We start from the raw sequence: 40,637 nt of genomic DNA on the forward strand, positions 1-40,637 counted from the left end.
AGATCATAACTGTAAGGGTTTGCCATACGAATGCAGAAATCAATCACTTCTCTATATATTCTACGTCCTAACTAAGATGGCGACTGCTATAGTTGTGCGATCGCAGGGTTCCAGCAAACTTTTGATTACCTCGCTATACAAGAATTTTAGCGATGACATTAATTTGTCACAAGACAGATAATTAGTCACTGTACAATGGGCGGGCTATATCTAAATCTATAGATAAACTTGTCCATATCTATATATTTATGTATGGTCTTTTCTGGTGATAAATAAGTAATTTCACTGAACTATTTGATGAAGAATTAAACAAGTTATCTTTAATACTTTATTTATAGTCCTATTTAATCAAATTTATGTAAAAAGATGACTGAATTTCTGAAAAATAGATTGATGCTCCTGTTCACCAAGGTTAAGCTAATAATAATATGAACAGGAAGCCTTTTTGTCCTGATAACTGAAATGACCACTAATCGTTTATCAATTAGTCAGGAAAATCCGCATTGTCTTACATCTAATTTTAAACAACTAGATGTGCAAACTGCCCAAGAGGAGGTTTATAGTTTCTTTGTAGAAATTGTCAATAAATTGACACCAGAGGATGTTTTACGTGAATTCAAAAGTTTATTTATAGACGGTCTTGATTCCGAATATTCCGATTATATACCTGGAATATATAATATTTTTCTAGATGATTATGAACAGGAATTATATAATACACTTAAGCGGTGTTGCTACATTATAGTTAATAATTGGAAAACTAACCGAAAAGACAAATATATCCAAGACTTAGTTAATTTATTTATTAATGAAAATCTAAAAATTAAGGATAATAATCCTTTAGTAGTAAAAACTTGTAAAATATGGTTAGAGAAGTTTGCTAATAGCAAAGATTACAAGGATCTGAAATTATTTGCTACTAAATATGAAGATTCATCTAAAGGTCATTGGGCTAATCGCTACACTTCCTATTTATTGATTGATCAATCTGTTAATAATAAGAACCCTAAAGAGCAGCAAGAGGCTGCTAGAAGGCTTTCCAAACAGATAAAAGACAAATTTAAGTTTGAACTAGCAATGTATATTGCTCGTTCTCAATCTGGCGTTTCAAGTACAACACGCTATAAAAATCCCAGTATTTTAGGAGACCAAGCTCTGCGCTTAATAAAAACAATTGTCTTAAAAAGAGGCGTATTTAGTTATGATAATATTGCCCATATATTTATCAAACAAACTGAAAAGCAAACCCTGAAAGAATTTAAAATTAACCTAGAAAAATATCTATTTTTTTCTGTAGAAAATCAAGAATCAGTTGAGAATTTGCGGCAGCATTTTGCACATACTTTATCCTTATGGAAGATAGATTATAATCAAGAAATCATCACTAAGGAATTTTTCTTGAGAGCTTGTAATCGAGTGATTGATTACTTTACAATAGAAAATGCTAAAGAGCCTTCACAATTATTTATTTTATTAATTGCTCAAGGTCATGCTCTAACCCTGGTAATTATATTATTAAAGGTTATTTTGATTTGTAGAAATTCCCGGAGACATTTAGAAACTCGGATTGCTCATTTAATTCGTTTTTACGAAAAATATTCAGAAGAAGAATGCAAAGGAGTCATAAATTTTATCGAGATTTTTAATATCACATTCGCCATTTATGCAGAAAATGTAGAATATAACTTAATTAAGATAGAAGAAAAACAAAGCAGTAATCAGCAATTAAATCTGGATAGTTATCGTGTGTTTTCACAGATGAAGGTAGATAGACAAAAATAAGTTTTGCCTAATTCAGGATTTAGCAACGCGTTCATCTAACCAAGCTAGGGCAGCACCCGCAGTTTCAGCTAGAATACTAATGAGGCGATATAGAGCGATCGCACTAAATACTAAGGCAGCTGGAAAGTGGTGTCGTAAAAGTTCATAGGCAGTCGCTTCAAACACACCTAACCCACCAGGTGCACCCGGTATAATAAACCCCAACAACCAAGCGCAACTAAAAGCCCCTAATAACAAAGGAATTTGATTCGCATTCAACGAACCCAAGGCGAACATAGTTAATATAAATCCAGTGGCGCGTAGTCCCATAAAGCCCACTTCTCCTAACAAAGGTCGTAGAGGGTAGCTTTTAAGACTGAAAGGAATAGTTGGTTGAGTGGTAGCAGCAGACTTTTTGGCTTTTAATCTATACAAAAAGCGAATAACTGGATTTAAAGACCAGGGATGAATTGCACAAAGGACTACAGCTAAACTCAGAAATTGTAGTATTTGGATAACAAGGGTAGTATTAGCTGCTGCAAATTGGCTACTGCATAAGACAATGATAATTAAAGCAGCCGCTAGCATGAGTAGCGGTTCCAGCAAAACGCTCAAAGTGGCTGCACCAGTAGGAATATTGGCATTTTTGGCGGCGACAATTCGCCCGTAGTGATGCCAGATATTACCTGGTAAATATTTTGCGATGTTCGTTTTTAGATAAACTTGGATGAATTGAGGAGATGATATAGGTTGATTTAACTCTTGAAGAATCCAAGTCCAGATCCAGCCTGCCCAAGTATGAGCTAGTAAAGTTACCCCTGTAGCGATCGCCATAATTGCCCATCCTACATCATCAATGCGGATAGCAGTTACCTCAATCCAATTATCCTTTAGAGCTTTCCCTAAAAAAAACAGCGTTCCCCCCAAAATTATCCAGCGTAAAAATTGCTTCATTAATTTAGTAATTTAACGGTTAGAGCAATCAGGGCTGAATGCCTCAACTATTACAGTACATCAGCTATCTATGCAAAACTTTTGAACTACTAAACAGGTTTGTGTAGTTTTTTTTTGCCCAAAATATTATTTTATTTTATATCTCTCTCCAGTTATATAAAAATATTCTATTATTAATAATAAAAATGTGGCCTGCGCTAGAGGTAAAGTTAATTTTATTATTCATATCCTTAATATGAGGTTATCAAAAGTAAGCAAACCAAAACAAGCATAATAACTTGCTGACCAATCCAATGATTCAGCAAACTATTTAGCTTATTAATATTTTGATAGGGAGGACTACGTGAACGCGGTGAGAGTATTCTTCAAAAAAATAAGATTGCGCCAGATATTAACTATCTTTTTAGCTGGACTATTGTTGATAGTTAGCACTGCTTGTAGTGGGGCAAATACTCAAGGGGCAAATCCACAAAATCCTGCTGTACAAGCTGGTGGAGCAAACAATCCTTATAAAAATGGTGGAGACAACTATACCAACAACAATTTCTCCACCGATCCGAAAATAACAAACCCAAAAGCCAATCAGGGACGTGACCAAGCTAGCTTACAACCAAGTTCGCAATTGTTGATTGCTACAAATAGGGAATCCGAGATACTTTATCCTGGTGGCGAGACACCAGCCGATCGAGTCAACAAAGAATCAGAACTGCCACTGATTACAGATAAAGACTTCCGCCAGCCAAAACCCGGTGGTTTGATTCAGGATGAATCAAATGTAGGAGAGCGGGTTAAAGATCGTCTTGAGACTGTAAAAGAGGCTGTTGATAAAGCTTCCGGCTTTTTGAAAGATAAGTCAGATGAAGCTAAAGCAAGACCGGAATTACAAAAAAATCCAACAGTAGGCAGATAAAACTCTTATTTTGTCTGAATGCCTGGGATATAAAATTAATTCCAAATGCTATCTTAGTTGAAGTTTAACTTAGTCACAAAAATGCAAGGAGTTAGAAGTATGAAAAAAGCAATGAATTGGCTGAAAAACATTCGTCCCTTAAAAGTTTTAACTGTTTTTTTAGCAGGAATATTCTTATTTCTGACACAAGCTTGTGGTGCTCCAGGAATAGCAACACAGCCACCACAACCTGGCGCTCAAGCACCTAATATCGAGCGATATGATTCCACAAAAGATTATCCTCTGAATCCTCCTACTGGTGGGATCAATAACTTTAGTGATGTAGATCCCAGAGCGCAAGATGAAAAGGCAGCTAATGACAGAGCTAAGGCACTAGTAAAAAATGCTCAAAAGAATATTGAGCAGAAAGGAGCTGACAGCCCAGAGCAATATGGCGAAAATTACAAACAAGGGACATCCCTTGGTGGAAGAGTGAAGAACCTGGGTGAAGATATCGGCAGTTCAGCTGAAAAAGTTGGCAAAGGTCTTGTTAAGGGAACTCAGCGAGGAATTGAAAATATCAAGGGTAATACCCAGAATGCTGCCGAAGACGTGACAAAAAATGTTCAGCGTGGCGCTGAGGATGCTGGTAAAAATGTTAAGCGTGGCGCTGAGGATGCTGGTGATGCAGTGAAGGGAGCAGTCAGATAGGTTGATTGAAATTAGTCTTTCAATCTGTTGCAAAAATATCAAAGCGCCCACAGACCTATAATCTGGGGCTACCAAAACAAAGCCTGCATAAATAGGCTTTGTTTTGGTTTGAGATGAGGTTTAATTCCTTTGAATTCTATTAATAGATATCTCTAGAAATTAAATATGCGTTATCCAGAACCCTTGTAGAGACGTAGCAGTGCTACGTCTCTACATTATTTTCTATATCTTTAATGAGCCTTTGAACTCCGTTAATGAGTCTTTGAACTCCATTAATGAGCCTTTGAACTCCGTTAATGAGTCTTTTAGCTCCGTTAATGAGTGTTTGAACTCCATTAATGAGCCTTTGAACTCCGTTAATGAGTCTTTTAGCTGCGTCAATGAGTCTTTGAACTCCATTAATGAGCCTTTGAACTCCGTTAATGAGTCTTTTAGCTCCGTTAATGAGTGTTTGAACTCCATTAATGAGTCTTTTAGCTCTGTAAACGATTTTTTTGTGCTGTCGGTAATTGCCTGCAACTGCGCTGTAGTAGAGTGTAACTAATTAATTGCGCTGACAGAATTACCCAATTTCTGTACAAAATTGACTCGCAACTAGATAAGCTTTTCCACTTAAAAAGCTGAAGGAAGCCAAGGTTAATAGTAATGTTAAACTCCCAGGCTAAACGCATCTTCATCAGCTACAAGCGTAATGCTAGCCCCGATGAGCCGGTGGCGATGCAAGTCTTCCAGGCGCTATCGCAGCAGCATAAAGTCTTTATCGACCAAACTATGTCTGTTGGCACACACTGGGCTAAACGTATTGAAGCAGAAATCCGCCAAGCTGATTTTCTGATTACTTTCCTTTCAGCTTTGTCAACCAGCAGCGAGATGGTGGTTGCAGAAATAGAGACAGCACACCACTTGGCAAAATCACAGTCAGGACGCCCGATAATTCTCCCAGTGCGTCTGGCGTATCAAGAACCGTTTGTGTATCCCTTGAGTGCTTACTTAAATGGGATTAACTGGGTGTTCTGGAAAGATGCAGAAGATACGCCACGCTTGATTGCAGAGTTGTTACAGGCTGTCTGTGGCGGTGCATTGGCTATTAGTGAAGAAAAATTGAAAGCAGATTTACTTCAAATAAGTAAGCCGTCACTCCTACCCCATCCCTTTCCTTCAGCACAACCTGTCTCGTTGGAAATGCCGGAAGGGACAATGGAATCGCAATCTACTTTTTACGTGGAACGCTCATCTGATGCCCTTACTTTGCAAACTATTGAGCGGCAAGGTGTGACAATTACAATTAAAGGCCCCCGGCAAATGGGCAAAAGTTCCCTGTTAATCCGCACAATTCATACTGCTGTGAATGCTCTTAAGCGGGTTGCTTTGCTGGATTTCCAATTGTTTGATAAAGCCGCTTTAACCAATGCTGACCTTTTCTTTCGCCAGTTCTGTACTTGGTTAACTGATGAATTGGAAATGACAGATAAAGTTGATGAGTATTGGAATATGCCCTTGGGCAATAGTCAGCGTTGCACTCGTTATGTTGGGCGCTATTTGCTCAAAGAGTTTGGCAACCCCATTGTTTTAGCGATGGATGAAGTTGAAAGGGTCTTTGATACTGATTTTCGCTCTGATTTCTTTGGAATGCTGCGAAGCTGGCACAATAGCCGCGCCACTACTCCCATCTGGAAGCAACTGGATTTAGCACTGGTGACTTCCACCGAACCCTACCAGCTAATTGATAATCTCAACCAATCCCCCTTTAATGTTGGGCTAGTAATTGATTTAGAAGATTTTACAGCAGCACAGGTTGCTGACCTTAACCGCCGTCATGGTTCACCCCTCAACGCTAACGAAGAAAAGCAATTAATCGCGTTACTGGGTGGACATCCTTATTTAGTACGCCTTGCACTTTACTTAGTTGCTAGCGATCGCCTCCATCCTACCGAATTATTTGCCAATGCGATCGCAGATAATGGCCCCTTTGGCAATCATCTGCGTAACCACCTTTTCCGGCTGCATAACAAACAGGAGTTGGTTCAAGGTATGTTCCAAGTAGTTCGCCAGAAGACTTGTGAAAATGAGCACATTTTCTTCCGTTTGCGGGGTGCGGGTTTAGTGCGCCGAGAAGGGCGTGTAGTGTTTCCCCGTTGTCAACTTTATACCGATTATTTCCAGGAGCATCTGCGTGGCTAATCCAAGCATTTACACTGTAGGCGGGACGGTACAAGCTGGCGGTGGCATTTACATTCCCCGCCAAGCTGATGAGGAACTTTTAGCACTGTGTCGTGCCGGAACTTTCGCTTATATTCTTGCTCCACGGCAGGTAGGCAAGTCCAGCTTAATGGTGCGGACTGCCGAACAACTAGCTGATGAAGGCATCCAGTCAGTAATTATTGATCTGACTCAGTTGGGGGTACAGGTTACTGCTGAAGAATGGTATCTAGGTTTGCTCACCATCATTGCCGATCAACTTATGCTCGATACCGATGTTCTTGAGTGGTGGCAGTCTCTTAAACATTTGGGCATTACTCAACGGTTAACTAGGTTTTTTGAGGAAATTTTGCTGGTTGAAATTGCAATACCTTTGGTGATTTTCGTTGATGAAATCGACACCACTCTCAGCCTCGACTTCACCGACGACTTTTTTGCGGCTATTCGATATCTCTACAATGGGCGTGCCCGTCTGCCTAAATTTCAGCGTCTCTCTTTTGTCCTTATCGGCGTAGCAACACCAGGCGATTTAATCCGTGACTCCAAGCGGACGCCCTTCAATATTGGACAGCGTGTAGAGTTAACCGACTTTAACTTAAAGGAAGCACTAGCTCTTGCTGATGGACTCGGTTTACCACTAGAACAGTCACAGCAGACGCTTAAGTGGGTACTTAAATGGACAGGGGGACATCCCTATCTAACGCAGCGTCTTTGCCGGGCCATAACAGAGCAAGACAAGAATAATTGGTCTCAAGCCGAAGTTGAACGCGTTGTAAATAGCACGTTCTTTGGTGCAATGAGCAAGCAAGATAATAACTTACAGTTTGTGCGGGATATGCTTACCAAACGAGCACCCGATGTATTCGCTGTCTTGACTACCTACAGCGAGATCCGTCGTGGAAAGCGCATTGTCTTGGACGAGGAGCAGTCGTTGGTTAAGTCCCACCTCAAACTCTCAGGTATTATTGTGCGCCGTGAGCACGCTAGCTTGTGTGTACGCAATTTGATTTATAGAAAAGTATTTGATGAAAGGTGGCTCAAAGAACATCTAGCAGTTCCGTTGAAAATGTTGACAGTTCAGACAGTGGTTCTTACAAGTGTAGTTACAACGATTTTGATTGTGGGGATGCGGCTTTTGGGAGTGCTGGAGGCTGGAGAGTTGAGTGCTTTTGACCTGATGATGCGATCGCGCCCTGAGGAAGGACTTGATCCGCGCCTACTGATAATAACAATTGACGATGATGATTTGGCAACTCAAAGACGAAATGGCGAGTCTTTGATTGGAGCTTCTATTTCTGAAAAATCTCTCAATAAACTCTTAGCAAAACTGAATCAATACCAACCCCGCGCGATCGGCTTGGATATCTATGCTGATTTTCAAGTCAGACGACCAGATTTAATTACTCGTCTTCAACAAACTCAGAATTTGGTTGGCTTATGCAAAGGAAGTGATAGTGCAGCAAATATCAAAGGCATCAAGCCGCCACCAGAAATCCCTATAGAAAACTTGGGATTCAGTAACTTTATTCATGATCGCGATGGAGTTATCCGTCGGCATCTCCTATTCATGAACCAAGAAGTGACATCGTTGTGTTCTGCTCCCTTTGCATTCAGTCTACAATTAGCCTTTTTCTATCTGCGGCCTTCAGAAATTCAATCAAAGTTTACCCCAGAAGGGAATTTGCAGCTGGGTAAAACTATTTTTCCAAATCTGAAGTCTCGTACTGGCGGCTATCAAGGTATCGATGCCAAGGGTGGTCAAATCTTACTCAATTACCGTTCCTCAAAAGAGATAGCCGAACAGGTGAAGCTAACCCAATTTTTATCTAGTCCAATTAACCCCAGTGCTATCAAAGACCGAATTATTTTGATTGGTGTGACTGCAAAGGGGGATTCTCCAGACACCTGGCCTACACCCTATGGCGTTCCTTTAAATGAGCAAATGCCAGGAGTATTACTACAGGCGCATATGATTAGCCAGATCCTCAGTGCTGTCCAGGATGGGCGGCCATTACTGCGAGTTTGGTCACTGTGGATTGAGGTGGTCTGGATTTGGGGGTGGTCTTTGGTAGGGGGAATGCTTGCTCGGCAGTGGCGTTCGCTCCCTTGGTTGGTATTGGCAGTTGGTGTTACTTCTAGCGTTCTTTATGTAGTTTGCTTTGTTCTCTTAATCTGGGGTATTTGGGTGCCGTTTCTTCCTTCATTATTAGCTTTAATGGCTACAAGCGGGAATGTAGCAGGAATTCGTATCGCCTTACAAAAACAGGAGATGTCTAATATCAGCTAATTACTGTTTAACAGACTCGAACCCGCTTAAGAGGTGAAAAGATGACAAATGTCATAATAGGGTTGATAAATGAATACATCAAAATTTGTAATTTGAGAAAGTGCGATCGCCTGTATGATTTTAGATAATGATGCGTTACTAAATAGCCCGTCGTAGCGATCGCTGTTGCTGTAATCTGAGGAAGTGCGATCACTTGTATGATTAGCCCATTGTTGCGTAGGCGTAGCCCGTCGTAGACATCGCTCATTAGCAATTTTGCTGTATTAACTTTGATTTTGTGCTAACCAAGCTTCTAAATCGGTTAAACCCGAAAAATCAAGTAAAGCCTCAGCTAAATCATCTACCTGTGTTGAATCTAAAGCTTGTATTTTCAATAGCTGTGCAGGTGAAACAGTTCCGACCTTACGGCGAAGTAGCCGCATAACAATCGATAAAGCTTTTTCCTGCTGGATATCCTGATAAATTACAGACTCGCGCATAGACACTAACCTTGATTTTGCGCTAACCAAGCTTCTAAATCGGTTAAATCCGAAAAATCAAGTAAAGCCTCTGCTAAATCATCCAACTGTGTTGAGTTTAAAGCTTGAATTTTCAATAGCTGTGTAGGTGGGACAGTTCCGACCTTACGGCGAAGTTGTCGTATAATAATCGATAAAGCTTTTTCCTGCTGGATATCCTGATAAATTACAGACTCGCGCATAGCATCACTCCGTAATAACCTTTTAATCAGTTCCTTGTTTAATACTAGCCCAGCTAATACTGCCGTTGACGCAGCAATATTACTTTGTATCCGGGTATCGTTTATTTGCTCAATAGCTTCTGCAACCTGTTGTAATGTTCGCGTTTTATCTTCAGTTTGACTGAGAGTTGCAAACGGTAACAAACCAGGTGTATTTAAAAATATCTCGCTTGGTTGCTCCCAAAGACGAATGACTCCAAATTCATGACGAGTATTTTCTAAAACAAAAGCTGTTTGTTGGACTAATTCAATTCGGATGTGGTGGGTTGCAGGTAAATGACAACTTGATGCATCCGCTTTCGGGGAAATCTGCGATATACCCGTAACCGATAATCAGTCATCTGAAAGGGAATTTCGGCTTTTGCTTCGGTTTGGAATTCAATATGCAGAACAATTTCATCTGACTGTAACAGAATTAACGCATCTGCTCGAATCGGTTCGAGGGATAATTCTGTTGGACTGAGTTGGGTGAGTGCAATAGATTCACCAAGTAACCAAGTAGCGAAATCCGCTGAATATGACTCTGCTAAAAAGCGACAGACGTTATCAAACATAGACAGGTATTATATCAGCAAGATATTGTCTGTCATTAGTCATTTTCCGTATCTCCTTGTCTCCCTCATCCCCAGTCCCCATTCTCTTTTCATATTGGTATAATCCGGGGCTGACACTCTGACCAAAGAGATTTTAGTAATGAGTGATTACCCAAACTTGAGATAAAGCGATCGCCTGTATGATTTTATGATGATGGTGCGATCGCACTATCATTTGCTAGACACAAGGAACAAGCAAAGCTTTATAACAAAAATTATGATTTTGTTAATGAAAATCACGATTTTGTCAATGAAAATCATGATTTTGTCAATGAGAATCACGATTTTGCTAATGAAAATCATGATTTTGTCAATGAAAATCATGATTTTGGTGACGACAGCTTATATACAGCGTATTGCAGGTTTATGAGGTACAGTAACAACAGTGTGTAAACCAGTTTTTTAAATGCTTAGGATTAATTAAATCGAGCGCAGTTGCAATGAGAGTATCAACTATTTTAGTTGTGGTTGGAGAAAAAGAGCGTAAAAAAGCTTTCAGTTGTGACCACCAATTCTCAATGGGATTAAAGTCAGGAGAATAGGGCGATAGGTATTGAACACTTGCCCCAACAGATTGAACTAAAGGCTCAATTTCTTTTACTTTGTGAGCGGGAACATTATCCATGACAACTACCGCACCCTTCCAAAGTTGAGGAAGCAGACACTTCTCAATAAATACTTTAAATGCGTTGCCATTCATAGAGCCATTCAAGGTCATAACAGCTAAAACTTGTTTCATCGTTATTGCACCAATAACTGTCACCTTCGCTCCTCGTAACAGGCTTTAAAATCATGCACTCTACTTCGATGAGGGCTTCGGGCATGAGTTCTTGTTAAACCCAACAAAACACCCATTTCATCGATAAAAACTAGGTTTTCTGGGTCTACTTGTGTAACTTGCTGCCAATATTCAGTTCTCAAATTTTGGACTCTTTCTGTTTTCCCTTGACTGCTGTGTACTGTCTTTTTTTTCGTGTGAGTTTTTGTTTTTGCAACGCACGACACATCGTACTTGTGCTCACCCATTGATTATTAGTTATACTCCAATACTCACAGTATTCTAACAATGTTGCATCTGGGTATTTTTCTACCATCGCTGCTAGTTTAGCTTCATCTCCATCCAGTTCTCCCTTCATTGCTCCACCTTGTTGTCTCGGTTCTACATGACCTTGAGTCTTGTTTATGGAGAGTAGTTTTTGTACAAAACTTTTGGCTACACCAAATCTAAGAGCTACTTTTCTGACTGAGGTGTCACCTTGATAATAAGCTTTAACTATTTTTTCCCGTAGGTCGATTGAGTAAGCTTTCATTGCACTTTTTGATGCTTTGATATTACTGTACCTCATTTACCTGCAATCTGCTATATTTATATGCGTAGGCGTAGCCCGTCGTAGACATCGCCCTTGCTGTAATCTGAAAAAGTGCGTTACCGAACAGCCCGTCATAGACATCGCTGATTCATCAGCAATATTACAAATACTTCTGCAACAATAACCCTAACTTTTCCTTCGTCGCTGCTGGTGCTTTATCCAATTGAGTCAAAATTGCATGTTGCAACGCCGAATGCGCCTCACTCGGCGGCGGATTTTCACTCAAGCGCCGCACAGTTTCTTGAATCACCCTTTGAGCATTCACCGCATTCCGCAGCAAATTGCCAATCACTATCTCCACCGTCACTGTATCATGGCCTGGATGCCAACAATCATAATCTGTCACCAATGCTAAAGTTGAGTAGGCAATTTCCGCTTCCCTAGCCAACTTCGCCTCTGGTAAATTCGTCATCCCAATGATTGTTGCACCCCAACTGCGGTAAAGATTCGATTCTGCCTTAGTAGAAAAAGCCGGCCCTTCCATGCACACATAAGTACCGCCGCGATGGAGAGTAACTTCTGGTAAATTGAGAGATGCGATCGCATCTGCCAACACAGTTGCCAAATTCTGACAAATCGGATCGCCAAAAGCAATGTGAGCCACAATTCCCTCACCAAAAAACGTTGAAATCCGATTTTTTGTTCTGTCAATAAACTGATCTGGCACTACCATATCCAATGGTTTCACTTCTTCCTTCAAGGAACCCACAGCACTAGCTGAAATTAAATACTTCACACCCAATTGCTTCATCGCATAGATATTAGCGCGAAACGGTAACTCAGAGGGTAAAAGCGTGTGATTGCGGCCATGACGTGCCAAAAAAGCTACCCGTGCACCTTCCAAAGTTCCCAGAATCAAAGCATCAGATGGTGAACCAAAAGGAGTCTCGACTCGCATTTCTTCGACATCTTTGAGCGCATCCATTTTGTAAAGACCGCTACCACCTATAATCCCAATACTAGCTTGAGCCATGATTCTGAACCTGTTCTTTACCGATCTGCTCAGTTATTTTATCGAAAAGGGGAGTAGCAGAAAACAAAGCGATGTCTACGATGAGCTAGGCGATCGTATTTCGTGCCGCTAACACTATTGAATTATTACCCATTAATTGTTTGTTTAGGTGCAGATAGAAGCGATCACCCAGTTATTCGAGCGTTAATTAATAATTTTTAACAATCAAATTTCCAATAATTTTTGAAGATTAAATGGTTATAATTAGCCCTTAAGTTAATCGTCACCATAGTGTGTAATTAATGCTTAATGTATATAAATATTAAGTAAACGCACTCCTACGCAGGGAAACAAAGCAAGCGTTATACTTTTGGGAAAAGGCTTATTTTAACCCCTGCTTTTAACATTTTCAGAAATCAATGAGTTTCAATTTTCGCTTTGCAGTAGTCAGCGACTTACACCTGGCACTTCCTCACACAATCTGGGATCATCCCAGCCGATTTCATTTGGTGGAAGTAAGTATCTCAGCATTTAAAAGTGTACTAGAACATTTAACACAACTCGATTTAGATTTCTTGTTGTTGCCAGGAGATTTAACCCAGCACGGCGAACCAGAGAATCACGCCTGGTTACAACAATGTTTAGCCCAGCTACCTTTTCCCGTCTATGTTGTTCCTGGTAATCATGACGTTCCTGTGCTGTTGGCCGATCAGCAATCAATTGCTTTTGCAGATTTTCCCTACTATTACACGAAGTTTGGCTACGAAGATCCACGGCAGATTTACTACATTCGTCAATTACTGCCTGGAGTTAAGCTGATTGGACTAAATTCTAACTCCTTTAATGATCAGGGAGGGCAAGTGGGGTGTTTGGATGCCAAACAGCTACGGTGGTTAGAAGAGGTGCTGGCGGCATCTGGTAATGACTTAGTTTTGGTGATGGTGCATCATAATGTAGTGGAACATTTGCCCAATCAATCGAACCATCCACTGGCAAATCGCTATATGTTGTCGAATTCAGCAGAACTATTGCAGCTGTTGAGGCGCTACGGAGTCAAGCTAGTGTTTACCGGGCATTTGCACGTTCAGGATATTGCTTACTCCGATGGGGTATATGATATTACCACTGGTTCTTTAGTTAGCTATCCTCACGCTTACCGAGTGCTAGAGTTTCATCGGGATAACCAAGGTAAAGAATCGTTGCAAATTTTATCCCATCGTGTAGAGTCAGTGCCTGAGCTCCCCGACTTGCAACAGTCATCGAGGCAGTGGATGGGCGATCGCTCTTTCCCTTTTTTAATCAAGCTACTAACTCACTCTCCATTAAACTTACCATTATCACAAGCAAAAGAATTAGCTCCTAGTTTGCGCGACTTCTGGGCAACTATTGCTGATGGGGATGCGGTGTTAGATTACCCTCATTTTCCCCCAGAAGTGCGACGCTACATTCAGACATATAGTGCATCACAGCCCCATCCAGGCATCGCCACTACTGGAACTTTGACTCTGATTGATAATAACAGCACACTTGTGCTGAATAAGAGTTAAGAGTCAACCCCTTCCGGGAATTCAAAATTCAAAATTCAAAATTATTATTCCCATAAATAAATTTAGCTGACCCGGGGCAGAAGGGAATAATTAATAACCGATGCCTAATGACCAATGACCAATGACAAAGAGCTAATTCGTAAACTCAAGTAAAGTACTTGTCTAGTAAGGGTTTCAGGAATTTAAGTCAATAAAGCACTTATTCGCTGAAACTTAGACCTAGTAATGAGTTGAGTACCCTTAAGATTTTCTTTACGAATCAGCTCAAATGACAAACTCATAACTGATTTTGGCGACAAATTCCAAATGCTGAAGTGTAGGCGTGTAAAAAGGTTCTGCCACCCACAGGGCCGATTTCACCACCACAGAAAAAGCCACCTATAGGAATATCGTTAAGGTAGCGCTGAAATAGTTCAGAATCGAAGTTAGGTTTACCATAGAGTCCTTCACCTCGTCCCAGACAAGAAAACATTAAAGCAGCTACAGCTGAGGGTTCAGATTCTCGTTGATGTTGATAACTTTGAAGGAGTAATTCGAGGTCTTCAGCAGAAGCTTGGGCATCGCGGAGGTGGAATTGCAGCCTTTGACCAGGACGGACGCGATCGCCAATTGCGATCGCCCCAGCATTTGGATCGACTCCAAGAATACCACGTATTAAAAAGTCTCCTTGCTGCAAAGCCAGCTTAAATTCATCCATTGCCACACCAATAAACAGAGAGTGCTGTGCTAAAATTCTTTCTTGTTCGCTGAGACTGGCAATCAAATCTCGCAACACCACTAAAGGCACTTGCTCATCTAACTCTAGGATGATATTGCGATCAGCTTTTGTAACTTGCAATGGCTTGCCGATCGGTCGGCATCCTTGGGCGACAATCGTTTCCAAAACAATATTGCCAGTCAAAGCTATACCAACAGTGCCCTCACGATATAAGTTTTGCTGTTTCTCGCCGTTAGTATCGTTACAAAAAAGGGCAACACGACCACCCATACCTCCACCACTAGCCTGTCCCCCGACGATCGTCGATCCTGGATAAGCAAAATCCAGCCCTTGCAATAAATCGTTGATTCCAGAAGCGAAAGAACTAGACAGCAAAATAAACTGCGGTGTCGGTGATGGTGGCACACCGATCAAATCAAGCCAAGCATCTGGCGAACTGTCTAAGTCAGGTAATTCTTCAGCAACAATATGAAAAACTTGAATCTTTACTCCTGGAAGATGTGCTAAAGTCAAGCTGATAGCTGGTTCAGCTTCCAATTCTTGGGTTTCTCCGCTAACTGTCGTCCCAATTACACCACCACCACTACAGCCAATTAGCACAGGCACAGAAAGTTTTTCAGCTAACAAGGGTAACAGTCGGGAATACTCACTGGTAAAAGCAGACGAAATGAATACCAGTCCTAGATCCGCAGGTGCTGTTAACGATGAAATAGCTCGTTCTACCACATCTGTAACAGCGGCTTCCAGAGAATGACGGGTTGATAGGGCATTTGCCCACTGCATTTGGTCTGCCATGAGTTTTGAGCTTCTTTCTCTTTTTAGGCTAGTAGGTTTTGACTTTTTATTTTGGGAAGAATTGCATTTTACAAGAATTGATGCCAACCCTTTGTCTCCTCCATCCTAAGAAGCTAGAGTTGTCATTCCCTAATATAGGCATCTAAATATATTGTATGATTATTTATCTATGCTACTAATTCCACAAAATCTTAAAAAATAAAGGTAAATGCATTATAGATAGGGTAGCTTGCTGTATTGGTTATAAATCAATAGGCTAAAACACTAACTTATGATTAGCTAAATGGTTAGAATGGTTAGTAATCAAGCGAAAAACTGCCATTTCTGAACATTTTCTATACTAGTATTAACAACACATAACGAGACTAAAGCAATGACTAACATCCAAAAAACAGTAAAAAGCGACATCCAAGAGCAAATCCAACAAGAAGTGGAACAAGCGCGTACTGTCTGTGATACTAACGGTAGCAACTCACCAGAGTGTGCTGCTGCTTGGGATGCAGTAGAAGAATTGCAAGCTGAAGCTTCCCACAAGCGCCAGAGCAAGCCAAAAAACTCTCTAGAACAGTATTGTGATGACAACCCAGATGCTATTGAATGCCGGGTTTACGACGACTAAAAATTGAGGTCTCTGGATTTTCTGTTATTTGGTTAGCAAATAACCAGGATTGACTAAAGAAAACGCCCGGAGTGGGGGACGCGGAAACTCACCAATATCCTCCACTTGCAAGCGTTTTATTTAAAGCCCCTGATTTTAGTCGTGGAAAAAATAAACTCTTTATTTGAATCAATAGGCTTCTTCCAAAGAGATAAGTTGCGATTTTCATCAATTAAACAACAAATTACTTGGCAGTAGGGGCGTACAGATGTACGCCCCTATAAATTTTTTGTAATACTCGTGACTTCTAGTCATAAGAGGTTCAATAAACTATTATCAAGAAGAATTCAGGATGAATTGGAGTCCGACTGACTCCTGAATAAAAAGGTTTAATACCCTTGCTTTTTTAGCAGTCTACAATCAGGTAGTGGTATAAAATCTCACTTGATTTATTCGGACTCTTGACTTCTTTTTTTATCTATTGTTTGAGAAAAATATGGACTATAATATTTGGTTTCGACCTTTCGTCTGGATTGATTACCGACTGGCAGTATTATTCCTAGTAATTATTCCGCTAATTCTTCTAATTTGGGCATTTGTACAAAAAGCAGAAGGCATACAACGCTTATTGGCTATATACTGGCGAGTATCAAGCTTGGTGGCAATCACGGTTTACTTAATGATTGCCCAGTATCCAGTTAGCTTTATCTCTGGGTTAATAGCTCAGATTTTGATCCCGATTTCGTTATGGTTCTGGGTAGATATCAACGATGAAATTGAGTATCAAACCAGTGGTTCTTTGAAATTGATTTTTACTTCTTGGCGCTGGGCGACAACTGTTTATTGTTTTTTGGGGACACTAGCCTTTATCCCTTTTTTGGGTTGTGCTTTTTCTGCCAATATGCTGAAAACTCCCTATTGTCGTGTCTGGTTCGAGGCTCCATTGCTATTCAAAGAATATTTCCATGCTAATAGCAAGACTGAGTTTTTAGGTTTTCTTGGCATAACTAGTTTAGTAATTTATGTACTTTATTTGAGCTATTTTGTATTAATTAAGCTGGGCAAACAGGGACGTTCAGCCACACCACAGTAACTATCGCTGTGCCACTTAACTCTACTCTTAAAAACATGAATTCCATTGGCAAGCGACTGGAACAATACACCGCTAAACGCTCCCAAGAAGTCCTAATTGTAACGGTGGAAATTGCTGATGAGCAAGATACAATTGCTATTTTCAAAGGCTTTTCCAGTTCTTTGATGCGCCCTACAGCATTTGATGCAGATGTACCTGTTCTACCAGATGGGGCAAACATCCTTAACATTGACCGAGTAGCCAGTCCTTACAATCCTGAAGCACCCCGTTATATTCAACAAGGAATTTCTTGGGAAGCTATGGAAGCTCTATTATTAGAAGTAGGTGTTTGACTAATGACTAATTCGTAATTCGGAATTTTGCTGTAATTAATTAAAATGCCTACTGCTGCTCAAGTAGCAAGTTTGTATCGTATTAGCTATCAACTGACGTATATCATGTTTCAGCCCATATACCTCATTTGTGTTGATAATCGGACTCGTAATATATACATTCTTGCTGGGTATGACGAAGAGATTGAATTCCAAATTTTACCCAACGGAGAATTGTCTGATGAGCCGAATTAATTACGATTCAATGTCTGATGTTGAATTGAAACAATATTTTCTCAAACATCGCGGAGATCAAGCTGCTTTTCAAGCATACTTGGACAGGATTAATCAGCGTCCACGTAGGATTGTTGCAAGCCCCAACGATCCCGATTTTGATCAGAAGGTTCAAGCAGCGATTCGCCAAAAACTAGAAACAGCAAGAAGGAGTAGTCAGCAGGCTAACACTGCGTTGGAGCCGACCGACAGTGATTTGTGAGAGTCAAAGGTTATCTGCGGGCGGCAGCTCAACTGTGGCGTTGTGCTGCTTTATCTTTTGGTAATGGCATAGTTAAGAATCTGTCTTTTCGTGTTCAAAGTTAAAGTAGTTTGAAATTGATTGAGCAAGATTTGTGTCCCAAGTAGTTACAGAATCCAAAAACGGGGAGCCAATACTTTTTGGTTACGATCATGCAATAGGCTTTTTTTTCGATAAGTACGATCCAGAGAATCACCTGTTTCCATCGGTTGAATTGTCCACTTTTCAAAATGATTTGGGTAGGGAGGAATTACTTGAGCAGATAGATAAGTGGCTCGAACCTGCCGAAAAGACGCGCTTAAAACAAGATATTAAAAACGTCCTGAATGATGGAATATTCGTTGAATATCTCATTCCGAAACGTAAAAAACAATATAGTAAATCAGAGCTAGTACTGCCCGAAAGCAAAAGTGAAATTATTCAGCTATCACCTAGTTTTGGCGTTCTTGAGAAATTAATTGAGGGTGGAATAGATATTGCATCTCTTCACTGGCGTGAGTTTGAAGAGCTAGTGGCAGAGCTATTGGAAAAGGATGGATACTCGGTTGAATTAAGCGCAGGACGCAATGATGGGGGTAAAGATTTGATTGCAACTAAGGATTTAGGTGAGAGTGGATTGTTTAAGGCTGTTTGGCAAGCTAAATATAAGAAGCCTGGTAACAAAGTGGGGATAGAGGTGATACGAGAGTTAGCAGATACCCGTAGCGAACATAAAGCAAGCAAAGGTATTTTAGTGACTTCAACATATCTTACGAAAGGTGCTCTTGAAAGAGTACAAAGAGATACTTACATACTTGCTAAAGTTGACAAAAGTGATTTGTTCAATTGGGTTGACAGAGTTATTCAGGGAAGACGAAGATGAAAAATAATTGAGTTAGCCACCCAACACTTCACGGTAGAGAACGGACGAAAGCTGCTGGTGGCATTGCTGAGGTTAACTGCCAAGCTGCGTTTTGCCATTACTATGAAGGAAGCAAGCCACAGTCGGTGTCTAAATTGCCATCTGAAGCTGTTTTCTCTACGAGACGCTGCACGAAAAATTTTGAACAATTCTTTTGAATTTAAAAAATGTCCTGTTCTGGATACACACTTCCCGTCTTTGCCTGTGCTGCTGCTGTTGCAGCTTTACACTGGTTACACGATCGCCAACCCCTAAGCATAGCATCAGTAGATTTGATTGAACCCGCTCAAATTGCAGAAATACCAATTGAACAGGTAGCAGGATTATCTGAGAATACAGCTTTGGCGATCGCTCGCAGCGATCCTGGTGATAATCTTGACCTAACCAAAAATACACCGATTTGGGCATTGGTGGAATGGAGGGAAGAGGGTGAGACAGTAATTATTAAAGGTGGGGAAGGGATTGGTAAGCAGATGAATGCTGATGACAAGCCTGCTATTTATGCTTACGCTCAAAAGCTGTTGCAAGAGAATTTGCAACGGATGTTAGCACCTGGGGAAAAAATCACGGTGACAATTATTTTACCCGAAGGGCGATCGCTTGCTGTTCGGACTTCAAATTCTGCTTTTGGTGTGGTTGAAGGACTTTCCCTTTTAGGCACAACCGGTATTTCTCAACCTTTAAGTACACCAGATCAACTTGCAGTTTTTCGGACTGAATTACAAAATAAAGCCAGTCGTTTTGAGAGTTTAGTATTTTGTATCGGGGAGAATGGACTAGATTTGGCGCGTAAACTAGGAATTAATCCCGATCAATTAGTCAAAACTGCTAACTGGCTTGGGCCAATGTTAGTAGAAGCTGATGTGCTGGGTGTAAAAGAAATCTTATTATTTGGCTATCACGGTAAGCTGATGAAACTGGCTGGAGGGATTTTTCACACCCACCATTACTTGGCTGATGGACGCCGGGAAATTTTGGCAGCGCACTGTGCGATCGCAGGTTTAAAATCACCAGATATCCAAGCTGTATTTAACAGTGCAACTGCTGAAGCAGCACTCACACACCTAAAATCCATAGATGCTGCAACTGGTAGTGATTGGGTAAATCAAGTTTACAGTGCGATCGCCGAAACTATTGATGTTCGTGCCCAAGAATACATCCAAAGCCATAGCGAAAGTGGCAAAAAAGTAACAGTCTGTGGCTCTATTCTCTTCGATCGCGATCGCAAAATTATCGTGAAGAGTAAAACTGCTCGTCTGTTGATGGGAAAATTATGTTAATTTATTATGAATAATCGTAAACAATCCAAAAAAATAATTCTTTAAGTAACCACTCTAGGGTAGATTTATCGTTTTAATACCATCTCCAACTCCGAGTTTTGACAAATGCACGGAACCTAGCGTTTGTCAAGACTTTCTGTACCATTATCAGCCTATCTAGGCTGGATAATAGCATTATCATAGACCACAAAGCATCTATTATATCCTTAACAGAGATAATTCTCCCGTCATGAATACAGCGGTGACTCTACCAACAGAACAAGCGCCCCAAACATTGGAAAATTTTGGGCGGCTTGATCGCCAATTAATTGTAATTCTGGATTTTGGCTCTCAATATTCTGAGCTGATTGCCCGTCGCATCCGCGAAACTCAAGTATACTCTGAAGTTTTATCCTATCGCACTACTTCTGAACATTTGCGCCAACTCAATCCTAAGGGAATCATTCTCTCAGGTGGCCCAAGTTCAGTTTATGGTGATAACGCTCCCCATTGTCACCCAGAAATCTGGAATTTGGGAATACCCATTTTGGGTGTTTGCTATGGGATGCAGTTGATGGTAAACCAACTCGGTGGGGAAGTGGTAAAGGCCGATCGAGGTGAATACGGCAAAGCCTCATTGTATATTGACGATCCCACAGATTTGCTTACTAATGTTGAAGATGGCACTACCATGTGGATGAGTCATGGAGACTCAGTTATCCAAATGCCATCAGGATTTGAATTGCTAGCACATACAGAAAATACTCCCTGTGCTGCGATCGCCGACCATGAAAAGAAACTTTACGGCGTTCAATTCCATCCAGAGGTAGTGCATTCTATTGGCGGTATAGCATTAATCCGTAATTTTGTCTACCACATCTGTGATTGCGAACCCACTTGGACAACAGCCGCTTTTGTTGAAGAGGCAATTCGAGAAATTAGCGCCAGAGTTGGTGATAAGCGGGTGCTGTTAGCGCTGTCTGGTGGAGTGGATTCTTCTACCCTGGCTTTCTTGCTGTATAAAGCGATTGGTAAGCAACTAACTTGTGTGTTTATCGATCAAGGCTTTATGCGGAAATATGAGCCAGAGCGATTGGTAAAGCTGTTTCAAGAGCAGTTTCACATTCCTGTTGAATATGTTAACGCCCGCGATCGCTTTTTGGCTAAAGTTGCTGGGATTACAGATCCTGAAGAAAAACGCCGCCGCATCGGACACGAATTTATCAGTGTATTTGAGGAAACATCCAAGCGCCTTGGTCACTTTGACTATCTAGCTCAAGGAACTCTTTATCCAGATGTGATCGAATCTGCGGACACCAACGTTGATCCCCAAACTGGTGAGCGGGTAGCGGTGAAAATTAAGAGTCATCACAATGTTGGCGGTTTGCCCAAAGACCTAAGATTTAAATTAGTGGAACCACTGCGGAAACTATTTAAAGATGAAGTCCGCAAACTTGGGCGTTCCATTGGTTTACCAGAAGAAATTGTTCAACGGCAACCCTTTCCTGGCCCTGGTTTAGCAATTCGGATTCTGGGGGAAGTTACATCTGAGCGGTTAAATATTTTGCGCGATGCCGATTTGATTGTGCGGCAAGAAATTAACCAACGCGGTCTGTATCATGATTTCTGGCAAGCGTTTGCGGTATTGCTGCCAATTCGTAGTGTTGGCGTTATGGGAGATCAACGTACTTACGCCTACCCCATTGTTTTGCGGATTGTTACCAGTGAAGATGGTATGACTGCTGATTGGGCAAGAGTGCCTTATGATGTCCTGGAAGTGATTTCTACTCGAATTGTGAATGAGGTAAAAGGGGTAAATCGGGTAGTTTATGACATCACCTCGAAGCCGCCTGGAACCATTGAATGGGAGTAATCAAGTTTTGGATTTGACTTAATTAAAAGCTGATTACTCTTGACTACGGTTCAGATTACTTGCAGGAGTTTAGATTCACATACAGCAGTTTGCAAGTTAATAGTTAGGTGTATTACTTCTGACTCCTAATTCCTGACTGGATCTGGAGCGTCTTTGGCTCCGTTTCAATCAGCTTGAGTTAAGAGTTATTGATGTAGACGATTGGTCTAGAAAGACGCGAAAAATTGCGTCTCTACATCTAGGTTTTGAGCTAATCTGAACTATATTGATTTAAAAATGACAATGCCGACCTGACTTGTTTTAAGACTCGGCATTGTCTATTTTTTTTGAATTTTTTCAAGCTTCATTAAAATCCAAACTTGTTAGTAATAAAGTAGTCAATAGTTAGCAAGATGATTGGGTGAATTTCAACTATTCGTGAAAGTTAATTTGAAAATATCAAGGAATTTCAACATTAATATAATTTTATCCAGTCAATAATTATAAATGCCAGTGAATAATTAAGCATCAATTAAATGGTGACTAGACAAATTGAGTTATTGTCTAGGAAAATCGGCGCGATCGCAGTAAAATTACCAATGGTATGGTAGAGATAAAAAACAAGCAGCTCATTGGAAATACATTTCATTCGATCAACATTAATGGAGATGTTATGGAACCTGCCCTTCCCCTTGCTGGCTTAAACATCCTCGTAGTTGATGATGATGATGATAGCCGCTTTTACATTACTACTGTGTTGGAAGCTGATGGAGCCACCATTATGGCAGTTGCATCGGCAGCGGTAGCATTGAAAGTATTACCTGAGTTGCAACCAGATATCTTGATTTGTGATATTGCTATGCCTGATGAAGATGGCTACACCCTCATCCGCAAGATCCGGGCATTGAAGCCCGATATTTATGGAAAACTTCCCGCGATCGCCTTAACTGCTTATGGTGATAGCGAGTATCGTAGCCGTGCTCTGGAAGCGGGTTTTCAGACTCATGTGGCTAAACCTGTCGATCCAGGAGAACTAGTTGTGATCGTCGCAGAATTGGTTGCTTCTTATAAGAGTTAATACAAAGATATCGTTATTTGTTATTTACCTCATCTCTTCTTATCATATTTTTTCAACGAAGAAATGAAGCGTTGTTTTACACTTGAACAGGGCGTGATTTAAAATTACTGAGACTACTTTGTTCCAGTTTCAAAGCTAATTTGCTCAGACTTATACGCTGGTGGTTCGACGTGAATTAAAATTCTTACTGGACGAAATTGTTCTTCTAATCGGCTTTCTACTTCTTCGGTGATGTGGTGGGCGGTTTCTACGTCTGATGCATCTACTATTAAATGCATTTCAATAAATACTTGACGACCAAGAACGCCACGAGAAGCGATCGCATGACAGTTAATTACACCTGGAACAGAAGTAGCGATCACGTGTATTGCTTCTGGTGCGATCGCCATTTGATCCACAAGCCAAGGCAAATTCTCTTTTAAAACTGACCAGCCACTCCAAAATACTAATAAGGCGACAGGAAAAGCTAACACCAAATCCATCCATTGATAACCTAGCCAAACTCCTATCAAGCCGCCAATTACAGAGATTGTTACCCAAATATCGCTCATGGTATGTGTCGCATCAGCAATGAGAATTGAGCTATCTACCCGCTTACCCACAGCACGTTCATAAAAGGCCACAAAAATATTCACACCCAGCACAATTAGTAATAACCACAACTCAGGTGGCGATATTTTTATCGATTCACCACCACCTTTGAGAATTCGCTCGATTGCTCCTTGCAGAATTTCAAAACAGGCTATTCCTAAAAATGAGGCAATTCCTAGAGCGCCCAAAGCTTCAAACTTGCTGTGTCCGTAGGGATGTTCGCGATCGGGTTGTGGAGAAGAAAATTTACTTGCAATTAATCCTAAAACGTTGTTGGCGCTATCTGTCACACTATGTAAGGCATCAGCTAGCAAACTCAAAGAACCTGTCCAGTAGCCCACAAGTGCTTTCAATCCCATTACAAATAGGTTGAGTAGTAAGGTAATAATTAAAACCTTTCTTACTTCAGCACGGTTATCGTAAGTCATAGATAATTTATCACATCAAATTCTATGACTTCTAATGTAGACCTTAAAATACAAATAAACACAAATAAACTGTATCAAAGTCTTACGCAGTAAGAGCTAAGTCTCTCTATAGCCTCTATATTTTAGATCGTTTTGTTGAGATTATTTTTAACTAACGCCAGCTACAAGCTGGATATTTATTGTTAATGGCTTTAGAAACAACCGCGTATTTTTAGCATTAATTTTTAAGTAATATTGTAATTAACTTTGTTATTAATACATCAAGTGATGTTATATCAAATTGTATTCAAAGATATTATGACAACCATCAGTGGTCTGTATTTACTCTAAATAACAGATCGGCTTAATGAGTGTTATTTACTGCCGAATAAGGATAAGAAAGCTCATGGTTTATTCACTGGAGTTTAGACTAAAAGCGATATGAGAGAACGCAAATCAAATAGAATTAGAGATTAAAAATATTATCTTGTCAGCCTCAAAGCATCGACGACTTTTAAAAATTATGTAGTATATGTTCATCCAAGTATAATACATTAATCATAATCACGGAAAGGGACGACCCAAGAAACATGGTGATAAATTCAAGCTGAATGAACCTTCTACATGGAGTGAAGTCACTCAAAGTATAGAATTAAACCATTCAAAATTAGGGCGAGTCAAAGTGAGCTTGTGGTCAAATTTACACTTTCGTAAAACTGCCACACGCCCGATGTCTCTGATTCGGGTTGAGCGTCTTGATGATCTTGGCAATTTACAAGTATCAAAACCTTTGTGGTTGGCTTGGTTAGGAGAGGAAATGCCTCCACTATCTGAAGTTTGGACACTCTACTTGCGGCGCTTTACTGTCGCTCATTGGTATCGTTTTTTGAAGCAACGGCGACACTGGACACTGCCCAAACTCAGTACTCCTAAGCAATGTGAGCGTTGGAGTGACCTAATGCCTTTAATCACTTGGGAATTATGGTTGGCTCGTGATATCGTTGCGGATAACCCAATACCAAGGGCAAAAGTCATTAGACAATTTGACCCCTGGAAGGGTTGCCCAGTCAATGGGCAGCATTTTAGCGGCAATTGCTACTCCTGCCCGTTCACCTAAACCTCGCGGAAAGTCCCCAGGCTGGAAGACCAGACAACCGCGACAACGTAGAATTCGCTATCCTGTAGTCAAAAAAACTACAACTAAATTCCGTAAACAACAACCAGAATCTGCTTAATATCTAAAATTTTTCTATTTCCACTTTGTCTTAGATTAACTCAGCCCTGCTGGGTATTTTCTTCGTACTTAGTCTAAACTCCAGTTATTCAGAAAATGGTCAAAATTTGAGGAGCGAAATCTCACTCTTTCCACGTCAAATGTCTATGCAACACCAAATAGGTGTTATTCTACTGTGGCCAAGCTTGCAATGCTGTCTCCACAACCTGCAGGAGTTCCGTTCGGGTAGCTCCGGTTGCTGCCAAAACTGACATTCCACAATTGACCGTCACAACAAAGCGGGCGAGAGCGGCTGCATCAGAATTAGCTGGTAAGTCACCCTCCGAAATCGCCTGCTCGAAACGCATACGCAAAGAGGCTTCACTCGATTCTCGGCGTGCGGACAATTCCTGTCGGATCGGATCGGCTGGATCTTTGCATGAAAGCGTGCCATGAACCCAGAGACATCCGGGTGGATTACGCGGATCGGTTCCTAAGTCAACAACCCCGTGCATCATCCGCTCGGCTACCTGACGCGCAGTCGGCTCTTTGAGAGCTTCACGAAGATAGGCTGATGGCCCGTCAGCATAGCGATCCAGCACTTTGCGGAATAAAGATTCCTTATTGCCAAAAGCGGCGTAGAGGCTAGGACGATTAATGCCCATAGCCTCTGTCAGATCCGAGAGGGATGTACCTAAATAGCCTTTGCGCCAGAACACATGCATTGCACTATTGAGTGCGTCATCGGTATCGAACTCGCGGGGTCGGCCCATCGCCGCAGTGGTTTTTTCCTGTTTCATACTCATCAGTATAATAGTTTCTTGACAGGCTTACCCCCATGCTTTATATCTTTAGCATACGATACAAGAATATAACGACAAAAGAATACTATGAGTACCAAAAACTTATAGGTAAGGTGGCATTAGTAACAGGCAGCTTACGCAGTCTAGGGGCGGCGATCGCTAAACGCCTCGCCCAGGATGGGGCAGCTGTCGCCCTCACCTACACTAGCTCGCCGGAAAAAGCCAACGAGGTAGTGTTTGCGATCAAAGCGGCAGGTGGACAAGCCTTGGCTATAGGTGCCGACGGTTTTATCACTGGTGCGAGTCTGAAAATTGATGACAGCTTCGCAGCCTGATTCGGCGACCACAGAATGACAGGGTAATACTCTGATTGCAAGCTAGTGAAAGCCTGGTACGTAGTAAGCACTTCAGTACTTAACACAAAGACTAAAGTCCTTACTAAAAACTAATTTACCCAGGACAAAATACTTGTCTTGACAGACTCACGAATTACGCGTAGGGGTACTAGTAACCTAAGTTGCGGGTTATCAAGCTGTGGGTATTTTGCACTTGAATAGTCGTGCGCTCGTTCAGGAGGAAGTGGCGGTTGTGCGTCGCGCAACCGCCACCTCAACTAACTCAAAAACACAAATACTGAGTGAAATTAAAGCATTATATTTGATTCATTAAACAAATGCTTGTTTGAAACTGAAAACAAAAATGAATGCTTCTAACTTCAGTAAAAACCCTTTTCAGGTACAAGCATGAATTGACTTTGGAAAGACACGAGTGATACTACTAAATATGGTTTCAATGTCATGTCTAGTACACTGCTTAATATACTGATTCCACGGTTCATCCTTACGTTTGGAGTTCTTTTTTTGCATTACTTTCAACTCAATCTCAGATGAGTCGCAAAGGTCATTTTCAGCATGATAATCTGTGTATGCTGCATCACTATATACTTCACTACCAGGTGTAAATTTAACGGCAAGGCATTGAGCGCACGTACATCCGAAGCGCTACCAGGCATAAACACAAATTCAACCGGAATACCATTTTTTGTGGTTAATAGCTGAACTCTCACCCCATAGAAATAGCGTTTAAAAGATGCAATCTAACCCCTATATTCCTCGGACTTTATTAACTTTACATTGAAAATCCGAATATGATCACACATTGGTAGAGGAAATCAATTTAAAAGATACTCAGTATAATCACTGTTTTGTTTGAGAGCTGATTCGTAAAGAAAATCTTAAGGGTACTCAACTCATTACTAGGTCTAAGTTTCAGCGAATAAGTGCTTTATTGACTTAAATTCCTGAAACCCTTACTAGACAAGTACTTTACTTGAGTTTACGAATTAGCTCTGAGGCTCATACCTATTTGATGGAATAAATCGTTAATTAACATTTTCACATTGTGTAATCGTCGATTTAATCGTGACTTTTCTAACATATCTGGTATTAAGTTGTGGTCTTTCATGTAGCTACAAGCACTGCTATGATTACCATGAAAGAATATTGCCGCAACCAACGCCGTTGTCATAATTTCTGCCTCACTCATCGCACCACGAATATCGTCTTTATGCCTGATCGCCTTTAACAGGTGATCAATTATAGCATAAATTGTAATTATTTCCTTTAGTATTACCTCTCCTAATTTTTCCTCTGGAGGGGATTTTATTGCTTATGCAACGCCACCTGAACACCTGCAAGCATAACTAGCAACTTGGGTTAGTACCGCAAAGCGGAAGTCAAAAGTCAAAAGTCAAAAGTCAAAAAGCTTGTGTTGTCAGCTTATCCCTGATTGTGAATGGGATCTCTATTTACGCCGTGCTGTACTAGTGGGCTTTGAAAGAGACAGCGGGAACTATCAGAGTGGGATTCAGACCCCTTCTTCCGGTAATATAAGTACTTATCAAGAAGTTTTAATAAAAAAATATGTCTTCAATTCCTCTAACATTGAACTTAATTGAAGGTTCAGTCTCTTTCAGTTTTTCACCCCAAGCAGCACGAGAATTAAAAACAGCAACGGATCAACTGATGGAACGCCTAAAAGCGATCGCCGCTAAACCCACTCCTGGTGGTGGTAGAGTTACTCCCCAGCCTCCCCTGGAATATCGTTATACGGGTGAAGTATTTTTAGAAGTTTTTTGTAATCCGAATATCTGGCCAACCCCCTTCGCAGCCAAAGTTTTGCTGACTGTCCGCAATGTCAACATCCGCTTGACTACTGAAGCTGAACTTACTCGCATCATTGAAGACGTTAATCAGTATTTAGAGCAAGTAGGATAATAGTTTATGCGATTGTTCTATGCTTTTGAGATTTTTTTAGAAAAAATACTATACAAATTTTGGATTTTGTGAAAGTTGAGCCAGTTGCTGGTGTCGGTTAGCCCGACTTAGCAAACTTTTCAAAACGGATTTTGGTTTTGAACAGCAAGCAGGTTATTACTTACTTGAAGTAAGCGATGCAATAAATTGCGAGTCAAAAGTGAAGTTCCTGCACTTCTATCAGATCGATGTAGGAACTTCACAGAATCTACATACTAAAGTCAAGCTGTGACACCATATGTACAGAACAAATGGTTTTGATACCTTCTTTTACTTGAAAAGTTGTATAAATTCAGACTCAACTGCTTCTATGTTAATCAAAAACGCAAGATTCTGTATAGGGTAATGCTCATTAAAAACCAGAGATTATCCCCCAGATTGAACATTGAATCGTGGATGGTGACATCCACACATCAAAAACAAACTCCCAATCCCAAACCCGATATCAAACATTGATTAGTCGTTGTCCCACTGTTCACGACCAATTAGGTCGCCAATGCGATCGCGTAACAAAAAGTCACATTTCTCTAATTCACATTCAACGCAAACCCACTCTCTCGCTGGAATGTATTGGCAGAGGGTATATATTGGCTGTTGTCGGCTAATCATTCCCTTTTGCACCAGTCGGCGTGCTTCGTCTTGAATCACATCTAGAGAGTAGTAATTGATAGAAGGCACCGTATTCACACTCATATTTTTTACTCACAAATTAACACTTACGATAGTGTTCCCGTTAAAAATTAGGAACAAACATTACAGAAATTATACTTGTGGCTACAATTTTGTAGTTTGCTATACGGAACTATTTTTATTTTGACGCTATATCTCTGAAAAATATCTCAAGAAATGTTAAGAAAGTCAACTAATCCTGACATTTTGAGAAAATCTGCTTTACAAAAAAAATTCCGAGTAGTTAACTTAACCTGCTTATGTAGCTGTATGACTTTGATGCTACAAGTCTGAAAGTCTTGCTGTTACTGTGTTTAGGCAAGATTTGGTGGGTAGTAAAAGTTTATATCGCGATGGCTTACATATCAAATAATCACCTTAAAAGCTGGATCTATAACTGCTGGTATTCATCTAAGATAAACAACACAATAATATTTGTCAGTTATTTTTGTATAAACTGTTGCAAAACATAACGACTAAAGTATACTATCAAGGCTTTTACCATAGCATCTGTTAATAATTTCTTAAGTAAGCCCATAATTTATTAGTTAATTTCATCACTAACATCATCCAGTTTTCTTTTAAAAAACATCTGTAAAAGGGTGGAATAATACTAATTCGGAATTAAGACACATATAAACAGGAGCCAGAATTCAGAATTTAGAATTAGTGAATATTCCAACCATAAAGGAATGGAGTTTTAGTAAGGAAAAATGTTTAAACCTTGTTTCGCCTACAAGAAAGGAAGTGTCTTGCTGAATTAGTTATGTTTACATTAAAACAGACGTGATCTAGTCACGTCTGTAAACTGTTTGGCGGATTTGCTGAGATTAATTGTTCTGAAGTTACATTGTTGTTTTAGTTACTTATTCGGAGAATTCCCGATCATTTTGAACAGTGCTGTCTTCTACTGCTAGCAGATTTTCTGGTGGGCGATCGTGGTTAAGTTGGTTTAGTAGTGCCAATACCTTATTACCACGTTCTATGGAGCGATCTTCGAGAAATATTACTTCTGGTGTCCGACGTAGCCGTACCCGCGCCCCAAGTTCGCTGCGGACGTAACCTGTGGCCGACTTTAAGCCTGCCATTGTTTCTACCTTAGCTTCATCCGTACCATAGATGCTGACGTAGATTTTAGCGTGTTGGAGATCGCCGGAAACATCAACATCAGTAACACTGACCATTCCAGTACCCACACGGTCATCCTTAATGCCGTTAAGCAGCATTTGGCTAACTTCCCGTTTGATCAGTTCAGCAACGCGGGAAACCCGACGATTTGTAGCCATAAAAATTTTGCCTCATCACAGAGGTTGTACGACAAAAATAGATGCAAGTTGGGTAGACAGTACTTAGCGGGAGCAACGCCAAGAGCAACCGTCTGTCGGGCATAGCCCCGATATAACGCTGTCTAAATTGTACTCAAGCCCAGCATTGCCCGTAAGGTGAAAGTCAGGAAGACTAGGCTGCTCACAAATAAACCCAAGATAGCGATCAAGGTGATAGGGCGTTTCAACAATGGCACTAATGGCGCAAAGGTGTTGAGAAACAAGCCTAAGATGATCGTAATTAAGTATCGGGGGTAGCGAAAGACGTTATCCCAAAATCCGTCAAACATCTGAATCTAAACTGCCTTGTTATATACTTACGTTTGTTTTGATATGCTTTATCTACTCAATTGTAATATATGCGGCTGGAAAATTATCCAGTTAATCTAAAATTTGGTTCATCGGTTATATTGGCTTTATTTAGTCATAATTATTTTCAGTTAAATTGTAAGTAAATGGTAATTCAAGTCTCGAAGGAAACTAGCCCGCGTCCATTTTTGAAGTGGGCAGGAGGTAAAAGTCGGTTAATACAGCAATATATTCCTTATTTTCCCAAAAGTTATAAAAATTACTATGAGCCATTTTTAGGTGGTGGTGCTGTTTTTTTCTATCTTCAACCAAATGCAGCTATCTTAACTGATATTAACGCCGAATTAATTAATACTTATTGTTGTGTTAGAGATCATGTTGAAGAATTAATTTCTCTATTGAAAGAGCATAAAATCCGACATGATAAACATTATTACTACAGTATCAGAAACAACTCTGGTGGTAGTGATATAGAAAAAGCGGCTCGTCTAATTTATCTTAATAAAACTTGTTTTAATGGTCTTTATCGAGTCAACTCACAGGGAAAATTCAATGTACCTTTAGGCAGATATAAGAATCCTAATATCTGTGCTGAGGTTTTACTCAAAGCAGCCTCCGAAGCACTTTTCCATGCAGAAATTAAACAAGCAGATTTTACAGAAGTCCTAAATCATGCGACTAGCAGTGATGACTTTGTATTTTTTGATCCGCCCTACCATCCTATCAGTGACACTAGCTATTTCACTGCTTATAGTCAAAATTGTTTTAGTAAAAAAGACCAAGAAATTTTAAGAGATGCTTGTGCAGAGTTAGCAAGTCGTGGTGTCAAAGTTATGATATGCAATTCTGATAGTGAATTTATTAGAAAAATTTATACTGATATCAATTTTGAAACCTATAAAATTAAAGCAGCGCGTTCAATTAATTCAAAAATAAAAAATAGAGGTATGATCTACGAACTATTAATTACATCTTTTAAAGATTTTTATTTGCCCAAGCAATGAATCTGTCTAAGCTATAAACTGCTAATAAATTCTGATTATCATTAACTCTTGCTTTCAACCATTTGCTTGCACCTTCTCGCATACCTTCCCCGCCTAAAATTACGATAGTTGGTGCAGGGTAATAGTGCTGAATATTCATGTTCAAGTAAGGAAACTTTTCATCAACGGAACCGGGGCTTTCTTGCCATTTGCACTCGAAAATTAAACCAGATGGCATTACAGATGAGCCAACAACATAAAAATCAACCTTCAGATACGTATGATAAATTCCAGTTCCAATATAAACTTCTTTTCCATAACGTTTTGGCAATAAAGTAGCATTTAGTATAAATTCTTTTTGGACATAATTTCCTACTTGGAAATAATTATGCCCATTCAAGATTGCTTCTACATTTGCTTCTAAAATATTCCCAGACTTATTTGCCCGTCCGCCTTGAGTCAGAGCCATGCTGAATCCCTCTGCCAAAAGTCCTGCTTATTATAGGATTTCACAGAAGCAGTAAAAAATGGTCAGTTGCTTAATATGAATTTTTGATTTTGACTTAACGAGGTTGGATTAATAGGTAAAAAATCCGAATTTATTGGTATTTTTGTACTAAATAAATACAAATGTATTAATAATTTGGGTAAGGAAAGAGTTACTCATTCAGATAATAGTTAAAATAATTGATTTCTCTTTAGTCTCAAAAACCAACTATTGCAAGCAACTACGCCATTTTTCTGGATATTGGAAACAATGAAAACAGCGTAGATGATAATCTCTTGTTCATTAAGCTCGTAAAAAACGACGTAGGGTAAACCCCTAATTGTAGCGCGGCGATAGGTTTCACGAACAATCTGGTATGTGTTGGGGTGATGCTGAATTTAATTCAGGCAGGCATCAATACACCGTAGGAACTCAGCGCCTAACCTCAATTTCCGCCCCTCGTACCAGTCATAAGCTTCGATAATGTTTAGTTCTGCGACTATGAGGATAGTTAAATTTCTAGCCATGCTGTTGAGATATTCTGGCTTTTACATCTTCCCAACTGTTGCTGATGGCTGGGTTCATGGTCTTCTCTTATTTTTATTCACCTTCATTATTCAACCCCAAAACCGCCATATCCATAACAACATTTCTAATAACTGGAATTGAGTTTGGATAAATTTTAGTGATTTCGCCTTAGTTTCAACCTGTCTGGGCTTCAGTATGACCGTTGCGGATAGCCCATGCTAGCTCTAAAAGTTGAGTCCAGCGCTTTTGCAGCTGTTTGGGAGTGCATTTGATGGCTTTAGCGATCGCAACGTCGTTTTCTCGTGCAGTTTTTAACTGTAATATTTGCTGTTGCTGTTCTGTGAGTTGATTCACAAAGATTTCCCACTGCTGGCAAGATAAACCCAATTTTTGCTCTAAACCCGCGCCTAACCATTGATGTACTAATTGCCAGTGGTGTTGTTTGGCAAACTTTTCTACGTGGTATTTAAACCGTTGTTGGAGATAATCGCGCTGACGGCTGGTTAAACCGAGAATTTGGTCAATTTCTGGGGCTGAAAGGTCTTGAAGTTTCAAACTGAGGTAGTTCATACAATCAGATTGACCTTGAGACTCCAAATATTTCATCAATTCAGTGATGACGCGATCGCGTTCTGATTCTTCAGATGGATCGAAATTAGTTTGGGCGATCATTTGCGATCGCAGCTGTTGCACCGCTGAGTTACGCTGGTAAGATTCTGCTTCTTCACCCTTAGCAGACTCTACCGCCATTTCAATATCCACGGTAGTTTCTTGGGGCTGACGACGAGCAAAACCTTGGGCGCGCAAGATAATTAATTGCTGATTTGCACCACCAGGTAAATTGATCCGGCGTTTGGCATACTGCTCTGTAAAAGCCATATATTCAGCTAATTGCAGCTGAGTACGCGGCGTGTGATTCTCTGGTAGTTCATTTTCTCTACGGAAAGCTTTGATTGCTTCGATATAAAATGCTTGTAAAAAATCTTCAATCAGGCTGTAACGAGCATCAAAGCCCAACTCCGAACCAGATACAGTTACATGGCGGTAAACCATAGCACCTAAATTGCTATGTAATTCCACCCGCCCTTGTTTGGAACCTAGTTGGTAGTAACGTAAGCATTTTTGCATCCGATGCCTTCCCAACGTCATCTGCCAAGACTTGATTTCCCCAGATGTTTGAATGCGGGAGCTTTTGTCACAAATGCGTTCTACTTCTACGGCTATGCGCTTTGCTAAAGCTTCTATACACTTGGGTGTTGCTTTCACTTGCGCTTGCATTTCCTCAGACAGCAATTGAATCAAGCGATCGCTGCTGCTATCTGAAAATTCTTCATTTGAAACGTGGTTCTCAAAAATGGGTGTATTTGGTAGACTGACGACATTAGCTTTCATGACTTTTCCAGTAGTATTGCACCGTAATTACAACGCAGACACAGCAATCAAGACCGTCCTGGGCTGGAGAATTAGGCATTCATCCATCAAGACTTGCCGTATATAATGCTCACATCTAAAGCTCATATATTAAAACTATAGGAAATACGAAAGAGTTACAGTTCTGGCAATGTGTCGGTTTTGTTCACAAGCCACCATCTTAGTGCTGGCACACGAGTACCTGCCGTTTTTTTTAAGTTGTCAAATACCTTACTGTGTCAAGTGTTGCTACCATCCTCTTATATCCACTGCCTCACTGAACAGCTGATCATAGACATCGCTTTTAAATATGACAATTTTAAAACTGGAGTTGTTTTGATCCCGATTTCCGAAACAAAGAGGTGCGCCTGTGAAGTGGAATTTTTATACCCATGCTGCTGCTGTTTCCCAACCTAAACCCCTCCGTATAATTGCTGCTTCGTCTCCGGTCAAATCCAAGATAGTAGATACTTCATAAGTAGGTTCCTCACCAGTGTCTACAATTATGTCTACTAACTTGTCCAAACGATCAAATAGCTCTACCCGCGACTGAATCGTTTCAGGATCTATCCGAATCATGCCATTATCTGGTTCATCTGGTGGCAGATGTGCTGAAGTTGAAATAATCGGATTGCCCAACGCTGCCAGCAATTCCAAACACACAATATGGTTTGGTACTCTAATTCCAGTAGTTTTCCGCTTGGGGCTTTGCACCAATCGCGGTACTAACTTCGTGGCTGGGAGCAAAAACGTGTATGGCCCTGGAATCAAGCGTTTCATAATCCGATAGGCTGTGTCACTTACGAAGGCATAAGTTGCCACATTTGAAAGCGAGGGACACAAAAATGTCAATGGTTTATCGTTTGCTAGCTGTTTAATTTGCCGTACTCGTTCTACTGCCGACTTAGCATTCAAATCACAACCGATCGCATAGACTGTATCAGTAGGGTAAAGCATGACTGCTCCATTAGAGAGCGCCGACTTTATTTCCTCTATTCGGCGAATTTGAGGATTATCCGGATGAACTGGGAAAATTTTTGCCATAACTCGGTGAGTAGGGAGGGGGAGCAGGGGAGCAGGGGAGCAAGGGAGCAGGGAGAGCAGGGGAAGAAGAACTATTAATTAATTAATCAATTCCCAATTCCTAATGCCTAATGCCCCATGACTAATGACAAATAACTAATGACTAATGACAAATTTATTATGAATAAAATTGCTTATATTCAATGTCCAACAGGCATTTCTGGTGATATGTGCCTGGGTGCTTTGGTAAGTTTGGGTGTTCCTGTGGAGTATTTAATTGCAAAACTTAATGGGTTGGGTATTGAACAGGAATATCAGTTAAGGGCAGAACTTGTCCAACGGAATGGTCAGCAGGCGACTAAAGTCCATGTGGATTTACTACACAATCATTACCACCATCACCACGATCGCGAACACAGTCACCATCACACACGCCACTTGCCAGAAATAGAGGGGATGATTATCAAAGCGGGATTGCCATCACAGGCAGAAGCTTGGAGTTTGGCAGTATTCCAACAGCTAGCAGTAGCAGAAGGAGCGGTGCATGGCATTTCGCCTGAAAAAGTTCATTTTCATGAGGTGGGTGCTGTAGATGCGATCGTAGATATTGTGGGTACTTGCTTGGGGTTAGATTGGTTGGGGATTGCGAGCAATCAGGAAGGATTGCCCCTGCTTTACTGCTCGGCGTTTCCGACTGGTGGCGGCACTGTTCGGGCTGCACATGGTCAGATGGCAGTACCAGTCCCAGCGGTATTAAAGCTATGGGAAATGCGGGGTTGTCCAGTTTATAGTAATGGGATTGACAGAGAATTAGTGACACCAACAGGAGCTGCAATCGCCACTACTTTGGCAAGAGATTTTGGTTCACCACCTGCGATCACTATCAAGCAGATAGGACTTGGAGCAGGAACCATAAATTTACCCATTCCCAATATTTTACGCCTCTGGTTGGGTGAGAGCGCAAGTTTACAGGCAAATTTCAGTGATTCTGAAGCTACTAGCTCAAATTTGGAAACCATCTCGGTATTAGAAACCCAAATTGATGATTTAAGTCCACAAGCGATTGGCTATGTGTTTGAGGCGTTGTTTGCGGCTGGGGCACTGGATGTTTTTACCCAAGCGATCGGTATGAAAAAGTCCCGTTCGGGGATTTTACTGACTGTGATTTGTCATCCAGAAAATTTACTCAGCTGTGAAGCGGTTGTATTCCGCGAAACTACAACTTTAGGCATTCGGCGAACAACTCAGCAACGTGCCATTTTACAACGGGAAATTCAACAAGTGGAAACGGAATATGGCAAAGTGCGTGTCAAGATAGCATGGAAGGGACAATCACCAGAAAAAGTTATTGCAAATGTGCAGCCAGAATATGAAGATTGTGCAGACTTAGCCCGAAAGCATAATATTCCCTGGCGCGAAATTCAAAGGTTGGCGTTACAGCGTTGGTATTTGGTCAACGCCTGATACAAATTTCCTCGTTCTCTCGTTCCTCGTTCCCAATCTCCTACTGGGAATGCTATCTTCAAGACTCCGCTTTCCCTCACACACCAATCAACTCTATCTGTAATAAACCTAGTTGCCCAATGTAATTGCGGCAACTAGAATACCGCTAATGTGCGGGATCATCCACATAACCACATCTGACAGGATTGTTGTGAATATAATCTAACTTTTGTCTAAACATTTCCTCATCTAGAATCGCTTGCGGATGGAACCTTCTTGCCAAAGTTGATATTCTTGTTTTGTCTTATGTTTTAATTTATAAAGCTCAAGTTGGTTAAGTATGTAGTTAGAATTATTTTTCTGAAGTAAGTCAATAATAGAGCGAGCCGTGAACGATTTAAAATTTCCTATTTCTTTGCATAAACTGGCGGCAGAGGCGATTAGATGGAGATGATTTTCCATAATTATAGCAATCGCCAAGGCGATTAAGACATATACAAGAAGTAGCCCCTTTTCCGGCACTGCGATCGCTTTAACCTATGCCATTCCCCTATAGTTATGACCTGCCAGAGAAGGTAATCCAAGCTATCGAGTTTGATGGTCTAAAGAAAACTCAAGCAAGTCTTGTGTTTAATATTAGTCGCAACACCATTGATTTCTGGCTGAAGCGACGAGCCGAAACAGGGGACTTTCAAGCTTTGCCGAATCAATCTCCTGTTAATGGTGATCAAATCACCGATTGGGAAAAATTTCGTGAGTTCGCCTTAATTCATGAAGATAAAACCTTCTTTCGAGATGGCAAAACTCTGGCAAAGGCAGATCAGCGATGCCAACTCTTAGAAACGCTACGTGTAGCTTGCTTCTCCGTAGGAGTACGGCGAGCTACGCTAACGCACGATATCACGTGTCCTGAAGAAAATTGGCTTGACTCGAAAAAAAAACTTATGGCGATCGCCAACGTGATCAAGTCAAGCGGCAAGCGTTCGTAGCACATTTGTCCACCCTACCCCCATCCGAGATTGTGTACACAGATGAATCTGGGATGGATAAACTGCTGTACTTACCACCCTACTCGCCAGACCTTTTCTGTGGGCACTACCTAACTATGCCCGCTCGACTTTGGGATTCGCAGGTATTGTCAGTTTGACCCATCCTCAAAACATTGGCAGTGTCAGTTTACGTTCTGCTAAAGGCAGCGCTTCGCGAACGCCTGACCCGAAAGACCCACTGATGATTCGGTTGAACTTTCTGCAAGTCAATCCGATGTGCAAAAGCTAGTTGCTGGAATTAAAGTCATGCGCCAATTGTTTCATATCATGTCCGGTTAAAGACTTATCATTAAGAACGCAGTTCTTGCTGGGGGCAGGGAGCAAGGGGAGAAAGAGTTTTCAGATTTTTTTGCACAGATGCAAGAATCATAACTAATTAGCCGGACATGATATCAGACCAGTGCCTTTGATCAGGTTCGAGGTGTGGAAGTCGGTTCTGGTGCTGATGTGACTAACGATGCAGCAATTGAAGCGTATATTCGGGAAGTTTGCAGTACGGTGTACCATCCGGTCGGCACCTGCAAGATGGCACTGACCCAATAGCGGTAGTTGATCTTGAACTCCGGGTACATGGAGTTGCAGGGTTGCGGGTTGTGGACGCATCAATCATGCCAACTTTGGTTGGAGGCAATATGAACGCGCCTACTATTATGATTGGTGAAAAAGCAGCCGATTTAATTAAAGCCGCAGCTGGTATGTCTAATGGCGGTCGCAATCTATTCTAACTAATGCATAAACTGTTGCATACTCGATATCTTGTCCATGTTCCTGTTTCAACCACTCAACTATTGCACCATAGCTACTAAAGCCTTTTCCTATTTTTAACTCCTCTAGGAGTGCTGCGATCGCAGTATCATCGATTTTCCGTTTTGCACAAGAAGAGCTTTTTTGATTTCTAATAAGCCTGATATCCCATCAGTTCTGTACTTCTGCAACCATCTCATGACCGTTGAAGTATCTTTTGCCAAGCGTTTTCCGATTTCTTGCTGCTCCTCAATCTGCCCGCTTTTTATCCACCACAGCATAATAAGCTTTTCTTTTTAGTTTCCTATATTGGCTGTTTGTAGACGTTTTTTAAGTTCTTCTTCGCTCTCTGCAATTTCAATCTTAAAAGGGCAACTCATGGTTATTTGAATTTATCCAGTTCGTTTTCTCTATTATATGCAGCTTCATATTAAATTGGCATTACGCATTAGACCAAAGATAAAGAACAAGATTTTTCAAGTTACTTTGGAAGAACTACTCCTAAAAATAAGTTTTTTGGTAGCTTATATAAATAATTCTAAACATTCATTTTTTAAAACGTCTTTTGTGACTTTGATTTTCCTAAATGACTTATTTATTACCTCTTCGCAAGATATATTAATTTGTGATTGATTTACATTAATTAAATCTTGAATTGAAGCACCATATACAATTTCTGATAGACCACTCCAAATACAAGCAGTTGCACACATTGGACAAGGTTCACCAGTTGTATATATGCTATAACCTTCTAAAGAAGGGTTTTTAATTTTAGCTGTTAAACTACGAATAGCATTGATTTCTGCATGGGCTGATGGATCGTTGTCTCTCCTCACAGTATTATGAGCTACGGCAATGACTTCGTTATCTTTAACAATCACTGCACCGTAGGGTGCATCGCCTTCTTTTGCTTCTGCCAATGCTAAACGCATAAAATATTCTGGGTTCATATAAGCTGAGGTTAACATAAGGATAATGATTAATAATATCGTATTTCTAATGTTATAACTGGGAATTAAGATGTATTAATGGTCGAATATGTTACTGAATCGACAAGAAACAGAATTTTACTTAGAAGACCTAGAAACACCAATAGGTAAAGCGATTAATTTAACACTTGCCTCTTTGGTGCTAATATCATCAGGAATTTTTGTGGCAGAAACATATAATATTCCTGATTATACGCGGTTTCAGTTAAATGTAGCTGATACTGCGATCGTCATCATCTTCGCTGTGGAATATTTACTCCGCCTGTGGAGTGTGGAAAACAAAATTAAGTATATTTTTAGCTTTTATTCAATTATTGACTTAATGGCGATTATGCCATTTTTTCTAGGTATGGTGGATATTAGCTTTATCCGCCTATTACGATGGTTTCGGATTTTACGATTAATTAGATTTATAGATAGAAAGTTTTTATTCGCTAGTATCAGCAGTGAAGATGGGATGATTTTTGCGCGAATATTATTTACGTTATTTGCAATTGTTTTTATTTACTCTGGCTTAATTTATCAAGTCGAGCATCCAGTTAATCCTGAAAATTACGGTACATTTTTGGATGCATTCTACTTCTCTGTTGTCACAATGACAACTGTAGGATTTGGCGATGTTATTCCAATTTCGGAATTAGGACGCTTGCTAACAGTATTGATGATTTTTACCGGAATTGCATTGATTCCTTGGCAAGTGGGAGATTTAATTAAGCAAGTGGTGAAAACTGCTAATCAGGTAGAAATAGTTTGTTCAGGTTGTGGTTTAGCTTTCCATAATGTAAATGCTGGGTTTTGTCAGAAGTGTGGGACTAAGTTACCTAGTCGCAGGATTGATTAGACATCTGATGAAATTAAATATGCGTTATCCACAATCCTTGAAGAGATGTAACACTGCTATATCTCTATATTCTTTTTCACTCCTATAGGATATCTCCTTTGAGGAAAACCCAGGTTCAATAATAACAAATTCAATAGTCAGCAACGATTAAAATTTTAGCTTAACAAATTCAAGATTTTAATTATACGATTCAAACAAATATGGCGATCGCAGCTTAATTTCTATATTTTTTAGGGTGATGCGTACTAAGGCGATAATACACCTGACACACATATAGCAACCGCCAGGTTGGTTAGGACACTAAACTCAGAACATACTCCATTGCCGCTCGCAAGGTAGGGAAGTACTCCAGTTGCTTGCGGATAC

42 protein-coding genes and 4 pseudogenes are annotated in these 40,637 nt (G+C 40.5%); 25 read left to right on the forward strand and 21 right to left on the reverse strand.

Going from position 1 to position 40,637, the window contains the following annotated elements:
* Both V7K89_RS24650 and V7K89_RS24655 read left to right on the forward strand, forming a co-directional pair.
* Window positions 1-181: hypothetical protein (locus tag V7K89_RS24650; protein ID WP_335191836.1), on the forward strand; the 181-nt coding region annotated here is incomplete at its 5' end.
* Window positions 182-462: 281 nt separating this feature from the next.
* Window positions 463-1,782: a hypothetical protein gene (locus tag V7K89_RS24655; RefSeq protein WP_335191837.1), complete on the forward strand. Its 1,320-nt coding sequence runs from the start codon at window positions 463-465 to the stop codon at window positions 1,780-1,782.
* Window positions 1,783-1,794: 12 nt separating this feature from the next.
* Here the strand turns inward: V7K89_RS24655 and V7K89_RS24660 are convergent, their stop codons facing one another.
* A complete protein-coding gene (locus tag V7K89_RS24660) occupies window positions 1,795-2,715 on the reverse strand; it encodes a lysylphosphatidylglycerol synthase domain-containing protein (protein WP_335191839.1) in 921 nt (306 codons plus the stop codon).
* A gap of 343 nt (window positions 2,716-3,058) precedes the next feature.
* Between V7K89_RS24660 and V7K89_RS24665 the strand changes: the two genes are divergently transcribed.
* The 4 genes from V7K89_RS24665 to V7K89_RS24680 all read left to right on the forward strand — a co-directional run bounded on the left by V7K89_RS24665 (window position 3,059) and on the right by V7K89_RS24680 (window position 8,801).
* Window positions 3,059-3,625 (forward strand): DUF6658 family protein, encoded by a 567-nt coding sequence (locus V7K89_RS24665; RefSeq protein WP_335191841.1) that lies wholly within the window; start codon window positions 3,059-3,061, stop codon window positions 3,623-3,625.
* A gap of 99 nt (window positions 3,626-3,724) precedes the next feature.
* Entirely contained in the window at window positions 3,725-4,315 is a 591-nt protein-coding gene (locus V7K89_RS24670; protein WP_335191842.1) for a hypothetical protein, read from the forward strand.
* Between the two features lie 645 nt (window positions 4,316-4,960).
* Complete coding sequence (locus tag V7K89_RS24675) at window positions 4,961-6,496, forward strand: AAA-like domain-containing protein (protein WP_335191843.1); 1,536 nt, start codon at window positions 4,961-4,963, stop codon at window positions 6,494-6,496.
* Window positions 6,489-8,801 (forward strand): CHASE2 domain-containing protein, encoded by a 2,313-nt coding sequence (locus V7K89_RS24680; RefSeq protein ID WP_335191846.1) that lies wholly within the window; start codon window positions 6,489-6,491, stop codon window positions 8,799-8,801. The genes V7K89_RS24675 and V7K89_RS24680 overlap by 8 nt, the downstream gene beginning before the upstream one ends.
* 7 nt (window positions 8,802-8,808) lie before the next feature.
* On the opposite strand, the gene V7K89_RS24685 is transcribed toward V7K89_RS24680, so the two are convergent.
* The 6 genes and pseudogenes from V7K89_RS24685 to V7K89_RS24710 form a co-directional block, all read right to left on the reverse strand.
* The gene (locus V7K89_RS24685) at window positions 8,809-9,048 is read right to left on the reverse strand and encodes a hypothetical protein (RefSeq protein WP_335191848.1); all 240 of its coding nucleotides are present in this window, start codon (window positions 9,046-9,048) and stop codon (window positions 8,809-8,811) included.
* 16 nt (window positions 9,049-9,064) lie between these two features.
* Window positions 9,065-9,280 carry a DUF4351 domain-containing protein gene (locus V7K89_RS24690; protein ID WP_335191850.1) on the reverse strand — a complete coding sequence of 72 codons (216 nt, stop codon included), beginning with the start codon at window positions 9,278-9,280 and terminating at the stop codon, window positions 9,065-9,067.
* 5 nt (window positions 9,281-9,285) lie between these two features.
* A pseudogene (locus V7K89_RS24695) lies at window positions 9,286-10,094 on the reverse strand (Rpn family recombination-promoting nuclease/putative transposase).
* Between the two features lie 403 nt (window positions 10,095-10,497).
* Window positions 10,498-10,896: a transposase gene (locus V7K89_RS24700; RefSeq protein WP_335191852.1), complete on the reverse strand. Its 399-nt coding sequence runs from the start codon at window positions 10,894-10,896 to the stop codon at window positions 10,498-10,500.
* 154 nt (window positions 10,897-11,050) lie between these two features.
* Window positions 11,051-11,443 (reverse strand): helix-turn-helix domain-containing protein, encoded by a 393-nt coding sequence (locus V7K89_RS24705; RefSeq protein WP_335191854.1) that lies wholly within the window; start codon window positions 11,441-11,443, stop codon window positions 11,051-11,053.
* Window positions 11,444-11,603: 160 nt separating this feature from the next.
* Window positions 11,604-12,476, reverse strand: a complete 873-nt coding sequence (locus V7K89_RS24710) for an S-methyl-5'-thioadenosine phosphorylase (protein ID WP_335191856.1) — start codon at window positions 12,474-12,476, stop codon at window positions 11,604-11,606.
* A 398-nt stretch (window positions 12,477-12,874) separates the two neighbouring features.
* Between V7K89_RS24710 and V7K89_RS24715 the strand changes: the two genes are divergently transcribed.
* On the forward strand, window positions 12,875-14,002 hold the full coding sequence (locus V7K89_RS24715) for a metallophosphoesterase family protein (protein WP_335191858.1): 1,128 nt from the start codon (window positions 12,875-12,877) through the stop codon (window positions 14,000-14,002).
* A 277-nt stretch (window positions 14,003-14,279) separates the two neighbouring features.
* Here V7K89_RS24715 and V7K89_RS24720 read toward each other — a convergent pair whose 3' ends face one another.
* Window positions 14,280-15,515, reverse strand: a complete 1,236-nt coding sequence (locus V7K89_RS24720; RefSeq protein ID WP_335191861.1) for an FIST signal transduction protein — start codon at window positions 15,513-15,515, stop codon at window positions 14,280-14,282.
* A gap of 373 nt (window positions 15,516-15,888) precedes the next feature.
* Between V7K89_RS24720 and V7K89_RS24725 the strand changes: the two genes are divergently transcribed.
* The 9 genes from V7K89_RS24725 to V7K89_RS24765 all read left to right on the forward strand — a co-directional run bounded on the left by V7K89_RS24725 (window position 15,889) and on the right by V7K89_RS24765 (window position 23,142).
* Window positions 15,889-16,134 carry a Calvin cycle protein CP12 gene (locus V7K89_RS24725; protein ID WP_335191863.1) on the forward strand — a complete coding sequence of 82 codons (246 nt, stop codon included), beginning with the start codon at window positions 15,889-15,891 and terminating at the stop codon, window positions 16,132-16,134.
* Between the two features lie 475 nt (window positions 16,135-16,609).
* A complete protein-coding gene (locus V7K89_RS24730) occupies window positions 16,610-17,206 on the forward strand; it encodes a DUF3177 family protein (protein ID WP_335191865.1) in 597 nt (198 codons plus the stop codon).
* Between the two features lie 35 nt (window positions 17,207-17,241).
* Window positions 17,242-17,538: a DUF7734 family protein gene (locus V7K89_RS24735; protein WP_335191867.1), complete on the forward strand. Its 297-nt coding sequence runs from the start codon at window positions 17,242-17,244 to the stop codon at window positions 17,536-17,538.
* A gap of 45 nt (window positions 17,539-17,583) precedes the next feature.
* Window positions 17,584-17,772 carry a DUF6888 family protein gene (locus V7K89_RS24740; protein ID WP_335191869.1) on the forward strand — a complete coding sequence of 63 codons (189 nt, stop codon included), beginning with the start codon at window positions 17,584-17,586 and terminating at the stop codon, window positions 17,770-17,772.
* On the forward strand, window positions 17,759-18,013 hold the full coding sequence (locus V7K89_RS24745) for a DUF6887 family protein (protein ID WP_335191871.1): 255 nt from the start codon (window positions 17,759-17,761) through the stop codon (window positions 18,011-18,013). The genes V7K89_RS24740 and V7K89_RS24745 overlap by 14 nt, the downstream gene beginning before the upstream one ends.
* A gap of 133 nt (window positions 18,014-18,146) precedes the next feature.
* Entirely contained in the window at window positions 18,147-18,914 is a 768-nt protein-coding gene (locus V7K89_RS24750; protein WP_335191873.1) for a restriction endonuclease, read from the forward strand.
* Between the two features lie 206 nt (window positions 18,915-19,120).
* Window positions 19,121-20,233, forward strand: coding sequence for a cobalt-precorrin-5B (C(1))-methyltransferase CbiD (cbiD, locus tag V7K89_RS24755; protein WP_335191875.1), 1,113 nt, complete (start codon window positions 19,121-19,123; stop codon window positions 20,231-20,233).
* Between the two features lie 229 nt (window positions 20,234-20,462).
* On the forward strand, window positions 20,463-22,085 hold the full coding sequence (gene guaA, locus V7K89_RS24760; RefSeq protein ID WP_335191877.1) for a glutamine-hydrolyzing GMP synthase: 1,623 nt from the start codon (window positions 20,463-20,465) through the stop codon (window positions 22,083-22,085).
* A gap of 652 nt (window positions 22,086-22,737) precedes the next feature.
* Window positions 22,738-23,142 (forward strand): response regulator, encoded by a 405-nt coding sequence (locus V7K89_RS24765; RefSeq protein ID WP_335191879.1) that lies wholly within the window; start codon window positions 22,738-22,740, stop codon window positions 23,140-23,142.
* 113 nt (window positions 23,143-23,255) lie between these two features.
* Here the strand turns inward: V7K89_RS24765 and V7K89_RS24770 are convergent, their stop codons facing one another.
* Entirely contained in the window at window positions 23,256-24,161 is a 906-nt protein-coding gene (locus V7K89_RS24770) for a cation diffusion facilitator family transporter (RefSeq protein WP_335191882.1), read from the reverse strand.
* A gap of 661 nt (window positions 24,162-24,822) precedes the next feature.
* On the opposite strand from V7K89_RS24770, the gene V7K89_RS24775 reads away from it, so the two are divergent.
* The gene (locus V7K89_RS24775; protein ID WP_335191884.1) at window positions 24,823-25,257 is read left to right on the forward strand and encodes a hypothetical protein; all 435 of its coding nucleotides are present in this window, start codon (window positions 24,823-24,825) and stop codon (window positions 25,255-25,257) included.
* Between the two features lie 287 nt (window positions 25,258-25,544).
* Here the strand turns inward: V7K89_RS24775 and V7K89_RS24780 are convergent, their stop codons facing one another.
* Window positions 25,545-26,153, reverse strand: a complete 609-nt coding sequence (locus V7K89_RS24780; protein ID WP_335191885.1) for a TetR/AcrR family transcriptional regulator — start codon at window positions 26,151-26,153, stop codon at window positions 25,545-25,547.
* A gap of 116 nt (window positions 26,154-26,269) precedes the next feature.
* Between V7K89_RS24780 and V7K89_RS24785 the strand changes: the two genes are divergently transcribed.
* Entirely contained in the window at window positions 26,270-26,491 is a 222-nt protein-coding gene (locus V7K89_RS24785; protein ID WP_335191887.1) for an SDR family NAD(P)-dependent oxidoreductase, read from the forward strand.
* Window positions 26,492-26,821: 330 nt separating this feature from the next.
* Here the strand turns inward: V7K89_RS24785 and V7K89_RS36055 are convergent.
* Together V7K89_RS36055 and V7K89_RS36060 are read right to left on the reverse strand one after the other, a co-directional pair.
* A pseudogene (locus tag V7K89_RS36055) lies at window positions 26,822-27,372 on the reverse strand (transposase); the annotation flags it as partial.
* 140 nt (window positions 27,373-27,512) lie between these two features.
* A pseudogene (locus tag V7K89_RS36060) lies at window positions 27,513-27,785 on the reverse strand (IS982 family transposase); the annotation flags it as partial.
* A gap of 293 nt (window positions 27,786-28,078) precedes the next feature.
* Here V7K89_RS36060 and V7K89_RS24800 point away from each other — a divergent pair.
* Window positions 28,079-28,432, forward strand: coding sequence for a hypothetical protein (locus V7K89_RS24800; RefSeq protein WP_292867555.1), 354 nt, complete (start codon window positions 28,079-28,081; stop codon window positions 28,430-28,432).
* A gap of 495 nt (window positions 28,433-28,927) precedes the next feature.
* Here the strand turns inward: V7K89_RS24800 and V7K89_RS24805 are convergent, their stop codons facing one another.
* From V7K89_RS24805 to V7K89_RS24815, 3 genes are all read right to left on the reverse strand, one after another.
* Window positions 28,928-29,164, reverse strand: a complete 237-nt coding sequence (locus V7K89_RS24805) for a DUF4327 family protein (RefSeq protein ID WP_069073690.1) — start codon at window positions 29,162-29,164, stop codon at window positions 28,928-28,930.
* Between the two features lie 842 nt (window positions 29,165-30,006).
* The gene (gene rbfA, locus V7K89_RS24810) at window positions 30,007-30,426 is read right to left on the reverse strand and encodes a 30S ribosome-binding factor RbfA (RefSeq protein ID WP_335191893.1); all 420 of its coding nucleotides are present in this window, start codon (window positions 30,424-30,426) and stop codon (window positions 30,007-30,009) included.
* A gap of 122 nt (window positions 30,427-30,548) precedes the next feature.
* Window positions 30,549-30,755 carry a DUF751 family protein gene (locus tag V7K89_RS24815; RefSeq protein ID WP_334823420.1) on the reverse strand — a complete coding sequence of 69 codons (207 nt, stop codon included), beginning with the start codon at window positions 30,753-30,755 and terminating at the stop codon, window positions 30,549-30,551.
* 165 nt (window positions 30,756-30,920) lie between these two features.
* Here V7K89_RS24815 and V7K89_RS24820 point away from each other — a divergent pair, with 165 nt between their 5' ends.
* Window positions 30,921-31,778 (forward strand): DNA adenine methylase, encoded by an 858-nt coding sequence (locus V7K89_RS24820; protein WP_335191895.1) that lies wholly within the window; start codon window positions 30,921-30,923, stop codon window positions 31,776-31,778.
* Here V7K89_RS24820 and V7K89_RS24825 read toward each other — a convergent pair.
* The 3 genes from V7K89_RS24825 to V7K89_RS24835 form a co-directional block, all read right to left on the reverse strand.
* Window positions 31,750-32,226: a PD-(D/E)XK nuclease superfamily protein gene (locus V7K89_RS24825; RefSeq protein ID WP_335191897.1), complete on the reverse strand. Its 477-nt coding sequence runs from the start codon at window positions 32,224-32,226 to the stop codon at window positions 31,750-31,752. The genes V7K89_RS24820 and V7K89_RS24825 overlap by 29 nt on opposite strands.
* A 720-nt stretch (window positions 32,227-32,946) precedes the next feature.
* Entirely contained in the window at window positions 32,947-34,164 is a 1,218-nt protein-coding gene (locus tag V7K89_RS24830) for a HetZ-related protein (protein WP_335191899.1), read from the reverse strand.
* A 402-nt stretch (window positions 34,165-34,566) separates the two neighbouring features.
* The gene (locus tag V7K89_RS24835) at window positions 34,567-35,226 is read right to left on the reverse strand and encodes an L-threonylcarbamoyladenylate synthase (protein ID WP_335191901.1); all 660 of its coding nucleotides are present in this window, start codon (window positions 35,224-35,226) and stop codon (window positions 34,567-34,569) included.
* Between the two features lie 159 nt (window positions 35,227-35,385).
* On the opposite strand from V7K89_RS24835, the gene larC reads away from it, so the two are divergent.
* Window positions 35,386-36,669, forward strand: a complete 1,284-nt coding sequence (larC, locus tag V7K89_RS24840; RefSeq protein ID WP_335191918.1) for a nickel pincer cofactor biosynthesis protein LarC — start codon at window positions 35,386-35,388, stop codon at window positions 36,667-36,669.
* A 228-nt stretch (window positions 36,670-36,897) separates the two neighbouring features.
* Here larC and V7K89_RS24845 read toward each other — a convergent pair whose 3' ends face one another.
* On the reverse strand, window positions 36,898-37,170 hold the full coding sequence (locus V7K89_RS24845; protein ID WP_335191903.1) for a hypothetical protein: 273 nt from the start codon (window positions 37,168-37,170) through the stop codon (window positions 36,898-36,900).
* A gap of 17 nt (window positions 37,171-37,187) precedes the next feature.
* Between V7K89_RS24845 and V7K89_RS24850 the strand changes: the two genes are divergently transcribed.
* The 3 genes and pseudogenes from V7K89_RS24850 to V7K89_RS24865 form a co-directional block, all read left to right on the forward strand.
* Window positions 37,188-37,637 carry an IS630 transposase-related protein gene (locus tag V7K89_RS24850; protein ID WP_335191905.1) on the forward strand — a complete coding sequence of 150 codons (450 nt, stop codon included), beginning with the start codon at window positions 37,188-37,190 and terminating at the stop codon, window positions 37,635-37,637.
* Between the two features lie 154 nt (window positions 37,638-37,791).
* Window positions 37,792-37,926: a hypothetical protein gene (locus V7K89_RS24855; protein WP_335191907.1), complete on the forward strand. Its 135-nt coding sequence runs from the start codon at window positions 37,792-37,794 to the stop codon at window positions 37,924-37,926.
* A 161-nt stretch (window positions 37,927-38,087) separates the two neighbouring features.
* Window positions 38,088-38,422 (forward strand): annotated as a pseudogene (locus V7K89_RS24865) (GMC oxidoreductase); the annotation flags it as partial.
* Between the two features lie 105 nt (window positions 38,423-38,527).
* On the opposite strand, the gene V7K89_RS24870 reads toward V7K89_RS24865, so the two are convergent.
* Together V7K89_RS24870 and V7K89_RS24875 are read right to left on the reverse strand one after the other, a co-directional pair.
* Window positions 38,528-38,722: a helix-turn-helix domain-containing protein gene (locus V7K89_RS24870; RefSeq protein WP_335191913.1), complete on the reverse strand. Its 195-nt coding sequence runs from the start codon at window positions 38,720-38,722 to the stop codon at window positions 38,528-38,530.
* A 243-nt stretch (window positions 38,723-38,965) separates the two neighbouring features.
* The gene (locus tag V7K89_RS24875) at window positions 38,966-39,391 is read right to left on the reverse strand and encodes a nucleoside deaminase (RefSeq protein WP_335191920.1); all 426 of its coding nucleotides are present in this window, start codon (window positions 39,389-39,391) and stop codon (window positions 38,966-38,968) included.
* 88 nt (window positions 39,392-39,479) lie between these two features.
* Between V7K89_RS24875 and V7K89_RS24880 the strand changes: the two genes are divergently transcribed.
* Window positions 39,480-40,271 carry an ion transporter gene (locus V7K89_RS24880; protein WP_335191915.1) on the forward strand — a complete coding sequence of 264 codons (792 nt, stop codon included), beginning with the start codon at window positions 39,480-39,482 and terminating at the stop codon, window positions 40,269-40,271.
* Window positions 40,272-40,637: the final 366 nt, after the last annotated feature.

It is taken from the genome of Nostoc sp. (genome assembly GCF_036917515.1).
Lineage (GTDB): Bacteria > Cyanobacteriota > Cyanobacteriia > Cyanobacteriales > Nostocaceae > Nostoc.

Coding starts and splice junctions, on each gene's coding strand:
- V7K89_RS24655 (WP_335191837.1), top strand. CDS start 463: ATGACCACTAATCGTTTATCAATTAGTCAGGAAAATCCGCATTGTCTT.
- V7K89_RS24660 (WP_335191839.1), bottom strand. CDS start 2,715: ATGAAGCAATTTTTACGCTGGATAATTTTGGGGGGAACGCTGTTTTTT.
- V7K89_RS24670 (WP_335191842.1), top strand. CDS start 3,725: ATGAAAAAAGCAATGAATTGGCTGAAAAACATTCGTCCCTTAAAAGTT.
- V7K89_RS24675 (WP_335191843.1), top strand. CDS start 4,961: ATGTTAAACTCCCAGGCTAAACGCATCTTCATCAGCTACAAGCGTAAT.
- V7K89_RS24685 (WP_335191848.1), bottom strand. CDS start 9,048: ATGAGCGATGTCTACGACGGGCTACGCCTACGCAACAATGGGCTAATC.
- V7K89_RS24690 (WP_335191850.1), bottom strand. CDS start 9,280: ATGCGCGAGTCTGTAATTTATCAGGATATCCAGCAGGAAAAAGCTTTA.
- V7K89_RS24705 (WP_335191854.1), bottom strand. CDS start 11,443: ATGAAAGCTTACTCAATCGACCTACGGGAAAAAATAGTTAAAGCTTAT.
- V7K89_RS24710 (WP_335191856.1), bottom strand. CDS start 12,476: ATGGCTCAAGCTAGTATTGGGATTATAGGTGGTAGCGGTCTTTACAAA.
- V7K89_RS24715 (WP_335191858.1), top strand. CDS start 12,875: ATGAGTTTCAATTTTCGCTTTGCAGTAGTCAGCGACTTACACCTGGCA.
- V7K89_RS24720 (WP_335191861.1), bottom strand. CDS start 15,515: ATGGCAGACCAAATGCAGTGGGCAAATGCCCTATCAACCCGTCATTCT.
- V7K89_RS24725 (WP_335191863.1), top strand. CDS start 15,889: ATGACTAACATCCAAAAAACAGTAAAAAGCGACATCCAAGAGCAAATC.
- V7K89_RS24730 (WP_335191865.1), top strand. CDS start 16,610: ATGGACTATAATATTTGGTTTCGACCTTTCGTCTGGATTGATTACCGA.
- V7K89_RS24735 (WP_335191867.1), top strand. CDS start 17,242: ATGAATTCCATTGGCAAGCGACTGGAACAATACACCGCTAAACGCTCC.
- V7K89_RS24740 (WP_335191869.1), top strand. CDS start 17,584: ATGCCTACTGCTGCTCAAGTAGCAAGTTTGTATCGTATTAGCTATCAA.
- V7K89_RS24745 (WP_335191871.1), top strand. CDS start 17,759: ATGAGCCGAATTAATTACGATTCAATGTCTGATGTTGAATTGAAACAA.
- cbiD (WP_335191875.1), top strand. CDS start 19,121: ATGTCCTGTTCTGGATACACACTTCCCGTCTTTGCCTGTGCTGCTGCT.
- guaA (WP_335191877.1), top strand. CDS start 20,463: ATGAATACAGCGGTGACTCTACCAACAGAACAAGCGCCCCAAACATTG.
- V7K89_RS24765 (WP_335191879.1), top strand. CDS start 22,738: ATGGAACCTGCCCTTCCCCTTGCTGGCTTAAACATCCTCGTAGTTGAT.
- V7K89_RS24770 (WP_335191882.1), bottom strand. CDS start 24,161: ATGACTTACGATAACCGTGCTGAAGTAAGAAAGGTTTTAATTATTACC.
- V7K89_RS24780 (WP_335191885.1), bottom strand. CDS start 26,153: ATGAAACAGGAAAAAACCACTGCGGCGATGGGCCGACCCCGCGAGTTC.
- V7K89_RS24800 (WP_292867555.1), top strand. CDS start 28,079: ATGTCTTCAATTCCTCTAACATTGAACTTAATTGAAGGTTCAGTCTCT.
- V7K89_RS24805 (WP_069073690.1), bottom strand. CDS start 29,164: ATGAGTGTGAATACGGTGCCTTCTATCAATTACTACTCTCTAGATGTG.
- rbfA (WP_335191893.1), bottom strand. CDS start 30,426: ATGGCTACAAATCGTCGGGTTTCCCGCGTTGCTGAACTGATCAAACGG.
- V7K89_RS24815 (WP_334823420.1), bottom strand. CDS start 30,755: ATGTTTGACGGATTTTGGGATAACGTCTTTCGCTACCCCCGATACTTA.
- V7K89_RS24820 (WP_335191895.1), top strand. CDS start 30,921: ATGGTAATTCAAGTCTCGAAGGAAACTAGCCCGCGTCCATTTTTGAAG.
- V7K89_RS24825 (WP_335191897.1), bottom strand. CDS start 32,226: ATGGCTCTGACTCAAGGCGGACGGGCAAATAAGTCTGGGAATATTTTA.
- V7K89_RS24830 (WP_335191899.1), bottom strand. CDS start 34,164: ATGAAAGCTAATGTCGTCAGTCTACCAAATACACCCATTTTTGAGAAC.
- V7K89_RS24835 (WP_335191901.1), bottom strand. CDS start 35,226: ATGGCAAAAATTTTCCCAGTTCATCCGGATAATCCTCAAATTCGCCGA.
- larC (WP_335191918.1), top strand. CDS start 35,386: ATGAATAAAATTGCTTATATTCAATGTCCAACAGGCATTTCTGGTGAT.
- V7K89_RS24850 (WP_335191905.1), top strand. CDS start 37,188: ATGCCATTCCCCTATAGTTATGACCTGCCAGAGAAGGTAATCCAAGCT.
- V7K89_RS24870 (WP_335191913.1), bottom strand. CDS start 38,722: ATGCTGTGGTGGATAAAAAGCGGGCAGATTGAGGAGCAGCAAGAAATC.
- V7K89_RS24875 (WP_335191920.1), bottom strand. CDS start 39,391: ATGAACCCAGAATATTTTATGCGTTTAGCATTGGCAGAAGCAAAAGAA.
- V7K89_RS24880 (WP_335191915.1), top strand. CDS start 39,480: ATGTTACTGAATCGACAAGAAACAGAATTTTACTTAGAAGACCTAGAA.